Source organism: Muricoccus pecuniae (genome assembly GCF_014199205.1).
Classification (GTDB): Bacteria; Pseudomonadota; Alphaproteobacteria; order Acetobacterales; family Acetobacteraceae; genus Roseomonas; species Roseomonas pecuniae.
The window spans coordinates 1-54716 of sequence record NZ_JACIJD010000010.1 but is presented as its reverse complement, the minus strand read 5'-3'; the positions used below and the strand labels follow the sequence as shown (position 1 = coordinate 54716).

55 protein-coding genes and 3 tRNA genes (1 of these 58 running past the window's edge) are annotated in these 54716 nt (G+C 67.6%); 28 read left to right on the top strand and 30 right to left on the bottom strand.

From position 1 onward, the window contains the following. Window positions 1-525: the 5' portion of a DUF3644 domain-containing protein gene (locus FHS87_RS12110; protein WP_184518469.1), read on the bottom strand. It extends 204 nt beyond the left edge of the window; 525 of the gene's 729 nt are visible here — the first part of the coding sequence; it begins with the start codon at window positions 523-525; its stop codon lies beyond the left edge, outside the window. A gap of 61 nt (window positions 526-586) precedes the next feature. On the opposite strand from FHS87_RS12110, the gene FHS87_RS12105 reads away from it, so the two are divergent. From FHS87_RS12105 to FHS87_RS12095, 3 genes are read left to right on the top strand one after another with little or no spacing between them, the layout of a single operon-like run. Next, window positions 587-754, top strand: a complete 168-nt coding sequence (locus FHS87_RS12105; RefSeq protein ID WP_184518466.1) for a hypothetical protein — start codon at window positions 587-589, stop codon at window positions 752-754. A gap of 50 nt (window positions 755-804) precedes the next feature. After that, complete coding sequence (locus FHS87_RS12100) at window positions 805-1563, top strand: hypothetical protein (RefSeq protein WP_184518463.1); 759 nt, start codon at window positions 805-807, stop codon at window positions 1561-1563. Window positions 1564-1579: 16 nt separating this feature from the next. Beyond that, entirely contained in the window at window positions 1580-1894 is a 315-nt protein-coding gene (locus tag FHS87_RS12095) for a type II toxin-antitoxin system CcdA family antitoxin (protein WP_184518460.1), read from the top strand. A 48-nt stretch (window positions 1895-1942) separates the two neighbouring features. On the opposite strand, the gene FHS87_RS12090 is transcribed toward FHS87_RS12095, so the two are convergent. Both FHS87_RS12090 and FHS87_RS12085 read right to left on the bottom strand, forming a co-directional pair. After that, window positions 1943-5065, bottom strand: coding sequence for a PAS domain S-box protein (locus FHS87_RS12090; protein ID WP_184518457.1), 3123 nt, complete (start codon window positions 5063-5065; stop codon window positions 1943-1945). Beyond that, window positions 5046-5270: a type II toxin-antitoxin system ParD family antitoxin gene (locus FHS87_RS12085; RefSeq protein WP_246418355.1), complete on the bottom strand. Its 225-nt coding sequence runs from the start codon at window positions 5268-5270 to the stop codon at window positions 5046-5048. Before FHS87_RS12085 ends, FHS87_RS12090 begins: the two co-directional genes overlap by 20 nt. A 252-nt stretch (window positions 5271-5522) precedes the next feature. Between FHS87_RS12085 and FHS87_RS12080 the strand changes: the two genes are divergently transcribed. Genes FHS87_RS12080 through FHS87_RS12070 form a run of 3 tightly spaced genes read left to right on the top strand, consistent with a single transcriptional unit; the run spans window position 5523 to window position 8685 of the window. Further along, a complete protein-coding gene (locus FHS87_RS12080; RefSeq protein WP_184518454.1) occupies window positions 5523-5945 on the top strand; it encodes a PadR family transcriptional regulator in 423 nt (140 codons plus the stop codon). 53 nt (window positions 5946-5998) lie between these two features. Continuing rightward, window positions 5999-7459, top strand: a complete 1461-nt coding sequence (locus tag FHS87_RS12075; RefSeq protein WP_184518451.1) for an FAD-dependent oxidoreductase — start codon at window positions 5999-6001, stop codon at window positions 7457-7459. Then, entirely contained in the window at window positions 7456-8685 is a 1230-nt protein-coding gene (locus FHS87_RS12070; RefSeq protein ID WP_184518448.1) for an MFS transporter, read from the top strand. Before FHS87_RS12075 ends, FHS87_RS12070 begins: the two co-directional genes overlap by 4 nt. 338 nt (window positions 8686-9023) lie before the next feature. Here FHS87_RS12070 and FHS87_RS12065 read toward each other — a convergent pair whose 3' ends face one another. After that, window positions 9024-9821 (bottom strand): ion transporter, encoded by a 798-nt coding sequence (locus tag FHS87_RS12065; RefSeq protein ID WP_312861976.1) that lies wholly within the window; start codon window positions 9819-9821, stop codon window positions 9024-9026. A 329-nt stretch (window positions 9822-10150) separates the two neighbouring features. Then, the gene (gene dinB / locus FHS87_RS12060; RefSeq protein ID WP_312861975.1) at window positions 10151-11242 is read right to left on the bottom strand and encodes a DNA polymerase IV; all 1092 of its coding nucleotides are present in this window, start codon (window positions 11240-11242) and stop codon (window positions 10151-10153) included. Between the two features lie 18 nt (window positions 11243-11260). Between dinB and FHS87_RS12055 the strand changes: the two genes are divergently transcribed. Beyond that, a complete protein-coding gene (locus FHS87_RS12055; protein ID WP_184518441.1) occupies window positions 11261-11842 on the top strand; it encodes a DNA/RNA non-specific endonuclease in 582 nt (193 codons plus the stop codon). Between the two features lie 28 nt (window positions 11843-11870). Here the strand turns inward: FHS87_RS12055 and FHS87_RS12050 are convergent, their stop codons facing one another. Continuing rightward, entirely contained in the window at window positions 11871-12050 is a 180-nt protein-coding gene (locus FHS87_RS12050; protein WP_184518438.1) for a hypothetical protein, read from the bottom strand. A 150-nt stretch (window positions 12051-12200) separates the two neighbouring features. Between FHS87_RS12050 and FHS87_RS24625 the strand changes: the two genes are divergently transcribed. After that, on the top strand, window positions 12201-13019 hold the full coding sequence (locus tag FHS87_RS24625; protein ID WP_376766436.1) for a GNAT family N-acetyltransferase: 819 nt from the start codon (window positions 12201-12203) through the stop codon (window positions 13017-13019). A gap of 173 nt (window positions 13020-13192) precedes the next feature. Here FHS87_RS24625 and FHS87_RS12040 read toward each other — a convergent pair whose 3' ends face one another. The 8 genes from FHS87_RS12040 to FHS87_RS12005 all read right to left on the bottom strand — a co-directional run bounded on the left by FHS87_RS12040 (window position 13193) and on the right by FHS87_RS12005 (window position 19000). Beyond that, entirely contained in the window at window positions 13193-13444 is a 252-nt protein-coding gene (locus FHS87_RS12040; protein WP_184518432.1) for a hypothetical protein, read from the bottom strand. A gap of 50 nt (window positions 13445-13494) precedes the next feature. Beyond that, window positions 13495-14238: a potassium channel family protein gene (locus tag FHS87_RS12035; RefSeq protein ID WP_184518430.1), complete on the bottom strand. Its 744-nt coding sequence runs from the start codon at window positions 14236-14238 to the stop codon at window positions 13495-13497. A 505-nt stretch (window positions 14239-14743) separates the two neighbouring features. Beyond that, window positions 14744-15487: an arsenical resistance protein ArsH gene (gene arsH, locus FHS87_RS12030; protein ID WP_184518427.1), complete on the bottom strand. Its 744-nt coding sequence runs from the start codon at window positions 15485-15487 to the stop codon at window positions 14744-14746. A gap of 12 nt (window positions 15488-15499) precedes the next feature. After that, complete coding sequence (locus FHS87_RS12025; protein WP_184518413.1) at window positions 15500-16582, bottom strand: ArsO family NAD(P)H-dependent flavin-containing monooxygenase; 1083 nt, start codon at window positions 16580-16582, stop codon at window positions 15500-15502. Window positions 16583-16589: 7 nt separating this feature from the next. Next, a complete protein-coding gene (arsB, locus tag FHS87_RS12020) occupies window positions 16590-17684 on the bottom strand; it encodes an ACR3 family arsenite efflux transporter (RefSeq protein WP_246418354.1) in 1095 nt (364 codons plus the stop codon). Beyond that, complete coding sequence (gene arsC / locus FHS87_RS12015) at window positions 17681-18118, bottom strand: arsenate reductase (glutaredoxin) (protein WP_184518409.1); 438 nt, start codon at window positions 18116-18118, stop codon at window positions 17681-17683. The genes arsB and arsC overlap by 4 nt, the downstream gene beginning before the upstream one ends. Further along, window positions 18115-18636 (bottom strand): arsenate reductase ArsC, encoded by a 522-nt coding sequence (locus tag FHS87_RS12010; RefSeq protein ID WP_184518406.1) that lies wholly within the window; start codon window positions 18634-18636, stop codon window positions 18115-18117. Before FHS87_RS12010 ends, arsC begins: the two co-directional genes overlap by 4 nt. 10 nt (window positions 18637-18646) lie before the next feature. Continuing rightward, window positions 18647-19000, bottom strand: a complete 354-nt coding sequence (locus FHS87_RS12005; protein ID WP_184518403.1) for an ArsR/SmtB family transcription factor — start codon at window positions 18998-19000, stop codon at window positions 18647-18649. 272 nt (window positions 19001-19272) lie between these two features. Between FHS87_RS12005 and FHS87_RS12000 the strand changes: the two genes are divergently transcribed. Continuing rightward, the gene (locus FHS87_RS12000; protein ID WP_184518400.1) at window positions 19273-19419 is read left to right on the top strand and encodes a hypothetical protein; all 147 of its coding nucleotides are present in this window, start codon (window positions 19273-19275) and stop codon (window positions 19417-19419) included. 283 nt (window positions 19420-19702) lie between these two features. On the opposite strand, the gene FHS87_RS11995 is transcribed toward FHS87_RS12000, so the two are convergent. The 5 genes from FHS87_RS11995 to FHS87_RS11975 all read right to left on the bottom strand — a co-directional run bounded on the left by FHS87_RS11995 (window position 19703) and on the right by FHS87_RS11975 (window position 25614). After that, on the bottom strand, window positions 19703-20179 hold the full coding sequence (locus FHS87_RS11995) for a hypothetical protein (RefSeq protein WP_184518397.1): 477 nt from the start codon (window positions 20177-20179) through the stop codon (window positions 19703-19705). Then, complete coding sequence (locus FHS87_RS11990; protein ID WP_184518394.1) at window positions 20166-22076, bottom strand: site-specific integrase; 1911 nt, start codon at window positions 22074-22076, stop codon at window positions 20166-20168. Before FHS87_RS11990 ends, FHS87_RS11995 begins: the two co-directional genes overlap by 14 nt. A gap of 56 nt (window positions 22077-22132) precedes the next feature. Next, complete coding sequence (locus FHS87_RS11985; RefSeq protein WP_184518391.1) at window positions 22133-24049, bottom strand: hypothetical protein; 1917 nt, start codon at window positions 24047-24049, stop codon at window positions 22133-22135. Beyond that, a complete protein-coding gene (locus FHS87_RS11980; RefSeq protein ID WP_184518388.1) occupies window positions 24046-25320 on the bottom strand; it encodes a tyrosine-type recombinase/integrase in 1275 nt (424 codons plus the stop codon). The genes FHS87_RS11985 and FHS87_RS11980 overlap by 4 nt, the downstream gene beginning before the upstream one ends. Before the next feature lie 211 nt (window positions 25321-25531). Continuing rightward, a tRNA-Tyr gene (locus FHS87_RS11975) sits at window positions 25532-25614 on the bottom strand. A gap of 356 nt (window positions 25615-25970) precedes the next feature. Between FHS87_RS11975 and FHS87_RS11970 the strand changes: the two genes are divergently transcribed. The 3 genes from FHS87_RS11970 to FHS87_RS11960 all read left to right on the top strand — a co-directional run bounded on the left by FHS87_RS11970 (window position 25971) and on the right by FHS87_RS11960 (window position 28035). Beyond that, a complete protein-coding gene (locus FHS87_RS11970) occupies window positions 25971-26840 on the top strand; it encodes a TrmH family RNA methyltransferase (protein WP_376766437.1) in 870 nt (289 codons plus the stop codon). Then, a complete protein-coding gene (locus FHS87_RS11965; RefSeq protein ID WP_184518383.1) occupies window positions 26840-27634 on the top strand; it encodes a 2-keto-4-pentenoate hydratase in 795 nt (264 codons plus the stop codon). The genes FHS87_RS11970 and FHS87_RS11965 overlap by 1 nt, the downstream gene beginning before the upstream one ends. A 140-nt stretch (window positions 27635-27774) precedes the next feature. Beyond that, window positions 27775-28035, top strand: a complete 261-nt coding sequence (locus tag FHS87_RS11960; protein WP_184518381.1) for a hypothetical protein — start codon at window positions 27775-27777, stop codon at window positions 28033-28035. 298 nt (window positions 28036-28333) lie between these two features. On the opposite strand, the gene FHS87_RS11955 is transcribed toward FHS87_RS11960, so the two are convergent. After that, a tRNA-Thr gene (locus FHS87_RS11955) sits at window positions 28334-28405 on the bottom strand. A 143-nt stretch (window positions 28406-28548) separates the two neighbouring features. Between FHS87_RS11955 and FHS87_RS11950 the strand changes: the two genes are divergently transcribed. From FHS87_RS11950 to FHS87_RS11935, 4 genes are all read left to right on the top strand, one after another. Next, window positions 28549-28902: a hypothetical protein gene (locus FHS87_RS11950; RefSeq protein ID WP_184518378.1), complete on the top strand. Its 354-nt coding sequence runs from the start codon at window positions 28549-28551 to the stop codon at window positions 28900-28902. A gap of 426 nt (window positions 28903-29328) precedes the next feature. Beyond that, on the top strand, window positions 29329-29562 hold the full coding sequence (locus FHS87_RS11945) for a hypothetical protein (RefSeq protein ID WP_184518375.1): 234 nt from the start codon (window positions 29329-29331) through the stop codon (window positions 29560-29562). Between the two features lie 65 nt (window positions 29563-29627). Next, a complete protein-coding gene (gene uvrB / locus FHS87_RS11940) occupies window positions 29628-31823 on the top strand; it encodes an excinuclease ABC subunit UvrB (protein ID WP_184518372.1) in 2196 nt (731 codons plus the stop codon). Between the two features lie 126 nt (window positions 31824-31949). Continuing rightward, the gene (locus FHS87_RS11935) at window positions 31950-32840 is read left to right on the top strand and encodes a YihY/virulence factor BrkB family protein (RefSeq protein WP_184518369.1); all 891 of its coding nucleotides are present in this window, start codon (window positions 31950-31952) and stop codon (window positions 32838-32840) included. 19 nt (window positions 32841-32859) lie between these two features. On the opposite strand, the gene FHS87_RS11930 is transcribed toward FHS87_RS11935, so the two are convergent. From FHS87_RS11930 to FHS87_RS11905, 6 genes are all read right to left on the bottom strand, one after another. Next, the gene (locus tag FHS87_RS11930; protein ID WP_184518366.1) at window positions 32860-33771 is read right to left on the bottom strand and encodes an SAM-dependent methyltransferase; all 912 of its coding nucleotides are present in this window, start codon (window positions 33769-33771) and stop codon (window positions 32860-32862) included. Then, on the bottom strand, window positions 33768-34133 hold the full coding sequence (locus tag FHS87_RS11925) for a DUF423 domain-containing protein (RefSeq protein ID WP_184518363.1): 366 nt from the start codon (window positions 34131-34133) through the stop codon (window positions 33768-33770). The genes FHS87_RS11930 and FHS87_RS11925 overlap by 4 nt, the downstream gene beginning before the upstream one ends. A 67-nt stretch (window positions 34134-34200) precedes the next feature. Then, the gene (locus FHS87_RS11920; protein ID WP_184518360.1) at window positions 34201-34431 is read right to left on the bottom strand and encodes a DUF2171 domain-containing protein; all 231 of its coding nucleotides are present in this window, start codon (window positions 34429-34431) and stop codon (window positions 34201-34203) included. Between the two features lie 79 nt (window positions 34432-34510). Beyond that, window positions 34511-35722 (bottom strand): hypothetical protein, encoded by a 1212-nt coding sequence (locus FHS87_RS11915; protein ID WP_184518357.1) that lies wholly within the window; start codon window positions 35720-35722, stop codon window positions 34511-34513. Next, on the bottom strand, window positions 35722-36672 hold the full coding sequence (locus FHS87_RS11910; protein WP_184518354.1) for a metal ABC transporter solute-binding protein, Zn/Mn family: 951 nt from the start codon (window positions 36670-36672) through the stop codon (window positions 35722-35724). The genes FHS87_RS11915 and FHS87_RS11910 overlap by 1 nt, the downstream gene beginning before the upstream one ends. Window positions 36673-36752: 80 nt before the next feature. Further along, complete coding sequence (locus FHS87_RS11905; protein WP_184518351.1) at window positions 36753-37544, bottom strand: hypothetical protein; 792 nt, start codon at window positions 37542-37544, stop codon at window positions 36753-36755. A 119-nt stretch (window positions 37545-37663) separates the two neighbouring features. Here FHS87_RS11905 and pip point away from each other — a divergent pair, with 119 nt between their 5' ends. Then, window positions 37664-38629 (top strand): prolyl aminopeptidase, encoded by a 966-nt coding sequence (gene pip, locus FHS87_RS11900; protein ID WP_184518348.1) that lies wholly within the window; start codon window positions 37664-37666, stop codon window positions 38627-38629. A gap of 54 nt (window positions 38630-38683) precedes the next feature. Next, window positions 38684-38760: transfer RNA gene (locus tag FHS87_RS11895), tRNA-Arg, on the top strand. Between the two features lie 477 nt (window positions 38761-39237). On the opposite strand, the gene FHS87_RS11890 is transcribed toward FHS87_RS11895, so the two are convergent. Both FHS87_RS11890 and FHS87_RS11885 read right to left on the bottom strand, forming a co-directional pair. Continuing rightward, entirely contained in the window at window positions 39238-39945 is a 708-nt protein-coding gene (locus FHS87_RS11890; RefSeq protein ID WP_184518344.1) for an FCD domain-containing protein, read from the bottom strand. 33 nt (window positions 39946-39978) lie between these two features. Beyond that, window positions 39979-40944: a Bug family tripartite tricarboxylate transporter substrate binding protein gene (locus tag FHS87_RS11885; protein WP_184518340.1), complete on the bottom strand. Its 966-nt coding sequence runs from the start codon at window positions 40942-40944 to the stop codon at window positions 39979-39981. Window positions 40945-41019: 75 nt separating this feature from the next. On the opposite strand from FHS87_RS11885, the gene FHS87_RS11880 reads away from it, so the two are divergent. The 8 genes from FHS87_RS11880 (at window position 41020) to FHS87_RS11850 (ending at window position 50104) form a co-directional block, all read left to right on the top strand. Further along, window positions 41020-41799, top strand: coding sequence for an HpcH/HpaI aldolase family protein (locus tag FHS87_RS11880; RefSeq protein ID WP_184518338.1), 780 nt, complete (start codon window positions 41020-41022; stop codon window positions 41797-41799). Next, window positions 41796-42806 (top strand): NAD(P)-dependent oxidoreductase, encoded by a 1011-nt coding sequence (locus tag FHS87_RS11875; RefSeq protein WP_184518333.1) that lies wholly within the window; start codon window positions 41796-41798, stop codon window positions 42804-42806. The genes FHS87_RS11880 and FHS87_RS11875 overlap by 4 nt, the downstream gene beginning before the upstream one ends. A gap of 997 nt (window positions 42807-43803) precedes the next feature. Continuing rightward, the gene (locus FHS87_RS11870; protein WP_184518331.1) at window positions 43804-46143 is read left to right on the top strand and encodes a DUF4214 domain-containing protein; all 2340 of its coding nucleotides are present in this window, start codon (window positions 43804-43806) and stop codon (window positions 46141-46143) included. Window positions 46144-46550: 407 nt separating this feature from the next. Beyond that, window positions 46551-46970, top strand: coding sequence for a DUF6525 family protein (locus tag FHS87_RS11865; protein ID WP_184518328.1), 420 nt, complete (start codon window positions 46551-46553; stop codon window positions 46968-46970). A 423-nt stretch (window positions 46971-47393) separates the two neighbouring features. Beyond that, window positions 47394-48386 (top strand): Bug family tripartite tricarboxylate transporter substrate binding protein, encoded by a 993-nt coding sequence (locus FHS87_RS11860; RefSeq protein ID WP_184518324.1) that lies wholly within the window; start codon window positions 47394-47396, stop codon window positions 48384-48386. A gap of 51 nt (window positions 48387-48437) precedes the next feature. Beyond that, window positions 48438-48566 (top strand): hypothetical protein, encoded by a 129-nt coding sequence (locus FHS87_RS24230; protein WP_281394360.1) that lies wholly within the window; start codon window positions 48438-48440, stop codon window positions 48564-48566. A 410-nt stretch (window positions 48567-48976) separates the two neighbouring features. Continuing rightward, window positions 48977-49240 carry a DUF3126 family protein gene (locus FHS87_RS11855; protein ID WP_184518321.1) on the top strand — a complete coding sequence of 88 codons (264 nt, stop codon included), beginning with the start codon at window positions 48977-48979 and terminating at the stop codon, window positions 49238-49240. Window positions 49241-49708: 468 nt separating this feature from the next. Further along, complete coding sequence (locus FHS87_RS11850) at window positions 49709-50104, top strand: response regulator (protein ID WP_184518317.1); 396 nt, start codon at window positions 49709-49711, stop codon at window positions 50102-50104. Window positions 50105-51106: 1002 nt separating this feature from the next. Here FHS87_RS11850 and FHS87_RS11845 read toward each other — a convergent pair. Next, a complete protein-coding gene (locus FHS87_RS11845; protein ID WP_184518314.1) occupies window positions 51107-51514 on the bottom strand; it encodes a phasin family protein in 408 nt (135 codons plus the stop codon). 213 nt (window positions 51515-51727) lie between these two features. On the opposite strand from FHS87_RS11845, the gene FHS87_RS11840 reads away from it, so the two are divergent. Both FHS87_RS11840 and FHS87_RS11835 read left to right on the top strand, forming a co-directional pair. Then, on the top strand, window positions 51728-52324 hold the full coding sequence (locus tag FHS87_RS11840; RefSeq protein ID WP_184518311.1) for a DUF2383 domain-containing protein: 597 nt from the start codon (window positions 51728-51730) through the stop codon (window positions 52322-52324). Between the two features lie 434 nt (window positions 52325-52758). Continuing rightward, entirely contained in the window at window positions 52759-53970 is a 1212-nt protein-coding gene (locus tag FHS87_RS11835; protein ID WP_184518308.1) for a DUF2382 domain-containing protein, read from the top strand. 389 nt (window positions 53971-54359) lie between these two features. Here FHS87_RS11835 and FHS87_RS11830 read toward each other — a convergent pair whose 3' ends face one another. Continuing rightward, window positions 54360-54527, bottom strand: coding sequence for a hypothetical protein (locus tag FHS87_RS11830; protein ID WP_184518306.1), 168 nt, complete (start codon window positions 54525-54527; stop codon window positions 54360-54362). Between the last annotated feature and the right edge of the window lie 189 nt (window positions 54528-54716).

Here is a 54716-nt window from a genome sequence, read left to right as displayed (position 1 = left end):
CTCAAGGGGGCACTCCGGCGCCCGCAGGCAGGTCTCCAGCTCCCAGTGCTTCTGGGCGCCATGGGCGGTGGTGAGGAGGGTGCCGTCGTCCTTCCTGGACCGATAATCCACCCCGATCCGGCGGTAGTGCCAGTGGAGCAGGTAGGTCCAGGCGATCACGGCGAGGACGATGAAGCACTCGGTTCGGAACAGCGTCCGGGGGTTGTTGTAACCCCCGATCGCGTTGAGCATGGCCTCCCGCGCCTTCACGATGAGCTCGTCGTCCACGGGGTGCAGGCCCGTTACGAGGTCGTGCTCCGGCCATCGGGAGAGGAAGGCCCGCAGTTCCCCCGACGACGCAGCGGGGACTGATCCGTACCGGCTCCCCTTGGTGATCTCAACGACCCGCGCCTGGTTGATGCTGCGGCCTGGCCGGGAGAAGAAGGCGAGGATCTCCTGGTTCGAGCGGCCTCCCTCTCGCACCAGCGCCTTCACGAGCGCGACCTCGGCTGTTGTCAGGGAGTTTCCGGCTGTTCGCTTCGGCATGTGCTCTCCCTATCCGTCATGCCGCCCCGACGCCACGATTCGGGAGTGGAACCCCGGCGGAATGGGCCGAGGCCTTTTCTGGGACCGCTGGAACCTCATCGTCGTCGCGACGCCCGCCGACGCGCGGGGCGACCAGGTGGCCGGGCTGATCCACCCGATCGGCCGGGAAGCCGGTGCGTCGCCTGCGGCCGCCGGGGGCGACTTTTCCAGACTGTTCCCCTCATCCTGATCTGCGGCCCCGCTGGCTCCGGCAAGTCCACGGCGGGCGTCCTCATGGGCATGCTCGCCGCGAACGGCACCATCGTCGGGCAGGTCAACGCCGCCGCGGCGGCGCGCCTCATCCACGAGACCAAGGGGCTGGCCGTGCTGGACGACCTCGAGGCCATCGGCGCCCGGCCGGGCAAGGACGGCGCCGCCTTCGGCGACCTCGTGCAGTGGCTCAAGGTCTCCTACAACCGGGACACGGCCACCAAGGTCTGGGTCGACGCCAGCCGCAACTTCAAGGTCGAGCGCCTCAACGGCTTCGGCATCGAGGTCATCAACAACACCACGGGCGTGGACAGCATCCTCGGCAGCCGGATGATCCGCGTGCAGACGCGCAAGATGCCGGAGGCGCAGGCGTCGGGGCGCCGCGGCCTGGAGCCGCCGACGTCTCAGGAGATGGTCCGCCTCAGGGACGAGCTCCACTGCTGGACCTTCGACAACGTCGGCCTCATCGCCCAGGTCTACGCCGAGGTCTGCCCGTCCGCGTCGGAGCGGGCGGAGGAGATCGCGGCGCCGCTCCGCGTGCTGGCGCGCATCTCGGGAAATCCGGAGCATTCGGCGCGACTCGAGGACGCCCTGGCCCGCAGCGTGGGGAACGCCCTGAACGCGGACGATCCCGCCGACGTGCTGGAGGATCCGGAGGCGGTGCCGCCCAAGTCCGCCACGGAGTTCTGCGGCGGTTGCGGAACCTGCCCGTACCGGTCCCACAACTGTCCTTTGATGGATGAGCGCCTCGCCGCCGAAGGTTTTCGGCGCGGGCGCCCCGGCAACTGAGGAAGCGGAGGCGAGCGTGCCCCTTTACCCGCCCAATCCTGTCGTCATGGCCGAGGCCCGGCGCCTCGCCTCCGAGGATCTGGACCGCGGCCTCGGCCAAGTCGCCGAGCTGCTGGCCCAGCAGGGACACCACGGCCCGGACGGCAGGCCCTACCCGGGCCGCACGGTGGCCAACCTGCTGGACGAGGGGCTGCGGCGAAGGCGCGCCGACAGGTGGCACGAGCGGAACCGTGGTGCCGCCGAGGACTTCAACCAGTGGCTCGGCGGAGACGGGCGCCACCTCTTGGCTGGTGACCGCGACAGCGGCGCCGACCGGGAACCTCCGAGCTAGCGTGCCCCCTCCTGCCGCCCGTCCCGAGCGCGACCACGCCGCCTGGACTCAGCGGCTCGATCGCAGCACCCGCGACAGTCCCTCGGCCGAGTACGGCTTGTTCAGCAGCTCGAACCCCTGCGCGCCGTCGTTCGCCAGCACGTGGCTGTACCCGCTGGTCAGGACCACCGGGAGGCTCGGCCATCGGCGCCGGATCTCCTTTCCGAGATCCACGCCATTCATGCCGGGCATGACCACGTCGGAAAACACGACGTCGAACCGGCTCGCGTCGCCCTCCAGTAGATCGAGTGCCGCTTTGGCGTTCGGCGCCCAGGTGGGCACGTAACCGAGGTCCTCGAGCATCTGCCGGGCGAACTCGCCGACCTGGGTGTTGTCCTCGACCAGCAGCACGTTCCGGCGCCCCTCCACCGGCGTGTCGGCCTCCTCGGTGGACTGCGTGGGCGCCACCACTGGCTTCGCCTCCGCCCGGGGGAGGTAGAGCGTGAAAGTCGAGCCCCGACCGACCTCGCTCTCGACATGGAGTTCGCCCCCTGACTGCTTGGCGAAGCCATAGACCTGCGAGAGACCCAGCCCGGTGCCCTTTCCCGCCTCCTTGGTCGTGAAGAACGGCTCGAAGATCCGCCCCAGCAACTCAGGCTCGATCCCAGCGCCCGTGTCGGACACGGAGACCGCGACAAAGGAGCCCCGCGTGCCCTCGTGCCCGCGGGTCGGCGGCACCCCGGAGGCGAGCCAGGTCCTCAGCCTCAGGCGCCCCTCGCCCTCCATCGCGTCGCGCGCGTTCACCGCCAGGTTGACCAGCGCCGTCTCGAACTGGTTCGGGTCGGCCTCGACCGCGCGGCCCTCGCACTCGATCGAGGTCTCGATCGTCACGGGCGCGCCCACCAGCGGGCGCACGAGCTCGACGACCGACCGGACCCGATCGCCCACGACGAACACCTCGGGCCTGAGCGGCTGGCGCCGCGCGAAGGCCAGCAGCTGCCCCGTCAGCTTGGCCGCGCGCTCGGCGGTCTCGGCGATAGCCTCGACGTAGCGTCGGCGCCGCTCCTCGGGCAGGTTCGTCCGCCGGAGCAACCCGGCGGACGAACGGATAACGGTGAGCAGGTTGTTAAAGTCGTGCGCCACCCCGCCGGTGAGTTGGCCCACGGCCTCGAGCTTCTGGCTTTGCCGCAGCGCCTCCTCCTGCAGGCGGAGCTGCTCGGCGCGGCGGGAGACCTCGACCTCGAGGTGCTCGTTCAGCCGCCGCAGCTCCCTCTCGGACTGCCTGCGCGCGGTGACGTCCAGCATGGCCCCGATCATCCGGAGCGGCTCGCCGCCCGGCCCGCGCACCATGAAGCCGCGGTCCAGCACGTCGGCGTAGCCGCCGTCGGCGCGCCGGAAGCGGTACTCGTCGCTCCAGCGGTCGCCGCCACCGTCGATCACCGCGTGGATGGACCGCGAGACCCGCTCCCGGTCCTCGGGGTGGATGTGGTCGAGCCACCAGTCACCGGCCGGGTCCACGTCTTCCGGGCGGTATCCGTATGCTTTGTGCAGCGCCTCGTTCCACTCGATACGGTCGCGCCGCAGATCCCAATCCCAGATGGCGTCGTTGGTCGCATGGACGGCCAGGCGGTAGCGCTCCTCGATGGCATGCTGCGCCTCCTCCGCGCGGCGCCTGTCCGTGATGTCGGTGTTCGTGCCCACCCATTCGCGGACGGTTCCGTCGGGTTCGCGGACTGGGACGCCGCGCGCCGCGACGCGGCGCCACTCGCCGTCGGCCCGGCGCAACCGGAACTCGGTGTCGAACGGCGTCCCGTTCGCGACGGCAGCCGCCCATTCCTCGGTCACGTGGGCGCGGTCGTCCAGGTGGACGGCGTCGGCCCAGCCGGTGCCCAACCACTGCTCCACCGACTGCCCGGTGAGGGCTCGCCAGCTCGGGGAGTCTTCGCATACCAGGCCCTGGGCATCGGTGGTCCAGACCGCAGCGGCGGAGGCGGCCACCAGGGCCCGGAAGCGCTCCTCGCTTGCCCGCAGCGCCGCCTCAGCCTCCCGGCGGTCGGTGATGTCGAGGACGAACTCGACCACCTCGTCACCAATCCGGCGCGGTGCGAACAGGCCCCACCAGCGCGAGCCGTCCTTACGGTAGTACTGCTTCTCGTAGGGCACGGCCTCGCCGAGCGTGGTTACCTCCTCGATCGCCTTGAGCGAAGGCGGGTAGAACTCCGGCGGGGTCAGCTCCTGCCAGGTCTTGCCGATCGCCTCGTCATGGCTGAAGCCGGTCATGCGCAGGAAGGCGTCGTTCACCTCCGTCAGGCCGAAGCCCGGCCCCCAGAACAACACGCCGACCGTGCTGATGCCGAGGGCGGCCCGCAGCCGCGCCTCGCTCACCCGCAGCGCCTCGCGGGAACGCTGACGCTCGGTCACATCGCGGGACGAGGCCACCAGCAGCTCCGGCCGCCCGTCCACACCCGGCACCGCGGTGACCTGCACGTCCCACCACTTCGGGGTGCCCTTGGCGGTCGGGCAGAAGCCCCGGAAGCGGCCGACCCGCCCAGCTACAGCCTCGGCCAGGGTCGCCCGGATCTTGCCCCGCTCCTCCTCCGGCCACATGGACTCCCAATCCGTGCCGTTGACCAGTTCGAAATCGTCGATTTCGGTCGCGCACAGGCCGGGCTCGTTCATGAAGGTGAGGCGGCCGTCAGCGGTCAGGAGCTTGAGGCAGTCGGCGCTGTTCTCGAAGATCCCGCGCAGCACCGCCTCGCTCGCCCGAAGCCGCTCCCCGGCCAAGTGCTGCTCCGTGCGGTCGCGCACAATTTTCACGTAGCCGATGTGGTCACCCGTCTCGTCATCCTCGAGCCGGGTCATGGAGCCGGAACCCCAGAAACGGCTACCATCTCTGCGCAGGTGCCAGCGCTCATCCGCCGCTCGCCCACAGCTCCGGGCGGTCGCCATCTCCTTCTCGCAAGCGTCCTCCGCCCGGTCCTCGGGCGTGAAGATCATGCAGGCGTGCTGGCCGACCGTCTCAGCCTCCGACCAGCCCATCACCCGCTCGGCGGCGCTGTTCCAGCTCGTGATGACGCCGTCGAGGCAGATCGTGAGGACGGCAAAGTCGGCCGAACTCTCCAAGACGAGTTCGGCAAGGCGGCCAGGGCTCGGCAGCCTGTGGCGGGCGAGGTCAACCTTGCGGCTGTTCATCGGCATTACTCGGGGTCAGGGCGGCTGTTCGATGGGCGGGCGGTTCGGGCGGCAGGGCCTCGGCGCGCTCCAGCAGGCGCAGACCGGCGCGGACGACCTCGCTGGATGTCTGGTAGCGGCCGGAGGCGACGAGGCGTTCGACAAGGCGGCACAGTTCCGCCGTCAGGGCGACATGACGGCTGTGTTGGGCTGGCATGGCGCGCATCTAGTGGTGTCCGCAGAGGGTGTCACCTTCCGCTCACCCGGCAATGTCCACGAGGTGGAGGCGTGCGGCAATCCTGCCACATCCAGGTTGGCTTCCGGGCACCGCGAAGGGGGGTCGGCCGTCCAGGAGGGATGAACTATCGGCATCAGCGGACCTGGTTCCATACCGCCATCCGTCAGTCGCCAAGTCCCCGGCAGCGCACGCTGCCTCCTCATCGTTGACGCATAGCCCTCCGAGGCATAGGCTTCCGATGTGCCCAGACAGCCCGTCCTCCGCGCCGTCGCTCGTCCCTCGCCGGACTTCACGGATCGCGCTTACTGGGCGGGGACCATCAAGATGGCGCTCAGCCGCTTCTTCGTCCTGCAGGTGCTGCACGACAGCCCGGCCCATGGCTACGATATCGCGCGCGCGGTGGAGCGGACCACGAACGGCTGCTGCTCGCCCTCTGAGGGCGCCCTCTACCCGACGCTGCGCGAGTTCGAGCAGGGCGGTTACGTGACCTCGGAGACCGAAGTCGTCTCCGGTCGGGAGCGCCGCGTCTACACCCTGACCGACAAGGGTCGGGAAGCCTTCCGGGTCGGCCTGGACGCCTGGATGGACGCCACGGCCGCGCTCACCGACACCAGTCGTGCGGCCAGCGCCCGCAAGAAGAACGGGCGCGGCTGCCAATGCTGAGACTTCGCTTGCGCGGACACATCTCCCACCAAGGCATTTGAGGAGAACGTGACATGAGCTCGTGCTGCGGCGGCGCCAGCCGTGCTCCCCTGTCCCAGCCGGTCGGCAGCGACGCTACCGCCAGTTTGCCTGTCGCCATCATCGGCGGCGGCCCAGTTGGCCTCGCCGCCGCGGTGCATCTTCTCGAGCGTGGCCTGAACCCCGTTGTCCTTGAGGCCGGGTCGTCGGTCGGCACGGCGCCGGTCGCCTGGGGGCACGTCCCCATGTTCTCGCCCTGGCGCTACAACATCGACCGGGCCGCGCGCGCCTTGCTGGGGCGGCACGGGTGGACAGGGCCGGACGCCGACGCCTTTCCAACCGGCCGCGCCCTCGTCGAGGACTACCTCGCGCCGCTCGCCGCCGTGCCGGAGATCGCCGCGCGCCTGCGGGTGAACACGCGGGTCACCGGCGTCGCCCGCAGGCGCGCGGGGAAGGTTCGCAACGCCGGACGCGAGCAGCAGCCCTTCGAGGTGCGGTTCGAGGACGCTCAAGGATTGCAAGGACGCCTCCTTGCTCGTGCGGTGATCGTCGCCTCGGGCACGTATGGCAATCCAAGCCCGGCCGGTTCCTCCGGCCTGCCCGCCGTTGGCGAGCGGGAGGCGGCCGACCGCATCCGCTACGGCATGCCGGACGTCCTCGGCGCCGAGCGCGCCCGCTACGCAGGCAAGCGAGTCCTTGTGGTCGGCTCCGGCCACTCGGCCATCGGCACCCTCATCGACCTGGCCTCCCTTGCCGAGCAGGCGCCGTGCACGGCCGTCCTCTGGGCGGCGCGGAGTACGGACCTGACGCGTGCCTACGGCGGCGGTGCGGCCGACCAGCTTCCCGAACGCGGCGCCCTGGGCCAGCGGCTGCGGCGCCTCGTTGGAATCGGCGCCGTCGAGCTGCTCGCCCCCTTCTCCGTTGACGAGATCCGGCATGGGGATGGTGAATCCTTGCGGGTGCTCAGCGAGGAAGGTCGCCTCGTAGAGGCTGACGAGCTGGTCGTGGCCACCGGCCTGCGTCCCGACCTCGGCATCCTGGGCGAGGTCAGGCTCGACCTCGATCCCGCCCTCGAGTGCCCGCGCGTGCTGGCGCCGCTCATCGATCCGAACCTGCACTCCTGCGGCACGGTTCGGCCGCACGGCGCCGAGGAGCTGGCGCAGCCAGAGGCAGGGCTTTTCCTCGCGGGCATGGTCTCCTATGGCCGCGCGCCGACGTTCCTGCTCGCGACCGGCTACGAGCAGGTGCGCTCCATCGCGGCGTTCCTCGCGGGCGACGTCGAGGCGGCGCGCCGGGTCGAGCTCGACCTGCCCCAGACCGGTGTCTGCAGTTCCAACCGCGTGCTCCCCGATCCGGCGGGGGCAGCGGCCTCGTGCTGCACGCCGGTCACTCCGCAGGGGGGCTGCTGCCCCCCAAAGCCGGAGCTGGCCGAAGACGCGGCCTGCTGCGGTAGCGCCGCCAGCCCGGCGGTGGTCCAGGTCGAACCAGTCCAATGAGCCAAGTCACCACTATCGCGGCCGATGCCCCGGCGGGCGCGGCGGTGAGCCACTCGCGCCTGGCCGTCGTCTCCACCATTGGGGTCGCCCAGATCATCGCCTGGGGTTCCTCCTATTACCTGCTCGCCGTTCTGGCCGGGCCGGTCGCTGCCGAAACCGGCTGGCCGCTGACCTGGATCATGGGCGCCCTGTCCATAGGGATGCTGGTGTCCGGCCTGGTGTCCCCGCGCGTGGGCCACCTCATCGAACGGCGCGGTGGCCGCCCCGTCCTCGCGGCCAGCGCCGTTCTTCTCTCGGCCGGGCTGCTGCTGCTCGGCCTGGCTCCCAGCCTGCCGGTCTTCGTCCTGGCCTGGGTGGTGCTCGGAGCGGGCATGGGGGCTGGTCTTTACGACCCAGCCTTCTCGACCCTGGGGCGCCTCTACGGCGAGCACGCTCGCCCTGCCATCACCCACGTCACCCTGTTCGGAGGCTTCGCCAGCACGGTCTGCTGGCCGCTCAGCGCCCTTCTCGTTGAGCAGGTCGGCTGGCGCGGCGCCTGCCTGACCTACGCAGCCGTCCACATGGCCGTCGTTCTACCGCTCTACCTGCTCGGCGTGCCCCGCGAGGCGGCCGCGTCCGCACCGGCACCCGTGGCGGCCAGAACGGCCGCGGCGCCGGGCCAAGTCCGAGCCAGCCAACGCTACGCCTTCGTCATGCTGGCCTCCGGCTTCACCCTGGCGGCTGTCATCATGACCGTCATCTCCGTTCACCTGCTGACGCTGCTGCAATCGCAGGGCTTGGGCTTGGCCGCCGCCGTCGCGCTCGGGACGCTCATCGGTCCCTCCCAGGTCGGGGCCCGCATGCTGGAGATGCTCTTCGGCAAGAAGGCCCACCCAATCTGGAGTCTGGTCGCCTCGTCGGTGCTGGTGGCGCTGGGACTGGGCATGCTGGTCGGCGCGCCGGGTGTCGTGGCGGCGGGCATCGTCATGTACGGGATGGGTAGCGGGATCCGGTCCATCGCCCGCGGAACGGTGCCTTTGGCCCTGTTCGGCAAGGAGGGATACGCCGTGCTGATGGGGCGCATCGCCATGCCGACGCTCATCGCGCAGGCGGCCTCGCCGTTCCTCGGCGCCTGGTTGCTGGACGGGTTCGGCGCCTCTACGACGCTCGCCATGCTGTGCGCTGCCGCTGTGCTGAACATCCTGCTGGTGCTGGCCTTGGTGCCGGTGGCGCTCCGGCGCCGATAGCAAGGCCGACGGTTAGGAGGCTGTACCAGCCGCTCTGGCGGTGACTGTTCTCGACCCAAACCCGACTTTTGCCACCGCTCTTCCAATGGCCGGGCTTGGCCAATATCTGCCAGTCCGCCCCTGGGACCCTGGGACGACGATGTCGAAAAGCGGGCATCGGCGCGCGGTTCGATGGCGCGCTGGGCCTTTATCCTTACCTCCGCACTCCCCCGCGCGGACTAGGAACAGGGCTGGGCTAAAAGCCCGGCCCATGTCGCTCAGATTTCCCCTTTCCCAAGGCTGGACGAAGTTTTCGGGCAGGAACCCTGTGGGCACGGGGGGGCGTGCCCATTACGGCCCTAGCCCCTCTCAGCCCGCAAGGTGGAGATCTCCATCCGCAGGGCACGCACCTCCGACAACAGCATCTGGCTGTCGGCGTGGGCGGCGGAAGCAGCGGCATCCGTGGCAGCCTGGGCCGCCTCGGCGTCGGCGCTCTCGCGAGTTTCCCGGAGCGTCTGGATGCTCTCGACGATGACCCCGAGGAAGAGGTTGAGCACGACGAAGGTGGAGATGACGATGAAGGGGATGAAGAACAGAAGGGCGCCGGGGTGGTTCTCCATGGCGGGCTTCACGATGTCCTCGACCCAACCCTCCAGCGTCATGAGCTGGAACAGGGTGAAGATGGACCCTCCGAGGGTCCCGAACTTCTCCGGCATGCTCTCGCCGAACAGCTTCGTCGCCATCACGCCCGAGACGTAGAACATCAGCCCCATGAGCAGGACGATGCTGCCCATCCCGGGCAGGGCGGCCAGCATGGCCTCGACCACGTTCCGGAGGGACGGGACGACCGAGAGGAGGCGGAGCACCCGCAGCACGCGCAGGGACCGGAGGACGGACAGGTCTCCGCCCGAGGGTGCCCAGGAAATGCCGATCACGACTAGGTCGAAGACGCCCCAAGGGTCACGAAAGAAGCGAACACGGAACGCGAAGATCCTTAGGGCCAGCTCAGCCGTGAACAAGCAGAGCAGGGAGCTGTCGACGAACTCCAGAGCCGGGCCGAAGCCAGCCATGACCGTGGCTGAGGTCTCCAGCCCCAGGGTGACGGCATTGATGAGGATGAGCGCCGTTACGGCGTGCTGGAACCTGGCGGAGGTCACCAGTCTGGCCACACGCGCCCGCAGAGTTGGCGCGAGATCCTGCGCGGAAACAGCTTCCTGCAAAGCCTTTCTCTCCAATTACAGGCAGTTAATGATGGCCGCGAGGCATCTCAGGTCGTGCATCAAAGCGCAAGGGGCGCCTCGTCCTGGTCATCCAGGACAGATCTGCATCTCGGACTTAGGTCCGCTTTCGAGAACTCGACGCCGACGCGCGGATGCCCGACGTGGACGCTTAGCGGCCCAATAGGCCGCGGAAGTCTACCGCCGATTTTCATAGACCATCGACCATCGCCAGCGCACACCTTGGCGTGAGCGGCGCCGTGGGTATGTCAGCGCTCCGCTGCAAAGTTGAATGCGGCCTGGCAACTGCTCGCGGGTGCCATGCGGGGGTCGAACCCCGAAAGAGTCACGCCAAGAAGCCGAACCGGCCTCTCGAGCGGGAACAGCGCCGTGGCCAACGACACAGCGGTCGAGACGAGGGCGTCCCTCCTCGCCAGTGCCTCGCCTGTGGTCCGGCTTCGCGTGACGGTGCGGAAGTCGGCGTAGCGCAGCTTCACCGTCACGCTCCGGCCGAGGGTGCCGCTCCGTTCGCACCAACTCCAGACCCCGTCAGCGAGGGCCGCTACTGCCCTCTCGACCTCCTTCTCCGTCGCGAGGTCGCGCGCGTAGGTCATCTCGCTCCCGTAGGACTTACGTGGCCGGTCGGGGACCACGGGCCGGTCATCCTCGCCGCGCGCGATGGCGTGAAAGTGGGCCCCCGCCTTGCCGAAATGCTGGATGAGGAATGGGAGGGACCTCTCCCGCAGGTCGCCCCCTGTGCGGATGCCAAGGCGCTCCATCCTCACGGCCGTCGCCGGGCCGACGCCATGGAAGCGCGACACCGGCAGGCCCTCGACGAAGGCGGGGCCCCTCTCCGGAGTGATGACGAACTGCCCGTTCGGCTTTCTCTGGTCCGAGGCGAGCTTGGCGAGGAACTTGTTGTAGGAGATCCCGGCGGACGCAGTCAGGCCCGTCTCGGCAAGGATGCGAGCGCGGACCTCTGAAGCCACCCGCACCGCGGTCGGAATACCCTTCAGGTTCCCGGTCACGTCGAGGTAGGCCTCGTCGAGTGAGAGCGGCTCCACCAGCGGCGTGTACTCCTCGAAGATCGCCCGGATCTGCCGCGAGACGGCCCGGTAGACGTCAAACCGCGGCGGCACGAAGACGAGATCGGGGCAGAGGCGGCGCGCGGTGCGGGAAGGCATGGCCGAGCGCACCCCGAAGGCTCTGGCCTCGTAGCTCGCGGCCGCGACCACGCCCCGCTCGGCCGAGCCGCCGACCGCGACGGGGCGGCCGCGAAGGGCGGGGTCGTCCCGCTGCTCGACGGAGGCGTAGAAGGCGTCCATGTCGACGTGGATGATTTTGCGGACAGGCGGGGCCACGAGGTGGGAGAGGGCTTGATGTGCGGTCCAGACTACCACGACCCCGGGCAGAGGCACGCTGGCCGTGGATCGACGCAGCGCGGAGCCTCGGCGGCGGCGCTCGGCGTCCTTCTGATCCTCTCCCCGCACGGCCTCGCCGCGACGACCGCCTGCCCCGAACACTTCGCGTTTGGTAGCGCCCCCGAGATCCTCCGGCCCGCGCTCGCCGCCCAGGTCCGCGAGCTCTGCTTCGAGGGCTACGCCGTCCTGCACAGTGGGGTCTCCCGCACGCCGCTGGCCGTCGCCGAGCACCTCACCCGCGCCTGGATGGCTGGGGCCCGGAAGGTCCGGCGCGAGGGCTCCTTCCACGACGAGGATCGGCTACCCCCGGACGAGCGGGCGCGGCTCTCGGACTATGCCCGCTCCGGTTTCGACCGCGGACACATGGCGCCCTCCGGCGACATGGCCACCCCCACGCCGATGGCCGAGAGCTTCTCTCTCGCCAACATCGTGCCCCAGCATCCTGCCTCGAACCGTTGTCTCTGGGAGGGGATAGAAACTTCTGTCCGGCGGCTCGCGACGGAGGAGGGCGAGGTCTATGTCGTCACGGGTTGCCGGTAGCGGTCAGTCTGCTCCGGAGCACAATCCGTCAGAAGCGGCCATTGCTGAACACCACCGCCGTCACAATGAACCCGGCCAAAGACCCATGCGCCCCGAGTTCCTCGGGTGAGCACGGGGCGGGATGGTCGGTAGAACCGTGGAAGGCGACGATCCAGGCCGCGAGGTGCGCGACGCGCGCCGGTGCGTCTCGATGCGTCACGACCGCCATCACATGCGGTCGCTCGCACCGAGGTGTCCGCTTGTCGCGAATGCACTCGGGAGCCAGTCACAACCCGAACGATGAAGAACCTATGACATTCAGTATACCGGCTTGAGGCTGTTCGTTTGCCGGACGATAGTTGGACCATGACAGAAACCCATGTCCCGGCTCGCACCCGAACCTGCGACTGACAGCCGGAGTTATCAGAGTCCCTGGCGCCCGTGTGCCGTGTTGTCCATGTTCGCGAAGGTTTTCATGATTAGCCCCGGGAGCAGTGCTCCCCTGAAGCAACGTCGAATTGGTCGTGCCGCGACTGACATCCTGTTCAGTATCCCTCTCGACACCGACGTGACCGCCCGCTTTCTGGGACCGCTCGAAGTGGTCGCGGCCGCCGTTCGCCGGGGAGCCGCCCATGTGCTCGTCATGGCTGAGCGCGATGGGGAACCACTTGGGTTTTACGTTACTCATCCGGACCCACAGGACGGTTCGACTTGGTGGCTCGGATACCTGGCGGTCTCCTCGCGAGCGCAGGGTGCGGGCATCGGTCGGGCGATGGTCACCGCCGTCCTGCGCAGGCTCTCCGGCGTGCCAGGGTGCCGACGGGTTCTCCTGTTGGTCGACCGGGAGAACCGGGTTGCTCTGCGTCTTTACCGGCGAATGGGATTTGCGCCCTCTGGCACCAGAAGCGTAGGCACGGAGGAAATCCTGGCCTGGAGTTGCGCCGGGTTGACCCCGGTACCTGCCATGGTGCCGGAACGACAAAGTCCTTTCACGAAGTGGCGGCGGTTGCGTGTACGGTCCAACCCGGGGCCCCATGCGGCACGTGTGATCGGGTTGACGCGCGGGCCTCCGGCGTTGATCTCTCAGCGGAGGCAGCGGAGCTTTATGAGCGGGCCCGGTTCTGCTTGTGCACCCCTTCGGCGGATGGCCGCGCCGATCGAAGCAACACCCCAGGTATGCAGCTCGTCCGGCCTGTAGACCCAGCATGCCCTCAATCGGCAACAAGGCGAGGTAAAAGGCTACTTCGTGCATGCAGAGGGCAGGACAGTCCTCGTAACGGAATCCGCGAGTGGTGCGGTGCTGGCCGTAGATTCCATGCCGGGTTAGCAGCTCTGATCGACGTCGCGGGAAGCGCAGGAAGTCAGCTTACCTTAGAAGGAGGCGCTGATCCGCTCAGGCTCAGCTTCCACGTCGCTTCTGAGCTTCCGCGAGCCGGTCGCCGCCGTCCGAAATGGGCGCATGGCTGCCGCAAACAGGAATGCCGCGCTCAGGTTACCGGCCGAAACAAGCGGACAGTGATCGCTGCTCCAGCGTCGTGGTGGCCGCCGCCCCTTTCTGGCGGCGAGAAGGTGAAATCTGACCCTGGTGCGGATATAGGTGTCGATAAGCACGGTGACGGTCATTGAGGCGTATACAAGCACGGTCCACCCAGGACGGCCGCGCCGATGTTTCCCTAGGCGCTGTCATTGGGAATCCTCAGCACTAGGCCGCACGCTTTGCAATGCACGGCATCCAGATCGTGACGCTGCAGCCCGCACTGGGGACAGGGGTGCAGCACCTTCCCGCCAGGTTGGAACACGGCCTGCGCCAGACGGAAGAACAGTGTGATCCCGACGATCATCATGACAACCGAGAGCAGTTCACCAAAGGTGCTGCCGATGAGAGTTACGTCACCGAAGCCGGTCGTGGAGAGTGCCGCGACGGTGAAGTAAAGCGCGTCCACGAAGTCCTGAATTTTCTCGTTGGTCCCACGCTGGGTCACGTAGACCAATGAAGAGACCATGACGACGAACACAGCCAGGTCCATGGAGGCACGGATTACTGCCTCGTTGCGCCGCACCGCGGGGAAGCGCCCCTTGAGGCGGCCGAGCACGTTGTAAGACCGCAGGAGACGAACCGTGCGCAGGATACGCAGGAATCCGAGGTTCGCGCCGAGAGCGGAGACAAACAGCGAGGCGACGACGAGGACGTCCACGAACGCCGCACCGTTGTCGAAGAAGTGCATCGGGTGCCGGTGAGCGAGCATCCTACCCAGCAACTCGAGTGCGAGTAGAATGCCGAGCGCCAGATCGACAGCGCGGATCCAGGGCGCATCAGCGACAAAGGTCGTGGCAAGGAAGTAGGCGATCGCCATCAGGTCAATGGTCAAAAGGCCGACCTGGAACGCCACAGCGGCCGGTCGGTGGCCATAGAACATGCGCCTCAGCCATATGCGGAACCGCCCCAGCCCAGTTGGCCGGTGCTCCGGCCGCGGTGAAGACGTGATCGTGTCCCGTGGGCTCACATGGGGCGCTGGTCCCTCCTGAGCACCGTCACTGGTATCCCTGGCTGCCGCCGTGGAGTTGGCGCTTCCATTTGGCTCAGCCATCACCTCGCTCCTCCTCTCGGATAACCGTGCTGTTGGGAGATAGGACGAATGCCCCGAACGATAGGAGGGTCATTCCAAGCCCCAGGACAGGGTTGCTGGCGGGAGTCCGTCAGGGCCTTGCGGCTAGAAGCCTAAATCCAGCCGCGCCTTCCTCTGCTGCGAAGCCGCACAACCTTTGTCCCGAAGAATGCGCAGGGTTCCACCGACCTACCCAACCTGCCCAGGACCGTGGCGCTTGTCCGTTTTCAGGATCTTGGACGCGGCCTGTGGATGTCCGGCGAGGCGCGCGGAACTGCCTTAGAAGCAGCAGACTTCTGCTGCCAACCGCCGACCTTCAACTCGCGGCACCCGACAGGACGGCAAGATCTGCCTTGGCCTGCTTCTCGGCCCGCTCTTTCCGCTCGCTGTAGCGGTCGGTCAGGTGGGCCGAGATGTCCCGCGTCAGCAACGTGAACTTCACCAGCTCCTCCATGACATCGACGACGCGGTCGTAGAGCGGTCCAGGTTGCATCCGGCCTGCCTCGTCGAACTCCTTGTATGCCTTGGGCACCGACGACTGGTTGGGGATGGTGACCATCCGCATCCAGCGGCCGAGCAAACGCAGCGTGTTCACGGCGTTGAAGCTCTGCGACCCGCCGGAGACCTGCATCACCGCCAGCGTGCGCCCCTGGGTCGGGCGCACGCCCCGGCTCTCCAGCGGCAACCAATCAATCTGGTTCTTCAGGATGCCTGTGACGGCGCCGTGCCGCTCCGGGCTGCACCAGACCTGCCCCTCCGACCACAGGGAGAGCTCCCGGAGCTCGGCGACCTTGGGGTGGTCGGCGGGCACGCTGTCGACCACCGGCAGGTCGCGGGGGTCGAAGACCCGCGTCTCGGCGCCGAACCGCCGCAGGATGCGCTCAGCCTCCAGGGTCAGGAACCGGCTGTAGGACCGCTCCCGGAGCGAGCCGTAGAGCAGCAGGATCCGGGGCGCGTGCGTGCTCGCGCCGGGGATGCCGAGCCTCGCCAAGTCAGGCACTTCGAGCTCCGCTTCGGAGACGTTGGGCAGCGACAGGTCCGGAAGGTTCGCGTCAGGCATTCAGTTCTCCGATCAAGCCATGCTCACGGGCGGCGCGCCCGCCGCTTCTTGGATTTCCTGGACGGCACCCCGGGCGGCCCGCGTCACCCCGGCCAGGGTGGCGGAGGCAACCCCGGTCCAGTCACCGTAGCCGACCAACCAGAGGCGCGGCTCGCGGACGCACTGGGCACCCTGGACCGCGATGCGTCCGTCCGGCTCCAGCACCCCGAGCGGCGCCAAGTGCTCCAGGGCCGGGCGGAAGCCCGTGCACCAGATGACCGCATCCACCGGGCAGTGGCTTCCGTCCCGCCAGACGACGCCGCGCGGATCGTGGCGCACGAAGGGCCGAACGCTGTGCAGGGCGCCACGGTCGCGGGCCTCGCTGACGGGCGGCACCATGACGATGTCGCCCAAGCCTCCCAGTGGCGGCCCGGGATCGCGGCCTTGCTGCTGGGCCCGAATGCGCTCGGTGGCCCGCTCGAACAGCACGCGGCCGTCCACGTCATCCGGGAGGAGGGTGGGCGGCTCCGGCGTGACCCAGGTCGCATCGGCCACGAGCGACAGCTCGGCGAGGATCTGTGCGCCGGAGTTGCCGCCGCCCACCACAAGGACACGCTGACCCGCGAGATCCTGAGGCGAGCGGTACGAGGAGGAATGCAGTTGCCGCCCGCCGAAGGTGACCCGGCCCGGGTAGTCCGGGATGAACGGTCGGCTGGCGCCGCCCGTTGCACTGACCACCGCCGACGCCGTCCAACTTCCGGCATCGGTTCGGACGAGCAGTTGGTCACCCGCGCGCTCGACGGCCTCGACCCGGACCGGGCGCCGGACCGGCAGCCGGTAGCGCTCCTCGTAGGCCGCCAGGTAGGCAGCCACGTGGTCCCGACCGGGATAGCCTTCGCCAAGCACGGGCGGCATGGGCCAGCCCGGTAGTGAGCTGGACTGCGCCGGGGAGAAAAGGTGCAGGGAGTCCCAGGCCGAAGGCCAGGCGCCGCCCGGCTTCCAGTTGGCGTCCAGGATCTCGAAGTCGAGCCCCGCCCGGCGCAGGAAGTAGCCGGTGGCGAGGCCCGACTGGCCACCGCCGATGACGACGACCTGCCTGCTCTGGGCTTCCGCCATCCCGTGCTCAGCGAGCCGCCGCCCGGCCAGCCCCGCGGTCGTACCAGGCGCGGCTGCGCATGACGATGTGGACGACCGAAAGCATAACTGGAACCTCGACCAGCACGCCGACCACCGTGGCCAGCGCGGCGCCGCTCTCGAACCCGAAGAGGGCAATGGCGGCCGCGACCGCCAGCTCGAAGAAGTTGGAGGCGCCGATGAGGGCGGAGGGACCGGCGACGCTGTGGGCGGAACCGCACTGGCGGTTCAGCAGGTAGGCTAGGCCCGCGTTGAAGTAGACCTGGATGAGGATGGGCACAGCGAGCAGCAGGATGACCAGCGGCTGCGCTAGGATCTGCTCGCCCTGGAAGCCGAACAGCAGCACCAGCGTGGTCAGCAGGGCCAGCAGCGAGACAGGGTTCAGCGACTTGAGCGTGCGCTGGAGGGCCGCCTCGCCGCCGGAAGCCAGCAGCGACCGGCGCCAGAGCTGCGCCGCGACGAGGGGCAGGACGATGTAGAGCAGGACCGAGAGGAACAGGGTGTCCCAGGGCACCGTGATGGCGGACAGGCCGAGCAGCAGGCCGACCACCGGCGCGAAGGCCACCAGCATGATCGCGTCGTTCAGCGCGACCTGGGACAGGGTGAAGTTGGCGTCGCCGTCCGTCAGGCGAGACCATACGAAGACCATGGCGGTGCAGGGCGCCGCGGCGAGCAGGATCAGCCCGGCGATGTAGCTGTCCACCTGCCCCGCGGGCAGCCAGGGCCGGAACAGGTAGCCGACGAACAGCCAGCCGAGCAGAGCCATGGAGAAGGGTTTCACCAGCCAGTTGATGCCGACCGTGACGGCGATGCCGCGCCAGTGCTGGGTGACCTGCCCCATGGCGGCGAAGTCCACTCGGAGCAGCATCGGGACGATCATCGCCCAGATCAGGAGAGCGACGGGAATGTTGACCTGCGCCACCTCCATGCGGCCGAGCGCCCGGAACGGGCCGGGCAGCACGGCGCCGAGCGCGATGCCTGCCACGATGCAGAGCGCGACCCAGAGGGTGAGGTAGCGCTCGAAGGTGCCCATCGCCTCCCGGCGCCGCTGGATGGCGGCCTCGCCCTGTGCCGAGGCGCTCATGCCGCGTTCCCCGGCGCCGCGCGCCGACCTTGGTCGTCGATGACCTTCTCGCCATCCTCCTTGGTGAAGGCGCCCTGCTGTTCGTTCGGGAGGATGTTCAGCACCGCCTCAGACGGCCTGCACAGCCGCACGCCGAGCGGCGTCACCACGATGGGACGGTTGATGAGGATGGGGTGCGCCATCATGGCGTCGAGCAACTGGTCGTCGGTGAGGTCTGGGTTGCTGAGACCCAACTCCTCGTAGGGAGTGCCCTTCTGGCGCAGGACGTCGCGCACCGGGATGTCCATGCGGCGGATCAGGTCGACGAGTTCGTCCCGGGAGGGCGGGGTCTTCAGGTACTCGATGATTTCGGGCTCCTCGCCGCTGTTCCTGATGATGGCGAGCGTGTTGCGGGACGTCCCGCAGGCAGGATTGTGGTAGATCGTGACGGTCACGATGCGTGGTCCTCGTTGGTGGCGGGGGCGGAGCGGCCGATCTCACGGACACGGTTGGTCAGGGACATGCGGTCCAGCGACGCGAAGGGCAGGGCAAGGAAGACGGCAAGGCGGCGCTCGAGCATCCGGAACGCGTCCGCGTAGGCGTACGCCACCTCGGCTTCGGTTCCCTCGGCGGCAGCCGGGTCCGGAATGCCCCAGTGAGCCGAAACAGGGTGCCCGGGCCAAACCGGGCAGACTTCCCCCGCGGCGTCGTCACAGACGGTGAATACGAAATCCATGACCGGTGCGCCCGGTCTGGCGAACTCGTCCCAGGACTTCGACCGGAGACCCTCGGTTGGGAGGCCGAGCGACTGCAGCAGCCTGACGGCTTCGGGCCTGACCTGCCCACGTGGAAAGGAACCGGCGCTGTGCCCCCGGAAGCGCCCCTCGCCCCGAGCGTTGACGATGCTCTCGGCCAGGATGCTTCTGGCGCTGTTCGCCGTGCACAGGAACAGCACGTTGTAGGTGCGCTCCATGTCGCCCTCCTCAGGCGGCTGTTGTCTTGCAGGAGTGGACCGTCGCGGCCACGGGGTCGCAGGCCGGGGCGCAGATCGCCTCGCCGCCGCAGCAGTTCTCGGTCAGGTAGCCCACCAGCCCGTTCATCGCCGCCGGGACCATAGCGTAGATGATCTGTCGGCTGACGCGGCGCTGGGTGGCCAATCCGGCGTGCAGGAGCTGCTGCAGGTGGAAGGTCAGCGTCGAGGACGGCGTCCCGAGCCGCTCCGCGATGGCGCCTGCGGGCAACCCTTCCGGTCCAGCTTCCACCAGCAGCTTGTAGGCCGCCAGACGATGCTCATGGGCCAGTGCACCCAGCGCCGCCACTACCTGTTTGGGCTCCACCCTTGCTTCTCCACTTTCCTAGCAAAGTCGAAGTATGAGGTGCTGCGCTCCTGGTCAATGACATTTCGATGAATGTGGAAATGGCTCGGGTGGCTGCGCTGTGACATGTCGAGTTCAGGGGATGCTCAGGCTGTTTCGCTTCGGCGAATCTTAGGTCGGCTGCAGGATGACCATCACGATGGTCAGGTCAGGGACGTGATCCGGTGCAAGGCATTCGGTCCTACGCGAGCCATTGCGGGCGCCCATGAGGGCGCATGGTCCAGTTATGCTGCTTGCCGGATCGCCTGAACATGCTCGTGGTGCCCTTCCACCGGTCGCCCGTAGCCATCCTCCCCATCGGCCGACGGACGCGCGACGTGGCAAGCGCCTGGGACGAGGCGTCCGACGCGATGGTCGAGGTGGCGGAGGTTTCCGAGTAGCAACCACACGCGGCCAAGGACGTCTGGCTCGTCGAGACGGAGGACGGCAAGGAGGTGGCCGTAGCGTGAAACGTCCGGGTCGGCGCCTGGAGGACGCTCGACGCGAAATGCGCCGGAGCCATGACCTGTCGGACACACGCCTCTAGGAGACGTCCAGCGCTCTGCCCCGAGCGACGGCCACCCTGGAGGAGAAGAGGAACGTGCCCGCAAGCGGAGTGCCGGGAAAGGTGGCGGACGCCCCCCTTGGTAGCTCACTTCGCCTGGACGCGGGTGCCGCCCCCTGTCACGCGTCGTCCGATGCCTTCGACGCCCGCCGGGCGCGCCGCAGGTTCACCACAGTTGCTCCCATCGTTTCTCTGCCCCGAAGCTCGTCCAATTCCTTATCTTGAGCCAAGATCTTCTTCTGCTGCTCCAGAAGTTTGTATTGGAGCGCGATGATGCTCTGGGCGAGCTGGTCCTCACGGTTGATGCGGTGCCTAGTTTCCTGGGCGACCTTTTTGGCAGCCTTTCCCTTCCGGCACTTCTGTTTGAGGGAATCGATGAGGACGTCGAGTTCGCGCCGCAAAGTGTCGTGGTAACTAGCCGACAACGTGGTTCGGGATCGGATACCCGCCATCCGGAGAACCTCGGCCGCTGAGATGGCGTGAGGATACTTGTGCGACTGCGAGGCTGCATCGAAGTTCTTCTCGTGCAAGACCATAGCTTCATACTTTGCCATGGCGTCTCGTACGGCCTTCTGGGTTTCCTCAGCCCGCGGCATGGTGCACCTCCTCCCGATTCAGCACGTCAACGACGATCGGGTCGTTCACGAACTCGGCCGCGAGGTCGGGGAACAACGCCAACTTCTCCCTGATCACGTGGCTGTAGTGAACCCAGTGCGGGCTTCCGACGTCCTTTCCCCGAAGGTGGACGATGGAACTCGCGACGCTCGCACGTGCTGCTTCCCTGTATTCGGGCATCACGAGGTGCCACATGCACTCGGCTTGGCACTTCGAAACGTTGGGTTGCTCGTTGTGCTTGCAGCAGAGGCCGGGCTCGTCCCGCGGTTTGAAGCACGCCACCAAACCTGGGATGATCTGTTTCAACGACAGACCATCCGGTCCGCTCGCAACGACGTCGATGATGTCATCCGTGGTGACTTTGCCCTGGTCACGGGCACCGTCCGGGACGAAAACGTCCGCCAAGGCCACCACGGCTTCGATACCGGCCGCCCACCCCTTGGCTCCGCCTCCGACCAATTTATCCTTCTTCTCGATGAACGGCGCAGCAGCGCGTCGGTGTTCCTCCTCAGCGATCTCGCGCAGTTCGATGAGGATTGACTCGTTCGCCAAGATGTAGCGGAGCGTCATGGCAAGGTGCTCGTGCCCAAAGAGCCGTCTAAGGACCATCGGGCCGCCATGGAGCGCGATGACGATGAGGCGCGCAGTTGTCTTGCGGAAGCGGTGGTGATGGACGTTGCCGTCCGTCAGTTCCGCGAACCCGTATTTATCCGCAAACTTCACAAGAGGAGTATGGATCTGCCGAAGGGGCTGGCCAGATCCCCAGATGGAGGAGTGATTCCTCCAGAGGTAGCGGAACCCTTCGCCCTCGAGGAGCTGAACGTAGTCTCGTTGTGCGTTCAGGTAATCCGCGAGACGCTTGCTGATGGGCCAGTCGCGCCACTCGCCACCGCTGGACTGAGAAAGCTTGAATGTCAGCCCCCACAGCGTCCTGCCGTCAGGTTTGATGTTGCTGCCCTTCACGGCGTCCAAGGGAAGCGCGCTCACCTCACTCCAGCGAGGGCCGAGCACGAGCGAAAGGATGAAGATGCAAGCCAATTGGCAGAGGTGCCCCACTCCACGCAGCTGTTGCTCCCCCGTCACCTCGAGTTCGAGCGGCCATTTGCGGCCCGCGAGAATGCCAGGGAGCGCCTCGATGCGATCCTCTTCCTGGACCGACATGACCTCCCGAAGGCAGGTGACCACTGCTGGCTGCAACTCGTCGAGTACCGACAAACAGAACTCTCCTGCAGCAGTCACAAAGGCATCGCTGAACGGCTGGTATGTCCTCGATAGCGGCTCGCCTTCGTCGTCTCTCACATTCTCCGTATCCAATCCGTTATAGGAATCATCGTCGCAAAGGCTCTCAACCGACGGCGGCGGCACGAACATGGAGTAAGTTTTCGGCGTTGCGGCGCGCCAGAGCCTGAGTTGGTGGTAGACACTGGCCACCGCCTGCCTGTCTTTCCAAGGCAAACACCCGATGGCTGCGAGGAGATCGGCGTAGTCCAGCTCGGCAAGGGCCTTGCCTTCCTTCACAGCGCGCTTCCCGAATGACTTGAGGATTTTAAGGCGTCCTCTCAGCGTAGTGAGAGATAGCGGACGGCGGGAATGGAAGACGATCAGGTAGAAGCAGCGCTTAACGCAGAGCTCCGCGGATCTCACTGCCTCATCCTGCCCGCGCTTGTTAGAGAGATTAAACTTGAAGGTCAGATACGAGAGAGGACGGGTTTCGTACTCGCGGTGCCAAGCGAGCGGTAAAGTCCACTCGCGGTCACCGGCACGCACTGGAACATCGGATTGATGTCCGGGAAAGATGGGGATTTTCTCGAATGCTGCATCGTCGTCGAAGGCAGGCTCTCCCGGCCGCGGGTACAGTAAGGCAGCATGGTCGCTCATGGCGCCCCAGCCATTCTGACCGCATAAACGCCAAAAATCGGCCAAATCGACTAGGCTCATAACGTCGTCCGCCTCGTCACATGTTTGCCGACGAAGAGCGACGTCTGCACAATGGGTTCCAGTTGGCCCGCGGCTATCTTAGCTTCCGCGATATGGAGGTCGGAGAATTTGCTGACGATATGCTGGTACAGCGCTAACTCCAGCGGATGATCACTCGTTTCCCAAAGAGCTAAGGAAATGGTTTCCCGATGTTCCTCGAGATCAGCGATGATGCGGATAAGATACGGCAAGCTCTCCTTGGTCGCGTACCAGTTCCAGCATTGGAAGCAGCGCTGCGCGAGGCAGGTTGTACCGGATCGGTGCCCTGGATCTGCCTCTGGAGAGGGGTTGTGGGTATCTACGCAGTTCAGGCCGGTGATCGCCATCTCGGTGTAGCCTTCCCTGTATCTGCGTGGTCCGTATTGTCCCTGCTTTAGGTCAGTGAAAACCTTATTTTGTAGATCGACTAGGCGCTTGCGGTCGTGCACGATCTGCTGCTTCTTCTCGAGGTAGTTGAGAAGCGCACCGAGCGTGGTGTGGCTCAGCGCCTGAGCGGTGAGCAGGTAGTTCATGCCGCTTCGGTGATAGACGAAGGACGCCCAGACATCCCTTCCTTGCGTCATCCGGTAGCGGAGCGGGCTGCCGTCCTCACGCAGCACACCAGCCGTCTCGAAGAGGGTGTCGAGGAAGCGATGTGCTTTGTAGAAGTTGTAGGGGGCTGGAAGGAAATCGAACAAGGCGCCGTTGAGGACCCCTATCCAGATCAAGGAAGCCCTCCGTTTTATTTCAGGGTCTCCGGTTTCCTGCGCGATCTCCATGAGGCGCCTGCGGATCGGCTCTTGGATTTCGATGACGAACTTGATGATTTGGTATGCGTCGGTCTTGCGGACGACCGACGAGGACACCCGCTGCAGCCGATCGCCCACCCGCTTAGGCCCGTAGAGAATCGCCCGCTTCTCCGGATTTAGGGGATCCGGCCTGCTCCAGTGGTCCACCGTCATCCGGCTGAGCGTGTCCGGGTTGAGCCCCGTCTTCATGGTCACCATCGCAAAGGCAATGGTGAGCTCCGGAAGGCCGAGGAACCTGGTTGTGGCGTAAGCGTGCGTCCCGGTGGTGCTCTTGGCGATTTCCGGGATGATGAGCGAAGCGGGTACGGGCGTCCGCATGCCGCCCTTGACTCGGGACGGCAGCGCCGGATCCAACCCAAGACCGGAGAAGGGCAGGAACCGCTCCGTGACCCACAGGCAGTTCTCGGGCCTGTGCCATCCCCCGCCGTTCCAGCGATTAGCGCCGCTGCTGCCCGTCATCGGATTTACGCCTTCAGCGGCGAGTCTGCGTGCATCCGTCGTGCGGTGAACTATTCGCCTCCAGATTCGCGCCAGTGGCCGAAAGGCACTCTTCGCCTCCTCAAAGCTGAGGACGTCATCACCGTAGGCGCCCTTATTATCTGACCGAAAGTAAATGTAGATATCAAGTGTGTCGCGGTCCGTCTCGCCGAGTTCGACGGCCAGCTCAAAAGATCGGCGAAAGACCGCGTAGGTTCCTTGATTGATGTTATACTTGCTGCGTTTACAAAGCCTGCTCTCTGGGATTTCCCGAAGCCACGAGATGAAGTTTCGCCACACCCCCTCAAGCATCAGCCAACTTAGATCGTCCACCCTGAGATGGGAGCTGACATCCAGCAGAGCGGAAGCCCTCTCCTGATCGTCGAGAAACAGCCAAAAGTACTGGAGGTTTGCAAGTGAACGTTCCGCGCTCCTCTGCGTCAGTTCGCAGTGAAGATCCTGAAATCCCGGCAATATTCGTTGGGCTAGGAGGGGACGTCCGCGAAATCTCTCATTCCCTTCCGCCAAAGACGCCAGAATCGGCTTTTGCCATCGGGTGGTCTCTTTTGTCACCTTATCGGTGTGTTTGCCGCTGACCATGAAGTTCATGCGGCGCGATCCCCCCACTCGGATGCGTCCAACTCAGTTTCGTAGGCTTCGGGTATATCGGAGCCGAGCAAGAAGGAGAGGGCATTCAGATATTCAAATGTTGTTCTTAGGTCGGCGTGCCCGAGATTTTGCTTCAGGCGCATAAGGTCCGCCGACAAAAGCGCCTGCCCTACGTTTCGCTCGTAGCTCACGAACCCGCCCTCGGCCGCCTTGGAACCGACTTTCCAGGCACGCAAGAGGAAATGTGCGGCGTAGTGGTGACGAAGCAGGTGAGGAGAGAGCGCCGCAAAACCCACTTTCTGACGAGCCTTCACGAATGCTTTCTGAACGAGCCTTGGCTTCAATGGACTGGCTCGGCCATCCTCACCGATCCCAAGCAGAAGCACGTCGTGCTTCTGATTCAGCTTTCGTTCAAGCAACCGTCGGTCGAATTCACAATACCGATGAACCGTCCGCAGCAGCTTCTCATCAATTTCCACCCACCGTTCCTTGTCGCCCTTCCCGACAACTCTAATCCGCCGTCGAGCTGGATCCCGCCTAAAATCGGCAAGCGCCGGAAAATCTGTTGTCTTGAGATCTAGTGCCTCCCTCAGCCTCAAACCCATTCCATGGTAGATGCGGGCTGCTAGCCGCATGGAAGCGGTTTCGAGCGTCTCAATGAAGGTTCCAATTTGTTCTTCAGTGTACCAGGCTGTGATTTCGTTGGGGTGGACGCGGCGAAGAACGCTCGGTTGCAACGTAGTCTTCCCACGCGCTCCGCGTGGGTTCCGAACTTTTCGCATCTTCAGGCGCAGATCTTTTCGAAATCCTCGCCGCACCCCAAATTTCAGCAGGTCGATGGCCGAAATGAGATACTGATTTATTGATTTCAGTTGGAGACCGTCGCCGCCCTGCCTCCACCCATTTGCAGGATTAGGACCGCTCTCTAGATAGTCGCCGAATTTATCGAGGTCTGCGCCAGTCACATCCGAAAACGCGAGATTTTCTTCGGCACACCAGCGGCGAAACACATCTAACTGATAGGCGCGGTTCAATAGAAATCCGACGCTCGCCCGGTCCGCCGAACCTCCTTCGAGGATGATGTACTTACCCTGAATGGGTGCCACTGGCGACCAGTCGCCGTTTCGGCGTGCGAGCAGGTACTCGTTGGTCCATTGGTTTGGCTCGCCAGTCTCATCAATGATGAAAGGCGTTCCCAGAAGGGCCGCGGGGACCCCTTCGGCGACCGCTTGGTCGCCTATGACGAACACAGTTCGAACCCAGCCCCTCATACCCTCGCCTCCTCTCCAACTTGAACTAAGCGGGAGGAGCGGATTCTGTTCAAGTCGGGACGCCCCAACCTGAGGAGTCAGCGGCACTTGGACGCTTTTATTGGGGGCGCATTAAGGCTGGAACTCTACCATTGAGCTACACCCGCCCACTGGACCCGCGATTCGGGATGAACCGCCGCGCGCACCGCGCCTGTCGGGGGAATGGGACACATGGAGGGGGTTGGATTCGAACCAACGTAGGCGCGAGCCAACGGATTTACAGTCCGTCCCCTTTAGCCACTCGGGCACCCCTCCACAGGGTGTCCCCAACCCTAACGGGCGGGAGCCGGCGGACTATCCGAGAAGTGGTGAGGCTGTCAACGTGATGCGTGCGGGTCAGCAAGCACGGGCGGCAGGCACGGGGCGCTTGCGATGGGCGCCGCGATTTGCAGGATGCCGCCATGTCACCACCCCGCAGGCCGCAAGGCCCCCGCTCCTTCCAGCCCCATGGTGGCCCGTCCCAGGGCGGCGCCTCCCCTGGCGGCCCCAACGGCCAGCCCCCGCGCCCGCGCGCCTTCGACGGCAAGCGAGGCTGGAAGGGCGCCGCTCCCCCGGCCGATGAGGCCCCGCGCGGCGGCCAGCCCGGCTTCCGCGCCCCCGGCAAGTCGCCGGTGGCCCCGCACAAGGCCCGGTTCGGCGCCAAGCCCGGGGAGGAGCGCGGCCCGCGCCAGGGCGCCCCGCGTCGCGAGGGCACGGACTCGCCGCGCCCCCGTCCCGATCCGGCGGCGCGCCGGGAGGAGGACCGCGCCCCCGCCAACACCATCTGGCTGCACGGTCTGCACGCCGTGGCGGCCGCGATCCTGAACCCGCGCCGCCGCCTGCGCCGCCTGCTGCTCACCCCCGATGCCGAGGCGGCGCTGACGGCCCGCTTGCCGCCCGGCAGCTTCGCCGCCCGCAAGCTCCAGCCCGAGCGGGTGGAGGACCGGGCCCGGTTCCACACCTTCCTGCCCGAGGATTCCATCCACCAGGGGGCGGCGCTGCTGGCCGAGCCCCTGCCCGGGGTGGCGCTGGACGATGCGCTGGCCGCCTCCCCCGGCCCGGTGCTGCTGCTGGACCAGGTGACCGACCCCCGGAACGTGGGCGCCATCCTCCGCTCCGCCGCCGCCTTCGGCGCCGCGGCCGTGGTGGTGCAGGACCGGCACGCGCCGCCGGAGACGGGCGCGCTGGCCCGCGCCGCCTCGGGGGCGCTGGAGATCGTGCCGATGGTCCGGGAGGTGAACCTCGCCCGCGCCATCCGGCACCTCCAGGACGGCGGCGCCTGGGTGATGGGGCTGGCCGGCGAGGCGACGCGGACCCTGGCCGAGGCCAAGCCGTCGGACCGCCGGGTGGGGCTGGTGCTGGGCGCCGAGGGCGGCGGGCTGCGCCGCCTCCAGCGCGAGACCTGCGACGAGCTGGTGCGGCTCCCGATCGGTGAGGCCATGGAGAGCCTGAACGTGGCCGCCGCCGCCGCGGTGGCCCTCTACGAGATCGGGCGGGCCTGATGGCCGCGCCGGGAGATCGGCCGGGCGCGACGGACCCGGTCGCCGCGCGGATCCTGGCCGACCGCCGCGCGCGCCGGGGCTTTCCCGACCTCGGGGCGGAGGCGCCGGCCGATGTGGCGGCGGGCTACGCGCTGCAGTTCCGCCTCGCGCAGGCCATAGGCGCGGTTCCCCCGGCCGGCTTCAAGATCGGCGCGACGGCGAAGGGGATGCAGGCCTATCTCGGCCTGGAGCATCCCTGCGCAGGCTTCTGCCCGGCCGAGGGAATCGCGGCGGGCTCCGGGCGTTTCCGCTTCGCCGACCTCCATCAACCCGGAGTGGAGTGCGAAATCGGCATCCGGCTCGGCCGCGACATCGCCCATGGCGCCCACACCCGCGAATCGGTCGAGGATGCAGTGGAGCACGTCTTCGCCGCCATCGAGGTGGTGGACCAGCGCTACGGCGACTTCATCGCGCTCGGCGCGCCCGGGCTCATCGCGGACAGCGTGTTCCATGCTGGCGGGGTGACCGGCGCTCCCGCCTCGGGCTGGCCGGGCCTGGACCTGCCGGCGGCGCGCGGCCGGTTGCTGGTGGACGGCGTGGAGCGGGCGGCAGGCACGGGCGCCGAGCTGCTGGGCCACCCGATGGAGGCGCTCGCCTGGCTCGCCTCCTCCCCGGCGGCGGAGATGTTCGGCGGACTCCGGGCGGGGCAGGTCGTGTTCCTCGGCTCGGTCACCCCGGTCATCTGGCTGGACGGCCCCTGCGAGGTGACGGCCGGCTTCGACCTGCTGGGCGAGGCCACCGCACGATTCGTGTGAATCCGGCGAGGCGGGCCGGGCATATCCGGCCAGATCCCCCGGCGCTCACCAAGGGTTAACCTATCGGGCGGAGAGTGCGGACTTGCACCCGAGAGGGGCGACACCGTGCCAGGAGGGCTTCCGGAAAAGGAAAACCACCCGTGCACTCCGTCCAAAACTCCGGGGAGAGCGCGCATGTCCCGAGCGCGTGGCACGCCCTGCCCGACGAGCTGCAGCTGACGCTGTCGCGTGAGGCCCTGCGCCGGGCGGCGGAAACACTGGCCGAGCATGCCGAACTACTGGCCGCCGAGATGGAGTCCGGCACCCTGCTGGACCAGGGCGGGCCGGAGGCGCTGCGCCTCTTCGCCGCCGTCGTTCGCGCCACCAACCGGGACGGCTTCGCAACGGTCGGCACTGCCTGAACTCTCAGCCGGACGCGGCTGCATCCCCGCATGCAGCCCCATCGTCCCCGAAAGGGACCGGCACACGCGACTCCATCACTGTGCCCACCCCGTCGCGCGGGATGAGGGGGCCGACCGGAAGGAATGCTTCCCATGTTGATCTTGTTCCCGACCATCCTCGGGGCGCTCATCGCCGCCCATCTGGCCGCTCGCGTCGCGCAGACCCGCTTCGACGAGTTCGAGGGCCTGCCCAGCCTTCCCAAGGGGAGCTAGGGCTCCAGAGCGGGGCGCATCCGGCCCTGGCCCTGAGGCAGGGCGGTGCCGGGTGAGGGGATCGAACCCCCGACCTTCGGTTTACAAAACCGCTGCACTACCGCTGTGCTAACCCGGCAGGGCCGAGCCCGTCTTCTAGACCATACCGCACGCCAAGCGAAGCCCGCCCCGGCGGGGTTCAGAAGAGGCGGACTCTGGAACAAAGCTCGAACAGCAACTATATTGGCCGGGATCATCACCGACAACCAGGAAGAGTCGACCATGGCCTCCAAGCCAGCCCAGGCCGCGCAGCGTCGCGCGCCCTCTCCCCCGCGCGTGGCCTTCAACCGGCTCGGCGCCGTGATGCAGCGCGGCGCGAGCCCGGACCGCATGGCACGGGAGGTGGACGCCGTGGTCGCCCAGCTGCGGGAAGCCGGCGATGCCGAGGAGGTGCAAGCCTGGCTGGAGGAGCTGCGCGACGGATTCGCCGAGAGCGCGGAGGCAGCGGCCGAGGCCGTCGACGAGGTCGACAGCCAGGAGAAGGCCGCTCGCCGGCACGCGGAGAACGCCGCCCAGGCCATGGCCGCGACGCGCGACGCCTTCGCCCGCCACCTCGCCGAGCCCGCCGCGGCCTGAGCGGGGTGGCAGCCGAGGTCCAGGTAACCCGGCGCGCGCGGGCCGAGGATGCACTAAGCTCGCCTCCCACCCTGCGCGATAGTCCCGTGAGCGAAGACGCCTACCCCGTCCCTGTCCCCCGCGTCTGAGAGTGTCGTTCGCTGTGCCCGCAGCTATGTGGAACTCGGCGCGGGAGGCAGCACCTGCCTTGCTGCCTCCCTGGTTGAAGGGCCGGTCGTCTCGGTCGATGCATCCACCGAATGGCTGGACGAGGTGGCGCGGGCCTGTGCCTCCCGGCCGGGCTGGACGCAGCCGCGCCTGCTCCATGCCGATATCGGCCCGACCGGCGACTGGGGACGCCTTACGGATCCTGCCACCCGGGACCGCTAGCCGGGCTATCATGAGGCTCCCTGGACGATACCGGGCGCCGAAGCTGCCGACCTCTACATGGTGGATGGCCGGTTCCGCGTGGCCTGCGCCATGCAGGTCCTGCTCCGCTGCCGGCCGGACGCGGTGCTGGTGATGCATGATTTCAGCTCCCACCGCGAGTACCATGTCGTGCGCGGCTTCGCGCGGGAGCTGGCCATCGCGGAGGACTTCTCCGTCTTCCAGCGCCGCCCCGACTTCGACGTGGAGAAGGCGCGGCAGACCCTCGCCCGCTATGCCTTAGACCCCGGCTGAGCTCTTCCCCGGCCCGGCCGAAAAGGGCTGAAAACCCGCCCCGTCCCCCCTATGTTCCGGGGACCATGGATACCCTCCCGCCGATCCTGTTCCAGCCGATCCGCCGGCCCGCGCCGGCGGGGGGCAAGGCCCTGAAGGTCGTCTCCCCCTATGAGCCCGCCGGCGACCAGCCGCGCGCCATCGGAGAGCTGGTGGAGGGGCTGAAGCGGCAGGAACGGGACCAAGTGCTGCTCGGCGTCACCGGCTCGGGCAAGACCTTCACCATGGCGAAGGTGATCGAGGCGGTGCAGCGCCCGACCCTCATCCTCGCGCCGAACAAGACGCTCGCCGCCCAGCTCTACGGGGAGATGAAGTCCTTCTTCCCCGAGAACGCGGTCGAGTACTTCGTCTCCTATTACGACTACTACCAGCCCGAGGCCTATGTGCCGCGGACGGACACCTATATCGAGAAAGACGCTCAGATTAACGAGCAGATCGACCGTATGCGCCACTCCGCCACCCAGGCGTTGCTGGAGCGGCGGGACGTTGTGATCGTCGCCTCGGTCTCCTGCATCTACGGCATCGGCTCGGTCGAGACCTACGGCAACATGACCGTGAAGCTGGAGCTCGGCGGCCGGATCGACCGGGACGTGCTGGTGAAGGCGCTGGTCGAGCTGCAGTACCGCCGCAACGACACCGCCTTCCAGCGCGGCACCTTCCGCCTGCGCGGGGAGACGGTGGATGTCTGGCCCTCCCACCTTGAGGACCGCGCCTGGCGCATCAGCCTGTTCGGGGACGAGGTGGACGGGCTGCGGGAGTTCGACCCGCTGACGGGCGAGGTGGCGGGCGAGATGGAGCGCGTCGCGATCTACGCGAACAGCCACTACGTCACCCCGCGCCCGACGCTCATCCAGGCCATCCGCGACATCAAGGAGGAGCTTCGCGTCACGCTGGCGCGGCTGCAATCCGAGGGCAAGCTGCTGGAGGCCCAGCGGCTGGAGCAGCGCACCACCTTCGACATCGAGATGATGGAGACGACCGGCGCCTGCAAAGGCATCGAGAACTACTCCCGCTACCTCTCCGGCCGCGGCCCCGGCCAGCCGCCCCCGACCCTCTTCGAGTACCTGCCGGAGAACGCGCTGCTGGTCGTGGACGAGAGCCACGTCACCATCGGGCAGATCGGCGGCATGGCGCGGGGCGACTTCGCGCGGAAGTCCGTGCTGGCCGATTTCGGCTTCCGCCTGCCCTCCTGCATGGACAACCGCCCCCTCAAGTTCGAGGAGTGGGAACAGTTCCGCCCGGCGACGCTCTTCGTCTCCGCCACCCCCGGCGCCTGGGAGATGGAGCGCACCGGCGGCAGCTTCGCCGAGCAGGTCATCCGCCCCACCGGCCTCGTCGATCCCACCACCGAGATCCGCCCCGTCGAGCGCCAGGTGGACGATCTTCTCGCCGAGTGCCGCGAGGTGATCGCCCAGGGCGGCCGCGTGCTCGCGACCACGCTGACCAAGCGCATGGCCGAGGACCTGACGGAGTACATGACGGAGACGGGCATCAAGGTCCGCTACCTCCATTCCGACGTGGACACGCTCGAGCGCATCGAGATCATCCGGGACCTCCGCCGCGGCGTCTTCGACGTGCTGGTGGGCATCAACCTGCTGCGCGAGGGCCTCGACATCCCGGAATGCCGGCTGGTGGCGATCCTGGACGCGGACAAGGAGGGCTTCCTCCGCTCCACCACCTCCCTCATCCAGACCATCGGCCGCGCCGCGCGCAATGCCGAGGGCCGCGTGATCCTCTACGCCGACAAGATGACGGACAGCCTGCGCCGCGCGCTGGAGGAGACGGAGCGCCGCCGCGCGAAGCAGATGGCCTGGAACGAGGCGCACGGCATCACGCCCCAGACCATCCGCCGCGACATCGCCGACGTGCTGCAATCCGTCTACGAGCAGGACTACGTCACGGTCGAGGCGGTGGAGGGCGACGCCACGGCCGAGTTCGTGGGCAAGGACCTCCGCGCCAGCATCGCGGAGCTGGAGCGCCGGATGCGCGCCGCCGCCGCCGACCTGGAGTTCGAGACGGCCGCCCGGCTGCGCGACGAGATCAAGCGGCTGGAGAACCTGGAGCTCGGGCTGGACGCCCCTCCCCCCTCCGGACACGAGGCCCGGGGCAAGGCAGATTGGCGACCCAAGCCCCTGGGGCCGGGCGGCGGCGGCTACGACCCGGACAAGCGCGCCACCCGCACGGCCTCACGCGGGGCGCCGCGGCGGAAGAAGGCGGGCTAGGGCCGCCCTTCCCGCCCGGCTCGGCGGCTCGGCAGCCACACCGGCGCGAAGCTTCTTCCCGCCTTGCAACCGGGGCCATGCTTCCCGCTTCTCACCCTGACGCAGCAGGAGGCCTTAGAAGCGGAAATGTTCGGCAGGGCGTGGAGGCTCATCAAGGACGCGCTCTCAGGCTTCGTCGAGCATGAGGCGATGACGCGGGGTGCCGCCATTGCCTGCTACACCCTTTTTTCCATTGCGCCGCTGCTCGTCGTTTCCGTCGCCATCGCCGGTTTCTTCTTCGGCCAGACGATGGTGAACGAGGCCGTCTCCGCGCAGCTCACCGGCCTCGTCGGCAAGGAGGGGGGACAGGCGATCGTGGAGGTGATGAAGGGCAGCTCCGGCGAGACCGGCGGCAAGGGCCTCGCCGCGCTGATCGGCTTCGGCATCCTTTTCGTCACGGCCTCAGGCGTCTTCGCCGAGCTTCAGGGCGCGCTGAACGTCATCTGGCAGGCCGAGGCGCGGCCGGTTTCCGTCACCGCCCTCGTCAGGGCCCGCGCCCTCTCGATCGGGCTGGTGGGGGCGACAGGCTTCCTCCTCCTCGTCTCGCTGCTCGTCTCGGCCCTTCTCTCGGCTTTCGGCGGCTGGATCACCGGCTTCCTGCCGGCGTTGGAGGTCCTGCTGAAGGTGATGAACTTCATCGTCAGCCTCGGCATGGTCTCGCTGCTCTTCGCCGCCATCTATAAGATCCTGCCGGACCGGGAGCTGGCCTGGCGGGACGTGGCGGTGGGCGCGGTTATCACCGCCTTCCTCTTCAGCCTGGGGAAGCAGATCATCAGCTGGTATATCGGCGGCAGCGGCATGGCCGAGAGCTATGGCGCGGCGGGCGCGCTGATCGTCGTCCTCGTCTGGGTCTACTACTCCGCGCAGGTCTTCCTTCTCGGCGCGGAGTTCACCCGGGCCTGGGCGGCGCGGGAGGGGGCCTGGAAAGGCAGCATCCCGCGCAAGGTGGCCGAGCCGATCGGCGCCGACGCGCCCTGAACCTGCCCGCCCCGGCGGATCAGGCAGGCCAGGCGAACATCAGCTCGTGCTTGTTGTAGCCGCCGTGGAACACCCGTCCGCCGGGGATGGCAGCGAAGGCGGCAGCGGTGTCATGGTCCGTCACGCCCTGGAACTTGATGGTCACCACGATGTTCCGCGCCGCCCCTGCCTCCATCCATCGCCGCACAAGGCCGAGGAGACGGGCGGGGTAGCAGATGACGTCGCTGAACAGCCAATCCACCGGGAAAGGATCGAGGCCGAAGGCGCTCTCCTTCCGCACAGTCACGTTCGGCAGGGCGGCGACGCCGGGGTCCATCTCGGCCTTGTCCACGGCCGTGACCTCGGCGCCGAGCCGCGCCAGCGCCCAGCTCCACCCGCCCGGCACGGCGCCGAGGTCGAGGCAGTGCTCCCCAGCCCCGGGCCAGCGGCCGATGCGGGTCAGGGCTTCCCACAGCTTGAGATAGGCCCGGCTGGGCGGCCCCTCCCGGTCCTCGATGAAGACCGGCGCGCCGTTCACGAAGGGGCTGCTCTTCGTCGGGCTGGCGAGGAGCCGGTCCTGCGCGAGCAGCGTCCAGGCCCCGAGATGGGAGGTCGGCGGCATCTGGGGGAAGGCGATCGGCTTCGGGCGCAGCGGCGGCAGGGCGTCGCGGATGAGGGCGGCGCGGCGGTGGTGCAGCACGTCCAGCAGCGCCCAGTTGCGCTGGATCGCGCGCAGCGCGTCGGCCGCGGCGCGGATGGAGGGCACCGGGATTTCCCGCGGTGCGTCCCAGACATCCAGGGCCCAGGGCGTGGCGTTCGGGCCTTCGGGGGCAGGATCGAGGGAGAGGGCGAGCGGCCCGTGCCAGCCGCCGAGGCGCCGCCCGGCGCGGCGCAGGTCCTCCGCCAGATCCGCCTCGAACCCTTCCGCCGCCAGATAGGCGGAGCGGATCATGCGCGGTTGGTCAGGGCCGAGACGGCCAGCAGGAGCCAGCCCAGCATCAGCAGCATCCCGCCCGTGGGCGCGACGGAGCCGAGGCTGCGGCCGGTGATCGCCACGGTCCAGACGGCCCCGCAGAAGAGCAGCATCCCCGCCAGGAAGGCGGCCCCGGCGCCGTTCACCAGCCAGCCGCCCCAGCGATCCGCCATGATGCCGGTGGCGATGAGGGCCAGGGCGTGCCAGCCCTGCTGGGTCAGCGCGTTGTCCACCATGCGCGTGCGCGCGGGGTCCAGCGCCAGCCCGTGGGCGGCATAGGCCGAGAGGCCGACGGCCAGGAGGCCGGCGAGCGCGCCGGCGGCGATCCAGATACGGAACATGAAGGAGAGTTAGCAGAACGGCCCGGCGCGGGGGAGGCTTGCCCCTTCCCCGCGCCGGACCGCCCTGTCAGGCGTCGTCTTCCAGCGTCAGCGCCACATCGGCATTGGCCGAGAGGCGCACGCGGCCGTCCTCGATCCCGGCGACCAGGCCGGCGGAGACGTAGTGGTGCTTGCCGTCATGCGAGTCGTTCTTGGTGAGCTTGATGCGGTCGCCCTCCACATGGTCGACCGTGCCGACATGGACGCCGTCGGCGCCGATCACCTCGGCATGCTCCTGGATGCTGCTGATATCCGTCATGACCTGTCTGTCCTGTGAGACCGCTGCTGGAACGCGGGGGCGCGGCGGCGGTCAGGCACCGGGGACGATCACAAGGCCTTCAGAAGCGGGCTCGCCAGCCCAGCACGGCGATGACCGCGTCGGCCTTGTCCTCGCGGCTCTCGCCGCCGACCGTGCGCTGGTAGCCGACATCGAGGCGGAAGTTCAGGGGCAGGTCGCGCCCGACAGAGGCCTCGAAATAGCTCGCGCGGGGCACGGGATTCTCCGTCCGCTTCCGCTCGTCCCGCTGGAAGCCGACCGTGGCCCGCCAGGGGCCGTGCCGGGTCCGGGCCCCGACCGTGGTGAAGCGGCGCCGCTCGCTGGACGTGACCTCGGTGAACTCGCCCGTGCTCCCGCCGAAGTCGTCGAGAATTTCCGGCCCGGCCTCGCGCGGGTTGCCGCCCGCGCCGCGGAACTGCACGAATTCCCCGAAGAGAAGGGTGCGCGTGTCCTGCGCCCAGCGGATCTCGTGGCGCAGCCCGGCGACGAAGCCCGTCTCCCGCTTCGTCCCGTCCACCCCCGGCCCGCGCGAGAGAAGCGCGAGATGGTAGGAGGTGTTGGGCAGGAAGGGCATGTTGTCGCCGTCCAGGGCGATGGCGACGTTGTCCATTTGCCCCGTGTTCCCTGGCCCGCCTTGCCGCCGCGAGTTGCGGGAGAAGCGCTCGAAGTCGCCCTCGCAGCAGCGCTTGCGGGTGAAGGCGGTCTCGCTGAGCGGGCTCGTATCGAAGCCGAAAACGGCCACGGAGATGTCGTGGTCCCCGTAGCGGGCATCGGAGATGTAGGTCGCCGTGCCGCCGAAGCCGACGCTCTCGCGGATGAGGTAGACCTCATGCGCCCGGACATCGAGCAGCAGGCCGGGGAAGTCGTGGTGCCCGCGGCCGAAGGGGGCGGAGAACTTGCCGCCATAGACCGTCAGCCGGTCCGTCGGCCGCCAGTCCAGGCGGAGCTGCTCGATATAGGCCGCCTGGTAGCGGAAACCGGCGGTGCCGCCGTTCGGCTCCGTCTCGCCCACCGGCTCGATGTGGATGACGTTCTGAACAGACCATTCGGGCGAGAGGAAGAAGCCGGTCGCGATCTCGCCCCGGGCGAAGATGTTCGTGCCCCGCTGGCGCCGGTCCGTGGCGGAGGTGGTGGAGAGGGAGAAGAGGCGCAGGTCGGCCTCCCCCGCGACCTGGGGATAGAGGTTCACCCCGGCCTCGGGCGCGGCCGCCACCTGCGCCACGGCGGGCAGCGCGGCGGCCGCGAGGGCGGCCGTGAGGAAGAGCGCGCGCATCAGGCGTCCCCCCGCATGGCCGGGACGATCAGGCCGGTATTGTGCCGGATCAGCGCCTCATAGGTCGGGGCAGGGCCGTCGGGCGGGGAGAGCGCGTCGGAATAGAGGCGGCCGCGCGGGCGCAGCCCGGCCTCCCGCGCCAGGCGGTCGAGCGTGGTGGTGGCGTGCATGTTTTCGACGAAGACGGCCGTGATCCCCTCTGCCCGGATCTGGCGGATGAGGGCCGCCACATCGGAGGCGGAGGGCTCGGAATGCGTGCTGATGCCCTGGGGAGCGAGGAAGCGGATGCCGTAGGCAGCGCCGTAATAGCCGAAGGCGTCGTGGCTGGTGACCACCTTGCGCCGGGCCTCGGGCACCGCGCCGACGGCGGCGCGCATCTCGGCATCGAGCGCCGCGAGCCGGGCGGTATAGGCGGAGGCGTTGCGGGCGTAGAGGGCCGCATTGCCGGGATCGGCCGAGGAGAGCCCGGCCGCGATAGCGCGGACATAGAGCTGGACGTTGCGCGGATCCCCCCAGGCATGGGGGTCCGGCGTGCGGGAGGGTTCCACGGCATGGGTGCGGCGGCGCGAGGCGCCGCTGTCATGCGAGTGGCCGTGGTCATGCCCGCCCTCGGAGGCCCGGACCGTGACACCGCCGCTCGCCGTCACCGTCTGGCCGCGGAAGCCCGCGGCATTGGTGAGGCGCCCGAGCCAGTCGTCGTATCCCAGGCCGTTGCGGACGAGCACGGCGGCGCCCCGCAGCTTCTCGGCGTCCGAGGGGCGGGGCTGGAAGTCGTGCGCGTCGCCGTCCGGCCCGACAAGGGTGACGAGGGCGAGCGGCCGCTCCCCCGCGACCTGGCGGACGAGGTCGCCGAGGATGGAGAAGCTCGCGACGACGGGCAGCGCGGCCTGGGCGAAGGCGGGGCGGATCGCGGGAAGCGACAGGGCGGCGAGCAGGGCACGGCGCTGCATGGGTGGGCTCCGAACGTTATAACGTAACCTAAACCACCCCGCATAAATCCGACAAGGCCGCCCCAGCCATGTCAGGCCCTTCAGCCGCGCCGCCAGAAGCCCTTGATGCGGTCCCAGAGGCTCGTCCCGCGCCGCGCGATGCTCGTCTGGCTGGCATGGGGCCGGCGTGAGGGGGGAGGCAGGGCGCTGGCCACGGTGTGGCGGCCGGCGTCGCGCATGGCGATCAGCCGCTGCTCCAGCGCGATCACGCCCGCCACCGCATCTGGCGGGTGGGTGGCGGCGAGCTGGTCGGCGGTTGTGCCCGCATCCTCGAAGGCCTCGGCGCGGCGGAGCGCATCGACCACGCGCACGGTTTGCTCGGCATCCAGCGGCGGGCCGGCGCGCCAGAGGGCGACCGCCTCCCCTCTCCAGGCGCGGGCGAGGTCGGGCTTGCGCGCGTCATCCGCCGCCCAGGCCGCCTGGAGCGTGGCCTCCGCCGCCGCGTGCAGCGCGCCCGTCTCCTCCAGCACATAGGCATAGGCGAGGAAGCGCCGGGCGAGCGGCGGGTGGGTCGCGTCCGCGATCAGCGCGCGGAAGGGCGCCGTTCCCACGGCCTCGATCGCGGCGGGATGGGCATGGGCGATCTCCGGCGCGACATAGCCGCAATGCGGGCACTGCTGCAGCCAGGAGGCCATGGTCCCCCGCAGCGGCTCCCCCGGGCGCAGGTCGAGGTCCGGCGCGCCTTCGGGCGGGACGGGGCGGAAGCGGGACTGCCGGCTCTCCGTGCCGCAGACAGCGCAGCGCACCTCGGCCGGGCGCGCGGCGCCGGTTCGTGGGCCCGGCTGGGGGCCATTTCGGGCGGCGTGGAACGGGCCGGGCGTGGGGCGTGACATCACGCCGTAAACTTAGGTGCGCGCGGGCCCTGCGCGAAGGGCCGATGATCCGTCAAAACGCGGCATCGCGACGATCGCACCCGTTGCGCCACCGCCATCCCTTGCGCCAAACAGAGGCCATGCCGCGCGGCGACCTTTTCCCCGATATCGCACCCTATGAAACCGGGCTGCTGCCGCTGACCCACACCGGGTCGGGCGGGCCCGGGCACGTCATGTACTGGGAGCAGGTGGGCAATCCCCGCGGCCAGCCCGTGCTGTTCCTGCATGGCGGGCCGGGTGCCGGCGCGGGCGCCGTTCACCGCCGCTTCTTCGACCCCCAGCACTGGCGCGTGGTGATCTTCGACCAGCGCGGCGCCGGCCGCTCCCGCCCGCTGGGCGAGCTGCGGGAGAACACGACCCCCCTGCTGGTGCAGGACATCGAGACGCTGCGCCGCTTCCTCGGCATCGACCGCTGGCTGCTCTTCGGCGGCTCCTGGGGCTCCACCCTCGCCCTCGCCTATGCCCAGTCCTTTCCGGAGCGCGTGGCGGGCTGCGTGCTGCGCGGCGTGTTCCTCGGCCGCGCGGACGAGGTGGATTGGTTCCTCTACGGCCTGCGCCGCGTCTTCCCCGACGCCTGGGCCGCCTTCGCCGAGCACGTGCCGGCCGCCGAGCGCCACGATCTCCTCGGCGCCTATCTCCGGCGGCTGACCGATCCCGACCCGACCGTCCACCTCGCCGCCGCCCGGGCCTGGAGCAACTACGAGGGGCTGTGCAGCACCCTGCTGCCGAGCCCGGAGATCGTCGCCTCCTTTGCCCAGGACCGCTCCGCCCTCGGCCTCGCGCGGATCGAGGCGCACTACTTCGCCCACGACCTCTTCCTCCCGCCCGAGGGACTGCTCGCCCGGATGGACCGGCTGGCCCATGTGCCGGCCGAGATCGTGCAGGGCCGCTACGACATGGTCTGCCCGCCCACCTCCGCCTTCGAGCTGGCCGAGGCCTGGCCCATGGCCCGCCTCACCGTCGTGCCCGATGCCGGCCACTCCGCCCTGGAGCCGGGGGTGCGGACGGCGCTCGTCTCGGCCGTGGAGCGCTTCCGGCGGCGCTGAGGCAACCGGCGGGCCTTTGCCGCCGGCCGCGGGGGCGCTACTGTACGCCTGCGTGTCTCCGTAGCTCAGCAGGATAGAGCACGGGATTCCTAATCCCGGGGCCGTGGGTTCGAATCCCGCCGGGGACACCATTCCTTCCAACGAATGATCCTGCTTCAGGCTTTTCGTAACGTCCCTGCCTGTGGCACCCAGCCGCGCCACACGCGACGGCTGACATTCCCGTTCCGTTCCTCGTGCGCCCCTGCGCGACCCCTCACTTCCGGGCTTGTATCCCGGCGCCTCTCCAGCCGCTGCTCGGCCCCCACCTCGTCCGCCCGACCCAGTCCGGGCGGCTTGCCGACGCACGGGTCATGATCCCACCCCTCCGCGCGAGGTATTCGAAAGGCGCTTCGGGGCCGCCTGACGGTTCATCCAAGCCCAGGGCTCCTCGTCGGAGGAGAAATTGCGCGAGATCCTCGCCACCCGTCCGTACCGGCGGTTCATGAGCGGAAGCGCCTCCCTCGGCCAAGGCTGGCGAGAAGGAAGCTTCCTGGCACCCGCCAATGTGCAACGACGACTTGGAGTAACGCACCGTCGCCGAAACCCTGATATGGCCGGCGCAGGATCAACTATGTGCGCTGGTGCACGCCATAGAGTTTGGACGACCGCAGGAGGTGCGCTCGCATTGCCCGTGCCGCGCCCTCCGCATCGCAGGCCTGCATCGCGGCGAAGATGGCACGATGCTCCTCCAAGGCCAGTTCCTCGAAACCCGAGAGGCGAACGGTGGAGGTACGGAAGGCGCTGAGCCAGTCCAGCATGGCGCGCAGGAAGATAGGGAAAAGGGGATTCCCCGCCCCATCCGCGATCGCAACGTGGAATTCCATGTCGGCGCCGAAGAACCCTTTGCCGGTCCGGACCGCCCTCTCCTGCTGCACGAGGGCTTCTTCCAACGCCGTCAGCGATGCGCCGCGTTGAATACTGCGTCGGACCATCGCCTCCTCGGTCAGCAGCCGCACCTCCTGCAGATGCGCGATGTTCTCCGGCGCGGCTGTCAGGAAATGCACGAAGGAAGCGCTGACCCCTTCCAGCACCCGGCTGGCCGAGGGCTCGACAACGCGTGCGCGCTCGCCATGCGAGATGGCGATCACGCCCATACTCTCCAGCTTCTGCAGTGCCTCGCGCACCGTGGGGCGGCCGACATTGTGCCGAGCCGCCAGCTCCGCCTCAGAGGGAAGCACCTCGCCCGGCGCCGGATCACCCTCCGCGATACGGGCGAGAAGTCGTTCGGCCAGAAGCTCGTGCAAGCGCCGGCGGCGGATCGGGTCGGCCAGGGTCATCGGCCGTCTCTTGCCACTGGCGTGCGCAGTGGATCAATCCTGCCGAGGTATGCCGGCCTCACGCACGATACGCCCGACCTCCTCGTGTTCCCGGGCAAGGAAGGAAGCGTAATCGGCGCCGGTCTGAAAATTCGGCAGCACCTTCATCCTCGCCAGGGCTGCCAGCGCTTCGGGATCCTGAAGGACTGAACGGCACGCGGCCTCCCAGCGCTGCACGACGGGTTCAGGCGTGGATTTCGGAACGAAGATCCCGCCATGGATCGAGAAGATGAAGTTGTACCCGAGGTCGCGCATCAGTGGCAGCTCGGGCGCCATGGCCAGCGGCTCGCGCGCGAAAACGGCAATAGGGCGCAGCTCGAGCTGGGTGGCGATATTGAAGGCGTCAGCGAAGAACTGCACCTGCCCCGCGCGCATGGCCAGCGCGATGTCCGCGGAACCACGGAAGGGCACGTGCTCGATGTTCAAGTTCAAGGCGCGAGTCAGGCCAGCCATAGCAATATGCGCCGGGCTGCCTGCACCCGGCGTGCCGTAATAGAGGCTGCCGGGTTTGGCGCGCGCCGCCGCGATCACCTCCTGCGGAGTGCGGAAGGGGCTGTCGGTTGCGACCATCAGCGTGCCCGGCCCGTCATACACCGCGCAAACCGGGCGCAGGGCGTCCGGCGCGAAGGGAATTGGCAGCACGTGCGGCATGTAGACCGTGCCGCCGCCCAGCGGCGCGAAGAGCGCGATGTGCCCGTCCGGCTGCGCTTGGGCAACCTGGGCGGAGGCGATCGTGCCACCCGCGCCGGTGACGTTGCGGATCACCACGGGCTGCCCCAAGCGCGCCTGGAAGGTGGCTTGCAACGATCGCGCGATGAGGTCCGCCCCGCCCCCGGCAGGGAAGCCGATCAACATCTGCACGGGGCGGTTAGGGAATTGCTGCGCAGGCTGCGCCAGAGCAGGGCCTGACAGCAGCACCGCCAGCGCGGCAAGGCCGCGCCTCATCACTGAAATGGACACATTTCCTCCTTCACGGGCACATTGCTTAGTGTCAAGTTGTCGGACATCTTGATGACCCGTCAAGCGGAGATGTCCATGCCCCATGCCAACTGGCGAGAGCTCCTCCTCTCGCCCGGGTTGAAGCTCGGCCTCTTTGCGATGGAATTCGCCACGCCGGGCTTACCGATGATCGTGCAGCGCGCCGGCGCCGACTTCCTCGTGCTGGACATGGAGCATTCCGGCTTTGGGTTCGAAACCGTGAAGGCCGTCTGCATGGGTGGCCGCGCCGCTGGCCTGCCCATGGTGGTGCGCGTGGCTCATCGCCACCCGAACGAGGTGTCGCGGGCACTGGATATGGGGGCGGACGCGTTAATGGCGCCGCTGGTCTCCACGGCGGAGCAGGCGCGTGAATTCGTGGCCTGGGCCACCTATCCGCCCTCGGGCGGCTCACGGGGGGTGGCGATGATGGTGGCGCATGACGCTTACCAGCCCGGCCCTGCGCCAGAGAAAATGGCAGCGGCTGATGCACGCAAGGCGATCCTTATCCAGATCGAGACACGTGCCGGCGCCGAGAACGCCGATGCCATCGCCGCGCTGGACGGGGTGGACTGCCTCTGGATCGGCCACATGGACCTGTCCTGCTCCCTCGGCATTCCGGGTCAGTTCGAGCATCCCGACTTCCTCGCCGCGGAAGCGCAGGTACGTGAAGCAGCGAGGCGCCATCGCAAGGCCTTCGGTCGCCTCGCGGCCTCCTCGGTCGAAGCGCAATCCCTGACCGCGCGTGGCTACGATACGCTTGGCCTGTGCTCCGACATCATGGCCATCCATTCGCGCGTTGCTGAAGGTGTGGCCCTGCTGCGGGGAGACAGGCAATGAGCTTCCGCGTCGCTCTCTCCGGCGGCTTCCTCAAGCCCGACGGATCCCCCGCCTATCCGGATTTCGACATCTCCCCGCTGGAACGCGACCCAGGAGTCGAACTCGTTCGCCTCTCGCCCGGGCCGCTGATCACGCAGGAACAGATGGCGGGCATCGACGCGCTCATCTTGCTGGGTGAGAGCTTCGTGCGGGACAGCATCGCGCCGGACGGCAGGCTTCGCCTCGTGGCCCGCTATGGCGTGGGTTACGACCAGGTTGATACGGTGGCCTGCACCGAAGCCGGCATCGCGGTCGCCATCACGCCGGATGCCGTGCGGCGGCCCGTTGCGGTCGCCATCCTGACCCTTATGCTCGCCCTGACCGGGCGACTGATCGTGAAGGACCGGCTGACCCGCGAAGGCCCAGCCGGATTTGCCCAGCGCAATGCCTTCATGGGCGTCGGGCTGGCGGGGCGCGTGCTGGGCTCCATCGGCCTGGGCAACATCGGGGCGGAGATGTTCCGGCTGGCCGCCCCGCTCGGGATGCGCCTGATCGCCCACGATCCCTTCGCTGACAGAGCCCTCGCGGAGAGCCTTGGCGTGGAATTGGTTCAGCTTGATGAAGTGTTCGAGCGCAGCGACGTGTTGACGGTGAACTGCCCGTTGAACCCGGCCACCCTCAAAATCGTTTCCCGTGAGCGCCTCGCGCGAATGAAGCCGACCGCCTTCCTGATCAACACCTCCCGTGGCGGCACGGTGGACGAAGCGGCGCTCGCGGAGGCTCTGGAGGCGGGGCGCCTTGCCGGCGCCGGACTGGATGTCTTCGACCCAGAGCCTCCTGCACCGGACGCTCCGATCCTCAAGGCACCCAATGTGATTGCTACGCCCCACGCCCTTTCCTGGACTGACCAGAGCTTCGCCGCGATTGGCGCCTCCTGCATCGATGCGGTCCTCGCAGTGCGGGAAGCGCGCCTGCCCAACCATCTTGCCAACCCAGCCATCAGAACGGCAGGCCGGTACTTCCGCTAAGCGCCCAGGTCTGCCGCTCAGTAGCTTGAGTTCGCCTTTCGGGTTCACTGGGATGCTGGCGGCCGGACAAGATAGCGGTGGTGTTCCTTGTCGTGTGGGTTGCGTGTCACTGAGCCGTCCAGGCCGAAGCGGCGAAGTCGCGATAGGAGCGCGGCGGGCGGCCCAGCAGCGTGATCGGACGCTCGGCATCGCCGGCCCCGGGGAGCTCCCTTCCGTCAGGAAGCGCTCCGCCATCGAGCCCATGCCGTAGGCCCTTCAACTCGGCATGAGCTATCCGAGGTTGCGCTCGAACGCGGCGGTGTCGTCGCCGCTATAGGCGACCGTGCGGTGCAGTACGTCCGTCCAGATGGCGGCGGACCTGCCCGTGAAGTGCAGCACATCCACGCCTGCCCCGTCGGCTAACGGAACTGGAGAGCAGAGCATCGACCTGCGCCTGCTTGAGCGCTGAGCATATCGTTGCGCTGATGCAGAAAAGGCGAGCGCTTTACGATCGGACCGTGGCGTTGCTCACACGAGGTCGACGAGTGCCGATTGCGGGTCAGTGCGCCACTGCCCTTCTCGCAGACCGTGACAAGAGGGCTTGCCTCCAGTTTCGCGCGGTAGTTTCCGGATGTCCGGCTCTAGGTCACGACGGAGGATGAGGCCGTGCGAGCCGGCTGGGAGTTATTGTGTCGATCGCAGCCGAGCCGTTGGGTGCGGCCCTATCTCGTGCCGAGCAGATCAGCGTACCGGAGAAAGAGCCTCTACGGCCCGCAGCGCCGGCCTCTCTGACGGTGCCCTCAACGGTATGTTCCAAGTTCCCGCGATACTCACGATTTCGTGATTATAGGTTCGCGATCATTCGGATCGGGACCACCCCTCCGCCGAGGGCAGCGGTTCTTCCGATAAAGACGGAAAGCGGGCTGTTGCGATGGGCTACTACGCGTCGTTCGAATCTATTCATACTGCAACGAACCCTAACGGGAATAACTTTCTGATCGGGAGCGCTGTTACCGCGATGTCGATCAAGCTTTACCCCGTTGATCCCACAACCAATCCCACAAACACTGGCTCCTTCGTCTCTACCGGCAGCGCGCAGAGTGTCTGGCTCGAATATGTGGACGGCACCTCCGCCACCCAATTGGTTGAATGCACACTGACGAACGGGTCCGAGAAGATTAATGGCGGCGCTGAGGACGCCTGGGTTTTCCGAAGTAATACTAACGGCCAGATCTTCGTCCTCACGAGCGGGGGTTACACCGTCGCGCCTGGCAATGCGGTCCAGATCAACAGCAGCATCACCCTTTCCGACCTCGACCAGCTCGTCGCTGAGCAGGCATCACCGGTCACGACGACCCTTTCGGCTCTCGATATCTCCGCCGACAGCGGCACCGACGGCGACTTCGTCACCAACACGGCAGCGCAGACCGTCACCGCGACCCTCAGCACCGTCCTGGCCAGCGGCGAGAAGCTGCTCGGCTCGGTGGACGGCGGAACGACGTGGGTCGACGTGAGCGGCTTCGTGTCCGGCACCGCCTTGGCCTGGACGGGCGTCACCCTCTCCGGCACCAGCAGCCTCCAGCTCAAGGCGACCGACCTGGCCAGCAACGACGGCCCGGTCGCCACCCAGGCCTACACGCTCGATATCCAAGCTCCCGCGGTGACTGTCCAATTATCCCAGGACAACGGAGTTTCGCCTACGGACCAGATCACCTCGGATGCCGGCCTGTCCGGTACGGGCGAGCCTGGCACGACGGTCACGATCTTGAACGGCACCACGGCACTCGCCACAGCCGTGATCGACGGCCAGGGTGACTGGAGCCTTCCGGGGCCGGCGCTTGGCCTTTCTGACGGAGCTTACACGCTGACCGCTTCGGTGACGGATGCGGCAGGCAACACCGGCACTGCGCCCGTGGCTTTCACGCTGAGCGCAGTACCGCCAGCGCCGTCGATCTCTGCGCTTATCACCAACGACGCGACCCCCGCGCTGTCCGGGAGCTGGGGGGGCGCCAATGGCGGCACCGACACGCTTTCGGTCGCTTTCGGCGGCGCGACCTATACTGCAGGCATCTCCCCCGAACTGCAGGTCAACGGCACCGCTTGGGTCCTCCAACTGCCAGGACCGCTCGTCGACGGCGCCTACGACGTCACGGCAACGACCGCGCGCGTTGGCGGCCAGTCCGCCCAGACCACCGCCAACGGTGCCCTGACCATTGATACCGTCGCACCGACCGTCACCTTCGGATTGACCCGCGACAGCAACGCCTTCAGCACCGTCGGCATCGTCCGGACGGAGGCGCTGACCGGGACCGGCACCCCGGGTGCGACGCTCGAGTTTTTCGAGGGGAACACCGCCATCGGCACCGCGTTAGTGGACGCGAACGGCGCGTGGATCTTCCGTCCGACCGGCATGGATGAGGGCGCGCGCACCATCGTGGCGCGGGAAACCGACGCGGCCGGTAATACCGGCACGGCGTCGCTGGCGTTCCACCCAGTTGTCGCTCCCACTCCGAGCGGCGGCGACAGCGTCACCCTCTGGCGATCCATGGACCTCGCGCAGTTCCTGAACAGCGGCGGCAAGCTGCAGCTACCTGCCGGCGCCGAACGCGTGGTACTGGCTGACGGAACCCTGACCGTGGGTGATGACCCCAGTGAAGCGCTCCTGACACGAATGTATTTCGGCGTGCTCGGGCGTGCGCCCGAGGCGGACGGCATCGCCGGATGGCAGCACTCTCACGAGCGTGGCTTGAGCAAGGCAAGCTTGGCGGAGGATTTTCTGCGCGCGGCGGAGAGCCTCGATCAGGGCTGGAGCGAGGGGACCAACGCCGAGTTCGTGCAGGACCTTTACCAAGGGGTACTCGGACGCCAGGGCGAGGCTTGGGAAGTTGCCCAATGGACCGCGCTGCTCGACGCTGGCGACACGCGCGGGGCAGTGCTGGCTGGCATTGCGGACAGCCCGGAGGCCAAGGATCACTGGTCGGGCGTGATAGCCGAGGGCGTCTGGGTGCGTGACCTGGATGCTGCCGTGGTGCGTGCGGCTTACCTGGCCGGCCTCGGGCGCGAAGCGGAGACGGAAGGGCTTCGGATGTGGTCCGGCGCGCTCCAGGATGGGGCGAGGCCGGGCGAGGTTGGGGCTTGGATCAGCACCAGCGCAGAATTCCAGGCCCGCCATGCGCAACAGGACGACACGAGCTTCATCGAGAGCCTGTATGCTGACGGTCTCGGGCGGCCAGGTGAAGCCCAGGAGGTAGCGCACTGGGTGGACGCACTGCACACGGGGTCGATGACGCGCGGGGATGTCCTGATGGCTTTTGCGCAATCGGAGGAGGGGCAGCATCACCTCTACTGGGCCCTGTGAGGCACCGCCTCACCCTGACAAGCGCCACGAGGTGCTCCCGGCAGGATGTCGATGGAGCATCGGCAGGGCTTGGACTGAGGTTGAGGCGGTTTCAGCGATTGGTGGTGGCAGACCGGGCTGGTCGACGTCCGGTCGGTTTCTTGCGGTCTACCACCACGCAGCCTGCGGATGACGCGGGAGGTCCAGGCCAGCGGCATGGCTGTTGGGCGCCGCCATATGGCCCGCCCGGTGCGGGAGAACGGGTTCCGCGCCCGGCGGAAACGGCGGTTCCAGCGGACCGCCGATAGCCCTCATGCCTGGGCGGTGCGGAACCGCGACCGCGTCCAGCGTGTTGGCATGGGCCCCGAGCACGAGGCGGGGTTGACGCCGCGGTTTCCCTGGGGTCCTCCGTTCGGTAGAAGCCGGGCATGGACAACAGCATGGCCGCCAAGCCCTACAGCAAGCTGAAGGGCGACCCCTACCGGGCGTATGAGGAGCTCCCGGTCGAGGTGCGGCGGGCCTTGCAGGAAGCCTTGGTGGATTGGTGTCCCCTGCGCGCCCGCGAGTGGCATCTTCACCTGCTGCGCCGGGAGCGGCTGCGGCCGGCCCAGGCGGCGTCCTTTCTCGTCCAGACCATCCGCGGACACGACCACGCCGAACTCGCCGCCTTCGCGAGGACATGGCCGAAAGGTGCCCAGGCTTACCCACACCTTGCTGCCGGCGCGACGCTCCAGCGCTATTCCGGGACCGACGGCATACCCGTAGCCAAGCCCCTTTCCATCGCTCCGGCGGCCAAGCAGTCCAAGGCAGGGGCCAAGCGCAAGGCGGGGCGCCGTTATCGGCGCTGAGGTTGAGGCGGCTGCGGCCCGGACCTCACGCCGGTCCTAAATTCCGTGAGGTGGCAAACGCGCTTGGAAATCTGCGTCAAGCGCTTCGTGGCCCGCGATGCGCTCGGCCATCTCACCCGGCTGCCATGTCCCCGCTGGACGGCTCAGGCGGCTCGTTGATTTAGCCAGGGCCTTCAGGCCTTTTCCCTTCGTCAGCCCGAATCGTTCTGCGCCCCTGAAACGTCGGTCTTGCAAGGCCTCGCGGCATCTGGTTCGACGCTGCCGATAACATCGCGCTGCTACCGGAGAGCGAGGGGGTGAACGGCGAAGCAAGCGGGGCGCGGGCCGAGGCCGGCGCCGTGATGGCGAGCCAGCCCGATTCGCCTCGCCGTATCCGGCCGCACGAGGCGGCCGGCAAAGCAGGAAACGTTTAAAGAACAGGACATGACGACCATGCTTCGACGGAACTTCGGTATCTCAGCCCTGGGCCTGATGGCCGCGGCCACAGGGGCTCGTCCGGCTGCCGCCCAGGCACCCGCTTACCCAACGCGCACGGTGACCATCGTGGCGCCTTTCGCAGCCGGCGGCTCCACCGACCTCGTTGCGAGGCTGATCGCGCAGCCGCTTTCGGCGCGCCTGGGCCAGCAGTTCGTGGTTGACAACAGGGCCGGCGCCAACGGCGCGGTCGGCAACGGCCTCGTGGCACGTGCCCGGCCCGATGGCTACACGCTGCTGGTCACGCCCAACAGCACCTACGCCATCAACCCCCACCTCTATACCAACCTCCCGTACAACCAGGAGCGCGACTTCGCCCCGATCGGGCTGCTGGTCCAGAACGGCTTCTTCCTCTGCGTGCGGGGCGACTCCCGCTATCGCACGGTGGCCGACCTCGTCGCGGCGGCCAGGGCGGCGCCGGACACGATCAGCTTCGGCTCCGGCGGAATCGGCTCGGCCAACCACCTCACCCCGGAGATGTTCGCGGCTGCCAACGGCATCAAGCTCCAGCACGTCCCCTACCGCGGCAGCGGTCCGGGCATGCAGGCCGTGCTGGCCGGCGAGATCCCGATGTCCTTCGTGGATACCGGGGTGGCACTGCCGTTCCTGCGCTCGGGCGAGTTGCGGGCGCTGGCGGTGAGCTCCGAGCAGCGCTCGGCCCAGATGCCGGACGTGCCCACCTTGGCCGAGTCCGGCACGCCCGGCCTCAACGCTTCCAGCGACTTCGCCATGTTCGCCCCCGCCAACACGCCTGAGCCGATCATCCGCCGCCTGTCACAGGCGGTTATGGAGGGCCTGCGCGCGCCCGAACTGCGCGAGCGCCTGCAAGGCCTGTCGATCGATCCGGTCGGCGGCAGCCCGGAGGAGTTCCCGGCCTATCTCGCCGCCGAGAGTGCCAAATGGCGTGACGTGATCCGCGCCCGGGATATCCGAGTCGAGTAGCTTGCGATCGGGCAAGGTGAGATTGGCGCGCTGTTCGCCAGGGCCGAGGCGGTGGACCTCGCGCCGGTTGCCTTCCGGTTCAGTGCGGCGCGAGGGAACGACCTGCGCGCCGTGCTGGGTCCGGCCTGGGCAGACATGCTGGTGAACCTCACCTACATGGAGAAGAGCGAAACCAGCTAGCAGGAGTTGTCCGGCTACGGGATGCCGGGCTCCCTGCCTTCCGTTGACGGGAAGGCGACGCGGTTGCCTGGATAGCCGCCTCGTCCGGCTTGGGGTCTGACACGGCCGCCAGCCTCCTCGTCATGCCAGGCGTCCGGGGTGCGAACGGCCCCGCCCAACCTTCCTGGCGCCCCGCCCCGAAGGAGGGGTGATGGTAAGCAGATGCCCTTGCGTGATGGGCTCTGCATGCCCCATGTCCAGCAAATGTCAGACCAATGCGCTCGCCGCGCCCAATCCACCGCCCCGTTCCCCTCGATCATGTCGAGGCACTCCAAGCCCTCCTTCCATCGCCAGCCAACTCCGCTGCCGGGCGGATCACCTCTGGTGAGGAAGTCTGGGAAGGCACCCAATGCCGTGGGAGCCGTTGGACAATGACGAATTCGGAGATCGAGCGGGTACAGGCCTACCTGCGACGGCTGCTCGCGACGGATCGCATCAGCGTCATTCCCCCGAGGCGAGCGGGGATGAGCATTGAAGTTGAGGCCGGGGGCGAGGTGATTGGCACGCTCCACCGCGATGCCGAGGATGGGGAGGTGTCCTACGCTGTGCATCTCACCATCCTGGAGGAGGACCTGCCCCCGGCTGCTCGGCCCGCGCCGGTGCCAGACTCGCCCTCCCCCAAGCGGCGACGCTGACGGTCCTCGTCACCTTGGCACCCTCTCCTTTACCGGCACGGGGCTGATCCCCACGGGGTGCAGCAAGGGTGCCGGATCACGGCAGGGTCGGGCACCTGGCCCCTGCCGCTCGATCCGGAGACCTTGGCGCGGGCGCGACGGTGCTGAGCGGCGGTCGGGGAGTTGGGCGCCGCTCCCCCACCATCCGGTTGCGGATGGTATCGGGAGCGCGTCCTGAGCGGCCAAGCCTGTGCGCGCCGGCATGAGGATGCAACGGCGCCGCAGATGCGACTTGGCCCATATGTCCGATGACAGCACGCGAGGCTGCCCGAGCGATCCCCGTTTCCTTCGCGCCACTAACCCACGACGATGCTCCCACAGGCCGGCAGGAAGTTCGGCTCTCCCTGGAGCCGCCGATACGCCCTGGGCCGAAATGCGCCCCCGATGTAGGTTCGATCCATAGGGCTATTCTCGGCCAAGGAGTTCACCATGGCTTCAGAGTTTCAAGGGCGACGCATCCTCGTGGTGGAGGATGAGCCGCTGATCACTTTCCTGCTCGAAGACGCGCTGATGATCGCGGGTGCGCAAACCGTCGTTCAGGCCGCGAGAGTCGCGGAGGCGCTGTCGGCGATCACGACGGCCGTGTCCGAGGGAGGGATCGACGCCGCCGTCATCGACTACAGCCTCGCCGATGGCCAGTCGGCCCTCCCGGTCGCCGATCGTCTTGCCACGCTGGGCGTGCCGTTCGTGTTCGCGACCGGTCTCGAGGCGTCGGAAGTGAACAAAGGGCAGCATATGAACGCACCCGTCATCACCAAGCCCTATGGCCCCGCCGAGGTGGTGTCATGCCTCGCCCGGATCATGCAAAGGGGGGCTACCGATTGACGCGGCTCGGGGCGGCTCCGATAAGTCACTGTCCGACGCTGTCCCCATCGTATTAGCGCGGCAACCTCTTCACCGAGAACGAGACTATCAGGGGCTGTCACCGTTCGGGCAGGATCCGCTGCGGCGGTTCGAAATCCCGCTAGGCGCACGCCTCAGCGGAGTGCCGCTGATGAGTGAGACGGCAGCATGAGGGTCTGCTCCGCTCATGTGAAGCAGCGGGACGGCCCCGGCCGCGAGATATGTCGAGCAGGGCGGCGGTCCCGCTCGGTGGTGATGTCGCGCATGATCTCGTCGAACAAGCGCGCTTGGATGGAAGCGGTCGGGTCCGCAAGATCTGGAAGGGAGAGGTGGAGGTCTTGTCGAAAGGCGATAGCCGGCGAAGCTGGGGCAGTGCTGTGCAGTCATACTGCCGGACCAACCGGCCGTAGGCGTCACGGGCAAGCTGGCTACCATCCAACTTGAATATACCTATGGGCGAGCAGCCGTCTCGATCTCGCGAAGAGCCGCAGTGTCGCGCCGGCTCCTCCGGAACTACTTTTGAACACCTATCGTGTTGCTGGCTGCCGAGGGCCTGACGATCTCATCCGCGTGGCTCTTGCAGGACCAGCCCCCGACGGCTCCGTTGAAGCCGGTACAGGGCGTGATCCAGAATTGCCGCTTGGGCCCTGACCCGGGCCGTATTTGCCCATCCCGTGCGCCCCTCCGCACGAGTACGAACCCCTGTGATCTGGCTACGGTGAGATTAACGTTTGAATTGGCGCTGGTACTTGGCCGCTTCGATGGAAGTTCGATGAGGGGACAGGAAGTCGCTGAAATTCAGTTCGGCCATCCAGGCGGCGTTGCAAAGCGGCCATGGCCGATCCTGGAAAGGTCGTGCTGGAGGCGCGTCTCAGGGTTAGCCGTCCGCCTGCGAGGCGGAACCCCACCCGCTGGCCCAGGACGATCACGCCCCGGTATCGGCCAGCAGGTGGACAGACCCACCAACTGGCCGGTCCTCGGATCTCAGGCGGTGCGCTTGACAGGCACCATCATCGCGGAAGCCGCGCTGGCCTGCTCGGCGAGGGGTACGGAGGCGTGCTTGAACAGCTTGGCAGTCGCCTCCCCGATCTGGGTGGCCTGGCCGGTCATCTGCTCCCGGGCCGCCTTGAAGTAGGAGGTCTGGATCGTGGCGGCCTCCTGGGGGGACTTCGCGGAGGTCATCGCCTTGGATGCGGTGACGAAGCCCTCGGCCATGCCCTGGTACATCGCGAGGTAGCGCTGGCCGATGTCCTGCAGGCCCGCGGTCCAGAGTTGGGCCGAACGGGTCGCGGCATCAAGATTGTTGCGATTGAGTTCGCTCGCGGTCGCAGCGGCCTTCGAGATGCTGGCCATCATGTCGTTCGCCTGGGGCATGCGGTTCTGCATGAACATGGTCGGTTCCTCTTTGTGCCGTGCGCTACGTGAGAGCTGATGCCCCTTTTGCTGCAGCGCAACATGAAGGTTTCTAAGCGCAACAACACGACCGTTGCAAGATAATTGTGCAATGCAACATTCACTTCACCCGCCCCGCCATGTGCTGCGGGTGTGCATCGGCGGGACGGGTCACCAAGTGGGCGCTCCCCACCACCGCCCGGACCCCGACCCATGACCGACACCGAGAACAGCCCACGGAACGCCGATCTCCCCAGCCTGCAAGCGGATCTCGCTGATCTGCTGCAGCTGGAGAACGACACGTTGCCCATGTACTCCGTGGCCATATCGGCCCTGCGTGACCCGGCGCTGAAGGAGAGTCTCCGGGCCTACCGCGAGGACCATGAGCGGCACGCCCGCAACCTCAGGGACCTCATTCGCGAGCTGGGCGGCGTTCCGCCCATGCTGCCGCACCTCCCCACCGGCTTGCTCAAGCTTGGCGTGCAGGTGGCCGGGCTGCCGGGCGGCGACCGGACGATCCTGATGAGTTTCGTCTCGAACGAGTGGCAGTCACGCGAGAAATACGCCCGTTACGCCGCAAAGCCCTACCCGCCAGCGATGGCGGCGCTCATCGGTAGCTACGCAGCGGACGAGGCAGTCCACTATTCCTGGGCCACGGAAGCGCTCCGCGGCCTCGGCTGCGGCGAGGAGACGCTGGCGGGGCAGGCAACACAAGCTTTCGCCCGAATGCACGGATCGGTCGCCGACCTCATCGAGGGAATTGGCCGCACGTCCAACGAAGCAGTGCTTCGCCTTCTTCAACGACCTTAGTCGGCGGCCCCGCAGCCGCCACCCAGGGCGCCCGACGAATGGCGCCCTGCCCTTTCGATCCTGAAAGGCACAGGTGTGTGCCCGGCACCACCACTGCACCGTGATGCTGCGACGCAGCAATAGGTTTGCGCGCCCGGACGTTTTGGCTCAAGGATGACATTGCATTCTCCCGGAACGAACCGGGAGTTTTCCTGGCAGGGCGCTGGAGCAGGAAGGATCTGACCGCGTCCTCGATAGCGGTGACGATGCAGGACTTCCAAGCTGAGTCCCTCACCTAACAGAACGGCGCTCCGGTTTACGCCGAACCCACGAGCGGCATCCGCCGTCCTCGCTTTCCGGGCAGCGCATTCGCCCTTTTTCGCCGCCGACGAGGCTTCACAGCCTCTGACACCGCCCGGCCAGGGCAGCGACAGCAACCCACGAAGGATCAACGAATGTCACTCCGCACGCTGATGCAAGAAGGCTCGAGCAAGGTGAACGACCTGTTCGCCAGGCTCTCGGATACCTCGGAGGGCGCCGTGAAGACCCGCGAGAAGCTCTTTGCCGAGCTCAAGGCCGCGCTCGATCTACACTCGAATCTCGAAGAGGAGTTCCTCTTCCCCCTGCTCCGCAAGAATCCGGAGACCAGGGGTCTCGTCGTCGAGGCCATCGCGGACAACAAGAACCTCCGCGCCCGGCTGGCCGAACTCGACACGCTGCCCAAGAACGGAGAGGCATTCATCCCGCTCCTCGCGGAGTTGCAGAAGGCATTCCGCCAGCACTCGCGCGACGAGAAGAAGGAGCTCCTTCCTGCCGTGCAGAGCGCGCTGAGCGCCGAGCAGGTCCAGAAGGTCACCGAGAAGATGGAGGCGAGCCTGGCCGAGGTCGAGCAGGCCAGGCAGGACGAGGCCGAGGAGCGCCGGGCGAAGGCGCGCCGAGAGCGCGAGCAGGCCGAGCTCGAGGCCGAGGCCGCAGCCCGCCAGCAGCAGGAACATGAAGCCGCGGAGCGCCACAGCCGCGAGACCGCCAGCCGTGCCGCCGATGCCGCGGCCATGCCGCTGAACGTCGCGGCCGACGCCACGGGCAAGGTCGCGCGCCTCATGACCGCCGCGGCACGCGCTGAGCAGCAGGCGGCACCCGCGCGCGCCGCTGCGCCCTCACCCACCCCGACGCGCCCCTCGGCGAACGCCTTCGCCGACATGTTCCTGTGGCCCTGGGCGGGCGCCATGCAGGGACTCCAGCAGGGGCGGCAGACCTCCGGCGCAAGGGCACCCGCCAGCCAGGAGGAAGTGATCCCCCTCGGCGAGGAGGTGCTCGAGGTCACCAAGCGCACTGAGAACCGCGGCACCGCCCGCATTCGGCGCTACGTCGTCGAGAGCGAGGTCGAGGAGCAGGTAACGCTGCAGAGCGAGCGGGTCGTGGTCGAGCGTCGCCGCCCGGTGAGCGACAAGGCCACTGGCGAGATCCTCACCGAGATGACGGTCGAGGTGGTCGAGACCGCCGAGGTGCCAGTCGTCAACAAGAGGGTCCGCCTGCGCGAGGAGATCGTCGTGCGGACGGAACGCACCCAGCAGGTCGCGACCGTGCGCGAGACCGTGCGGCGCGACGAGGTGGAGATCAGCCAGTCGGGCAAGCGGAAGACGGCCCGCGAGCGCGCCAGCACCTGAAGCAGGACGAAGCGGGCGAGGAGAAATCCCCGCCCGCTCTCGCCTCGGTCCCTGACCACCGCGGTAACGCAGGAGTCAGCCAGGGCGTGGCTGACGAGGCCTAGCTGTCGCTTCTCCTGAAGTTAGCCCTCGCCCAGACTTGGTGCAGGCATCCTTGAGAAGCGGAGCGAATCCGGGTCGGGATGGAAGACGGCATGAGAGCCGCAAGTTAGGGGTCAGTGGCTGGGCCGCCTAAGTCGGAGCGCCCCGACGGGGTCACGGCAGACCCCACCACCTAGCCTGGCTGCCACTTGCCGGCCCAGGTTTTCCGCCACACCGGCTGACAGCCTAGTCGAGCTTAGGGGGGCTATCAGCCTTCTTCAGCCCCACCCCAGCTCCTTCACCCAGGGTCACTCTGCGTCCTTGGTGTCGTCCTCGGCGCGGCTGTCCCGTTGCTCCTGGCCTGGGTCGGAAGCAGCAGCTTTCTGCTCTTGCCGCCTCTGCTCCTTGGCCTGGGCCTTTGCAGCCTTGTCCCTCTCGCGCTGCGCGCGATCCTGGCTGTAATTCGGCTTGCGCAAATCGGTCTCCTTGAGGTGGTCCCGTATCGTCGGGCAGTTTAGCGGCCAGGATAAGCTCAGCTCTGGCTGTTGTCAGGTCGCCAATCTCTCGAACTGACCTTCCCCTGTTTGAGTGGACACGGGTTACGGCCTACGCGGCCGCGGCGAGTTGTTCTATTTCGGTAGGGGCTTTGTAGCCGATAGCCGAGT

Excerpts from the sequence above, each read along its gene's own strand:
- FHS87_RS12105 (WP_184518466.1), top strand. The coding sequence starts at position 587 with ATGGGCCGAGGCCTTTTCTGGGACCGCTGGAACCTCATCGTCGTCGCG.
- FHS87_RS12100 (WP_184518463.1), top strand. The coding sequence starts at position 805 with ATGCTCGCCGCGAACGGCACCATCGTCGGGCAGGTCAACGCCGCCGCG.
- FHS87_RS12090 (WP_184518457.1), bottom strand. The coding sequence starts at position 5,065 with ATGAACAGCCGCAAGGTTGACCTCGCCCGCCACAGGCTGCCGAGCCCT.
- FHS87_RS12085 (WP_246418355.1), bottom strand. The coding sequence starts at position 5,270 with ATGCGCGCCATGCCAGCCCAACACAGCCGTCATGTCGCCCTGACGGCG.
- FHS87_RS12075 (WP_184518451.1), top strand. The coding sequence starts at position 5,999 with ATGAGCTCGTGCTGCGGCGGCGCCAGCCGTGCTCCCCTGTCCCAGCCG.
- FHS87_RS12070 (WP_184518448.1), top strand. The coding sequence starts at position 7,456 with ATGAGCCAAGTCACCACTATCGCGGCCGATGCCCCGGCGGGCGCGGCG.
- FHS87_RS12055 (WP_184518441.1), top strand. The coding sequence starts at position 11,261 with ATGTGCGGTCCAGACTACCACGACCCCGGGCAGAGGCACGCTGGCCGT.
- FHS87_RS12050 (WP_184518438.1), bottom strand. The coding sequence starts at position 12,050 with ATGGCGGTCGTGACGCATCGAGACGCACCGGCGCGCGTCGCGCACCTC.
- FHS87_RS24625 (WP_376766436.1), top strand. The coding sequence starts at position 12,201 with ATGTCCCGGCTCGCACCCGAACCTGCGACTGACAGCCGGAGTTATCAG.
- FHS87_RS12040 (WP_184518432.1), bottom strand. The coding sequence starts at position 13,444 with ATGACCGTCACCGTGCTTATCGACACCTATATCCGCACCAGGGTCAGA.
- FHS87_RS12035 (WP_184518430.1), bottom strand. The coding sequence starts at position 14,238 with ATGTTCTATGGCCACCGACCGGCCGCTGTGGCGTTCCAGGTCGGCCTT.
- arsH (WP_184518427.1), bottom strand. The coding sequence starts at position 15,487 with ATGCCTGACGCGAACCTTCCGGACCTGTCGCTGCCCAACGTCTCCGAA.
- FHS87_RS12025 (WP_184518413.1), bottom strand. The coding sequence starts at position 16,582 with ATGGCGGAAGCCCAGAGCAGGCAGGTCGTCGTCATCGGCGGTGGCCAG.
- arsB (WP_246418354.1), bottom strand. The coding sequence starts at position 17,684 with ATGAGCGCCTCGGCACAGGGCGAGGCCGCCATCCAGCGGCGCCGGGAG.
- FHS87_RS12010 (WP_184518406.1), bottom strand. The coding sequence starts at position 18,636 with ATGGAGCGCACCTACAACGTGCTGTTCCTGTGCACGGCGAACAGCGCC.
- FHS87_RS11995 (WP_184518397.1), bottom strand. The coding sequence starts at position 20,179 with ATGCCGCGGGCTGAGGAAACCCAGAAGGCCGTACGAGACGCCATGGCA.
- FHS87_RS11990 (WP_184518394.1), bottom strand. The coding sequence starts at position 22,076 with ATGAGCGACCATGCTGCCTTACTGTACCCGCGGCCGGGAGAGCCTGCC.
- FHS87_RS11985 (WP_184518391.1), bottom strand. The coding sequence starts at position 24,049 with ATGAACTTCATGGTCAGCGGCAAACACACCGATAAGGTGACAAAAGAG.
- FHS87_RS11980 (WP_184518388.1), bottom strand. The coding sequence starts at position 25,320 with ATGAGGGGCTGGGTTCGAACTGTGTTCGTCATAGGCGACCAAGCGGTC.
- FHS87_RS11965 (WP_184518383.1), top strand. The coding sequence starts at position 26,840 with ATGGCCGCGCCGGGAGATCGGCCGGGCGCGACGGACCCGGTCGCCGCG.
- FHS87_RS11950 (WP_184518378.1), top strand. The coding sequence starts at position 28,549 with ATGGCCTCCAAGCCAGCCCAGGCCGCGCAGCGTCGCGCGCCCTCTCCC.
- FHS87_RS11945 (WP_184518375.1), top strand. The coding sequence starts at position 29,329 with ATGGTGGATGGCCGGTTCCGCGTGGCCTGCGCCATGCAGGTCCTGCTC.
- uvrB (WP_184518372.1), top strand. The coding sequence starts at position 29,628 with ATGGATACCCTCCCGCCGATCCTGTTCCAGCCGATCCGCCGGCCCGCG.
- FHS87_RS11935 (WP_184518369.1), top strand. The coding sequence starts at position 31,950 with ATGTTCGGCAGGGCGTGGAGGCTCATCAAGGACGCGCTCTCAGGCTTC.
- FHS87_RS11930 (WP_184518366.1), bottom strand. The coding sequence starts at position 33,771 with ATGATCCGCTCCGCCTATCTGGCGGCGGAAGGGTTCGAGGCGGATCTG.
- FHS87_RS11925 (WP_184518363.1), bottom strand. The coding sequence starts at position 34,133 with ATGTTCCGTATCTGGATCGCCGCCGGCGCGCTCGCCGGCCTCCTGGCC.
- FHS87_RS11920 (WP_184518360.1), bottom strand. The coding sequence starts at position 34,431 with ATGACGGATATCAGCAGCATCCAGGAGCATGCCGAGGTGATCGGCGCC.
- FHS87_RS11915 (WP_184518357.1), bottom strand. The coding sequence starts at position 35,722 with ATGCGCGCGCTCTTCCTCACGGCCGCCCTCGCGGCCGCCGCGCTGCCC.
- FHS87_RS11910 (WP_184518354.1), bottom strand. The coding sequence starts at position 36,672 with ATGCAGCGCCGTGCCCTGCTCGCCGCCCTGTCGCTTCCCGCGATCCGC.
- FHS87_RS11905 (WP_184518351.1), bottom strand. The coding sequence starts at position 37,544 with ATGTCACGCCCCACGCCCGGCCCGTTCCACGCCGCCCGAAATGGCCCC.
- pip (WP_184518348.1), top strand. The coding sequence starts at position 37,664 with ATGCCGCGCGGCGACCTTTTCCCCGATATCGCACCCTATGAAACCGGG.
- FHS87_RS11890 (WP_184518344.1), bottom strand. The coding sequence starts at position 39,945 with ATGACCCTGGCCGACCCGATCCGCCGCCGGCGCTTGCACGAGCTTCTG.
- FHS87_RS11880 (WP_184518338.1), top strand. The coding sequence starts at position 41,020 with ATGCCCCATGCCAACTGGCGAGAGCTCCTCCTCTCGCCCGGGTTGAAG.
- FHS87_RS11875 (WP_184518333.1), top strand. The coding sequence starts at position 41,796 with ATGAGCTTCCGCGTCGCTCTCTCCGGCGGCTTCCTCAAGCCCGACGGA.
- FHS87_RS11870 (WP_184518331.1), top strand. The coding sequence starts at position 43,804 with ATGTCGATCAAGCTTTACCCCGTTGATCCCACAACCAATCCCACAAAC.
- FHS87_RS11865 (WP_184518328.1), top strand. The coding sequence starts at position 46,551 with ATGGACAACAGCATGGCCGCCAAGCCCTACAGCAAGCTGAAGGGCGAC.
- FHS87_RS11860 (WP_184518324.1), top strand. The coding sequence starts at position 47,394 with ATGACGACCATGCTTCGACGGAACTTCGGTATCTCAGCCCTGGGCCTG.
- FHS87_RS11855 (WP_184518321.1), top strand. The coding sequence starts at position 48,977 with ATGACGAATTCGGAGATCGAGCGGGTACAGGCCTACCTGCGACGGCTG.
- FHS87_RS11850 (WP_184518317.1), top strand. The coding sequence starts at position 49,709 with ATGGCTTCAGAGTTTCAAGGGCGACGCATCCTCGTGGTGGAGGATGAG.
- FHS87_RS11845 (WP_184518314.1), bottom strand. The coding sequence starts at position 51,514 with ATGTTCATGCAGAACCGCATGCCCCAGGCGAACGACATGATGGCCAGC.
- FHS87_RS11840 (WP_184518311.1), top strand. The coding sequence starts at position 51,728 with ATGACCGACACCGAGAACAGCCCACGGAACGCCGATCTCCCCAGCCTG.
- FHS87_RS11835 (WP_184518308.1), top strand. The coding sequence starts at position 52,759 with ATGTCACTCCGCACGCTGATGCAAGAAGGCTCGAGCAAGGTGAACGAC.